Genomic DNA, 56828 nt, shown 5'->3' with positions numbered 1-56828 from the left:
TGTCACCTGTGTCGTCGCGAGCGTCACTCCAGCCACCGCATAGCCTGGCGCAGGCGTCCCGGTGACAACAGGAGTGAGATCAACCGCTTGGGTCGACGCGGCAATGGGCACAGTCACCGAAATGGAAACAGGGTCCACACTGACCGACTGTACCACGCGCCCAGACGCATCCACGGGTTCCAGCTGAACCACTTTCGTCGTCGTTTGACTCAGACCACTGACGTCGATCGTGCCGACAAGATGTGCAACGGATTGCACCGCTGATGCAGCGCCGCTGATATCCGCCGTGATCGTACCCGGATCGAATCGGCCAAGCGTATAGCCTGATTGGGGCGTGCCGATGATCTGCAATGATACCGATCGCTGCACGGTTTGCTTCTGTTCCAGGACGACGGTCACAGTCGCTGGGGAAATGCTGTACGAGCGAATGCCGTTAGGCATGTCGATAGCGGCTACGTGCAAAGTTTCCGTGCCCGGTCCGAGTCCTTGGGCATTGGCTACCAATTGTGCTCTCAGCATATCCGCAGGAAGTGAAGGCACCCGGAGTAAACTGGTCGTCACCCGTACCGTCGCAGTGGGCTGCGGTGAAGTAACAACCATATTGTTGCTTGTTTCAATGTGGATCGAAAGCGGATAGGTCTGCGTGACACCACCCTTATCTTGGTTCGATCCACCTTGCGGCGCATGCACCGCCAGCCATAAAATGCATGCGAGTACAAGTGCAAGGATGCGAAGTGCGGTGGTATTTCGCAAAAACCGGTCCATCATCGCGACTCCGCCTTTCTGCTCCAAAACGAAAGCGCACTGTTCCGCCGCGGCACGAGCAGCTCTGTCAACAACTCCTTCAAGGCGCCTTCATCCAAGTGACTGTGTAGGACGCCGTCGACACCCACCGAAACGCCTCCCGTTTCCTCCGAGACAATCACGGCCACACCATCCGATTGCTCGGTGATACCAATGCCAGCGCGATGGCGTGTACCAAGCTGCTTGTCCAGCGAACGGTTTTCCGTCAACGGCAAAAAGCACCCCGCCGCCACAATCTGCATGCCGCGAACAATCACTGCTCCATCGTGCAAAGGCGTGTTTGGAATAAACAGATTGATGAGAAGTTCAGAACTGAGACGCGCCTCAAGCGTCGTACCCGTCTCAATATATTCGTTCAAACCGGTCTGCCGCTCGATGACCATGAGCGCACCCGTCCTCGTCTTGGCCAGAACTTGCGCCGCTTTGACAATCTCATTCACGGTCTGCACCATGTGGTCATTATCCTGCTGCAACAAATTGAGGTTCCACAGACCGCCGCGCCCGAGTTGTTCGAGCGCGCGGCGAAGCTCAGGCTGAAAGACGACCGGGATCGCAAACAGGCCGATCTCGATGATTTTATTCAGCAGCCAATTGGATGCGGAGAGATTGAGAAGACTGCTCACCATCGTCACAACCATGACGATGATCACGCCTTTGAGCAGTTGCACCGCTCGCGTACCGCGGATCAGCAACAGGAGATAGTAGATCATAAAGGCGACAAAGACGATGTCAATCACGTCTTTAAACCCGAAACCGCGGATTGCCGAGAGCCATGCGTCCATAACCATCCACCCAACGATCGGGGATTCTCCTACCCATTGTTTCCTACAAGCAGGAGCGAGTCAAGTCCATTCCCGATTTGAGTCAAGCGCGCCGTGTTTGCCGGTTCAGGCGCCGTCGCTGTGCCTTCGCCCGCGCTCGTGCCCGAGCGCGTTGCAATGCTCGATAAAACGCCTGATACAGCGCGTGGTGACCGGCATCCGTTGGATGAATTGGATTGCGGAAGAGGCGAATGTCGCGGAATAGCCCATTTCGATAGTTCTCCACATAATCGGACTCGCGGCCGCGGAATGACTTTTGCGATTCCACCAATACCAATCCGTTGCGCGCAGCGACCGTGCGCAACATGTCGTTGTACTGATTTGTGATCTGTTCCGCCAGCGCGAAGTTGGGAAACGGATTATACAACGTGGCGAGCGCGAAGGTATTGTACGAGCGGTTCGCACACTCGACGATTTCCTCGATTTCCTCGCGCGATCGCTCACAGACCTGGGCGATTCGGTCCGCGTTGCCGGTCAACAAGAACGGAGCCGACTTTAACAAATCATTTCCGCCAATCATCAACGTGACGATCTCGGCCTCATCGAAGATGCACGCCGGCAACTCACGCAGGGAACGGTTCAACTGACGCGATGTCCATCCAGGCTTCGCCTGCACGTGCAAGGTCGCACGCACGTTTCGTGCAAACTGTTTCTGCAGGAGTTTCGCGAAACTGTGCTCGGGCGTCGTGGCGCCGTATCCATATGTAATGGAATCTCCGAGCGCAAGCATGAGCATTGGTAACCCCCCCAGCATCGTGTACTGATGTAAGCTATGGGCTTAAGCTCGAAGTGGTCACAAGAGTCGCCCAGAAAATACGCTCCTTCATGCGCACATCAATCCCTTCAGCAGAGGTCATCCTATGCCAGTTGCTGCCCGCCCCGTCCTGTAGGAGCAACGCAGTATACCCATTGCGATGTGTGCAAACACTTTCCACAGAATTAAAGGAGGTTGAACTGCAGATGAAATCCATTCGACGCTGGCTGATGAGCGCCGTGGCGGCGTGCCTTATCGTGTGTGGCTGCGGTGTCGGCACCCAGGTTTCTGCGGCAACACAGCCGAATCAACCGAAGGCCATCTACAAAGTGGATACAAAAGAGAAGGTTGTCGCTTTAACCTTTGATATCTCATGGGGTAACAAGGTACCGGATCCTGTCCTGGACGTTCTCAAAAAGCAGAATGTCAAGAAAGCGACATTCTTTCTGAGCGGCCCTTGGACACTCCATCACCCCGACATTGCGAAGAAAATCAAGGACATGGGATACGAGATTGGAAACCACGGCAACTTGCATAAGGACTTCTCCAATTACCCCGACAGCTGGATTCGCGAGCAAGTCGCGTTATCCGAAAAGTCGATCTACCAAGTGACTGGCGTTAAGACCAAGCTGATTCGCACGCCAAACGGCGATTTCAATCCACGCGTTTTGCGTTGCCTCAACAACATGGGATATACGGTGATTCAGTGGAACACCGACTCGCTTGACTGGAAAAACCCAGGCGTGCAGAACATCGTCAATCGCGTGACCAAGCGCGCTGTCCCTGGAGATATTATTTTGATGCATGCAAGTGACTCGTCCAAGCAGATTGTCGAGGCACTTCCGCAAATCATCGCGCAACTGCGCAGCCAGGGTTACCAGTTCGTCACCGTTTCAGAATTGTTGGCTGGGGCAAAGGTCTCGTCGAACGTCCGCTGATCAGACAGAATTCATGGATAGCCCGGCGATGCACGTCACATACTGACTGTACAAACCTGTCGCGGGGAGGGGCTGCCGTGAGCGGAAAAGCTGTGCGCTTGGCCGGAATCGGGCTGTGCGCCCTGATTGCAACTGGATGCGGTATCACCAATGCGGGCGCCGACGTCAGTGGTGCAGCTGATGGCGGCGGCAACTATAGTCAAACCAAACAGATGGTCGTCGATATTCTGAACTCCAAAGAAGGCCAACAAGCGCTTCTCGATACATTGAAAAATCCCGAGTTCAAAAACCAGTTGATCGCTTCACCAGACGATGTCAAGCAAGCACTGACCCAGTTCATTCAGTCTCAGCAGAGCCAAACGTTTTTGACGGAAGCTGCTAAAGATCCTACATTTGCGGCGGCGCTTGCAAAAGCCGCTCAACCGGAATTGAAATCCACGGTACAGAACTTGATGAAAGATCCGAGCTTCCAACAAGACATGCTGGTGCTGTTGCAATCGGATGATTTTACTAAAAACCTGCAGACGATGATGCAAGGACCGCAATTTCGATCCGATTTGCAAAAGGTCATCCTGCAAACGATGACGTCGCCGACGTTTCAGGTACAGTTTCAGGAGACCGTACAGCAAGCAGTGCAAAAGGCTATGCAAGCCGGACAAGCGACGGCTGGAGGCGGAGGCGGTAGTGAACAGAATAAATCCGGATCGGAGAAAAGCAGTGAGGGCGAATCGTCTGGAAGTTGAGAATGTGACAAACGGCCGTTTTCGAGAGCAAACATGCCCTCGTGACGGCCGTTTGTGTTGCTGGCATTCCTCCCAGCTTACGATCGAGCCTGCTGCGTTTGCTTGATGCCCATCGCTTCCGCGACGCGGCCTGCAAGCTTGTCGAAGACTTGTCCTTGCAACGAGTCCGACTCAAAAACACCTGTTTTTTGGACGTCGAGATTGGCAATCGGGATCTCGCCTAGCAGCGTTGTGTTCAGTTGCGACGCAACGCGTTCACCGCCGCCCCGTCCAAAGATGTACGCCGGATCTCCGCACGAATCACAGACGTAATAAGCCATATTCTCAACGACACCTATGACCTCATGGTTGGTACGCACACCCATTAGCCCGGCCCGCACCGCGACCTCTGCAGCGGCAGCCTGCGGGGTCGTTACAATCAACTGCTTGCTGTTAGGTAAGAGCGTATGAATGTCGAGTGCGACATCGCCTGTTCCTGGCGGCAAATCGAGCAGGACGAGGTCCACGTCCCCCCAGTGGACCTGGCCAAAAAAGCTGCGCAGTGTCTTCCCGAGCATTGGACCGCGCCATACGACGGGCGTGTCTTTGGGGACAAAGAATTGCATCGAAATCACCTTTACACCCTCAACCTGCACCGGCATGATCAAATCCTCAATCGTGGCTGGCTTCTGATCCTGGATGCCAAAGATGGCAGGGATACTAAAGCCGTAAATGTCCGCGTCGATGAGTGCTACCCGCACGCCGCGCCGCGCCAAAGCGACAGCGAGATTCGCGGTCACCGTCGACTTGCCGACACCGCCCTTGCCGGACGCGATCGCGAGAAACTGCGTGCCCCCCCCTTGCAAAAGTGGCGGTAACGACGCCTGCCCGGTAGCTGTGCCAGCGGCTTGACCAACGCTACGAACCTTGGCTGCAAACGCCGCACGTTGTGCATCTGTCATGTGGCTGATGCGAACGTCGACCTGTTCGACCCCCGTGAGCGTCAAAAGCCGCTTTTTCACTTCGTCCTCGATGACATGACTTAGCGGGCAGCCGCGAATGGTTAACAATATTTCAACACTCACCCGACCGCCGTCGATCTCGACAGCCTGTACCATATCCAACTCGACAATGCTTCTATGAACCTCGGGATCCTGCACATCCCGGAGCGCCTCGATCACTTGCTCACGCGTAACCACTCGTGCGACAACCTCCCACTATGCTTGCGCACTACCGAATTCAACACCATCAGTGTACATCATCACGCGGGTGAAACCAAACGTGCGCTTACCACTTCGTAAGCCTCCTTACCACCGATCGCAAGCCAAGAGACGACATATCGCGGTCTTCCCTCGTCCTCACCGACAAACCAAGCGGAATATCCAGGAGGAAGCTTATACGGAGGATTGGTCAAAGGGTATTTCGGCACGGTCCTCGGTGAATCTCCAGAAATGGCAAGTATGGGCAGGAGATCACCCTGCCAGCTCGTAATGGTGACATGCGAGAGTACATGATTGGAGAGATTTTCGACGCGGTATACCGGCCTCCCGTTCCACGTCCAGCCAGTCGCGGATAATTGGAGCGCGGATACGGCGTCCTCGCTCAGAAGAGTTCGTTGGGCTGAATGGGGGCGTTCCACCACATCGGCGGCAAGCGGACCCATCAGGCGGATCGCGGTCCAGAACAACGCGATGAGGATTAGCCAGCGCAACCAGGGCTTTGCTCTACGCCGACGCGCCACATCCCCGCCCCCTTTGACCCTCTACGACTCCTGAGGCGTCTTGCCTACGGATGGATCGCTAAAATACCGAACCAATGCCTGATACATCGCAAATGCTACTTTATCCTGGTACGAACGCGTGCGCATCGCCATGGCCTCCTGCGGGTTTGTGAGGAAACCAATTTCCGCCAGCACCGTTGGGCCGCCGATCCGCTTCAATAGATATAAAGAGCGGTTCGATTCGATCTCCCGTTTGGTCGGTAACAATTCCTCACGGAATTCGTCTTGCATGAGACTCGCGAGCGTCTTCGCGTGATCGTTGGTCGCAAAATAAAGCACTTGCGCACCGTGCCAGTCCGCCGCTGGTGCAGCATTGCAGTGGATCGAGACAAACGCGTCGATCTTCTGTTTTCGTACCACGTTCATGCGCCCTCGCAAGTCGCCCAGATGGCGCCTTCGATTTGCGCGGTCCTCATCCGTGGCGAGATCGACATCGGTAGTCCGCGTGGGTACCACGATCGCGCCCGCCTCGTGCAGGTACGCAATCAAACGTTGTGCGACCGCCAAGGTGATGTCCTTTTCCTGCAGCCCATCCACCCCACGGGCGCCCGAGTCTTTACCCCCATGCCCAGCATCCACCACGATGATCTTCCCGGCAATACCTGAGGGAGCCGTTTCACTGTTGACAGTATGCGCATGTTTGTGAAACCATGCACTCGCCTGCGTCATCGGCACTACCGCAGACGCGGAGATCATGCACGCCATCGCGCCAATCAGCACTGGCAGATGTCTTTGTTTATTGAACATCCTTGTACTCCCTTCGTCAGACATGGTCGCTTTGCTCAGTTTGTGCAGACAAACTCAAAACCATGAACGATAAGGGAACGAAAAAAGCTGCCTGCACGTATTTCATGCAGACAGCTCATAGCCCAATACCATGCAATTAGCGCTTAGAGAACTGCGGCGCCCGACGAGCGGCCTTCAGGCCATATTTCTTACGTTCCTTCATGCGTGCGTCGCGCGTCAACAGCCCCGCCTTCTTCAAGGTTGGACGCAACTCCGGATCTACCTTCAACAACGCGCGCGCGATGCCGTGACGAATGGCGCCAGCCTGTCCCGAGATACCGCCACCGTAAACGTTGGCGTAAACATCATACTGACTGAGCGTCTCCGTCAACAACAGCGGCTGCTTGACAATCAACTTGAGCGTCTCGAGACCAAAATACTCATCCATCGAACGCTTGTTTACCACGATATTGCCGTCGCCCGGGAGAAGACGTACGCGAGCGACAGACGTCTTACGGCGTCCAGTTGCCATGTATTGCAAACGTGCCAAGGTTCTGTCCCTCCTTTATTCCTTCGTACCGGGTACGAGTGGAATCGGTTGCTGAGCTGCATGCGGATGCTCTGGACCCGCATAGACCTTCAGCTTCTTCAACTGAGCGCGGCCAAGGGAGTTGTGCGGCAGCATACCGCGAACAGCGTAATACAACACGCGCTCTGGGTATTTCTGTAGCATGTCCTGAGCTGTTGTCACTTTCAACCCACCTGGATAGCCAGAGTGGCGATAGTACTTCTTGTCTTGCAACTTCTTACCGGTAAACTCGACCTTGTCCGCGTTGATGACGACTACGAAATCTCCCGTATCAACGTGCGGTGTAAATTCAGGTTTATGCTTGCCGCGCAGAATGGACGCGATATGTGTAGCCAAACGGCCCACGCGCCAACCAGCGGCGTCAATGACATACCACTTGCGCTCAACCGCGCCAGGCTTTGCCATGTACGTCGTACGCATTCAGATTCCCTCCGGATCCTCAATTTGACCAACTGGCGTAACGGGGGAGTCAGTGGGTCAAATATACCTGCACAATTTTATTACAAATCTGCTCTTGGATCAACAACTTTTCCGCCATACTCTGGCGGATATTCTACGTTCCAAAGACACAAGCCGTGTGGAGGTGCCGTCTCCCCCGCTTGGCTGCGATCCTTCGCCGCGAGGATCGCCGGTATCCGATCCGCAACCTCGCGTCCCTCGCCCACCTTCACGAGCGTGCCCACGATGATCCGAACCATGTACTGCAAAAAACCGTTTCCTTCGACTTCAATCGCCAATTGGTCGTCTGCCCCAGCAAGGTCGATCCGGTAGATGGTCCGCACCTTGTCTTCCTGTGAAGCTGAACTTGCACAAAACGACGAGAAATCGTGGCGCCCCACCAAGTGCGCCGCCGCCTCTCGCATAGCCGAAAGCGACAATTCCCCGGGAACATGCCAACTGAAACGATACAAAAACAAATTGGGCATCGCACCTCGATACAACGTGTAGCGATACGTTTTACGGACGACGGAAAATCGAGCGTGAAAGTCATTGTCCACCTGATCTGCCCACAGTGGCATCACATCCGCCGGCAAGCGCCTCCGCAACACATGCACCATCCGCTCTGCGGGAGGCCCGTACGGTACATCAAAATGAACGACTTGCGCCCGCGCATGTACGCCCTTATCCGTGCGCCCAGACCCATACACCTCAATGGGCGTGCCAAGCATTCGTGTCAACGTTTCCTCAAGCGTTCCTTGCACCGTTCGAAGACCATCCTGACGGGCAAAGCCGTGAAAACCGGCGCCATCATATGCGATGACGAGGCGAATCCGGTTCCCACGGCTATCACGAATGCTATCGGTCATCAAACGAGTTCGATGACGACCATCGGCGCAGCATCGCCGCGGCGAGGCCCGATCTTGACGATACGCGTGTACCCACCGTTCCGATCCTGGTAACGCTGTGCGATATCGCTGAACAGTTTCTGGATAGCGTCCGGGCCTTCTCCGTTCAGCCCCAACGATTCGCGACGCACATACTGCGCAACCAAACGACGCGCGTGAAGATCTCCACGCTTCGCGAGCGTGATCATCTTCTCCGCGATGGACCGAAGCTCCTTGGCCTTCGCTTCCGTCGTCTGAATCCGCTCGTACAGCACGAGATCCGTCACCAAGCTGCGGAACAGAGCCTTCCGGCTCGACGATGTACGATTTAACTTGCGGTAAGCCATTCCGTTATCCCTCCTTCAATCGTCATCCGTCATCGATCGCGAGCGCAGTCAGTCTTCTTGACGCAGACTCAAACCTAAGCCCTCGAGCTTCTCAATGACTTCCTCGAGCGATTTACGCCCGAGATTTCTCACTTTCATCATCTCTTCTTCGGACTTGGCACACAGTTCAGCAACCGTGTTGATACCAGCCCGCTTCAGGCAGTTGTAAGAACGCACCGACAGGTCGAGTTCCTCAATTGGCATATCAAGGACGCGATCGTTCTGGGCGCTCTCTTTCTCAACCATCATGTCAGTGTCCTTACCACGATCCGTCAGTCCGACGAAAAGCATCAAGTGATCCGTCAGGATTTTCGCACCGACGCTCACCGCCTCGTCGGGCGCGACGCTGCCATCCGTCCACACTTCAAGCGTCAGCTTGTCGTAGTCGGTGACCTGACCCACGCGCGTATTCTCGACAGAGAAGTTGACGCGTGAGATTGGCGAGTACAGCGAGTCGATTGGAATCAGTCCAATTTCCTGTTCTTCCGGCTTGTTGCGATGCGCTGGCACGTATCCACGACCACGGCCGGCACGCAATTCCATGTACACGCGCGCCCCCTCCGTCAAGGTCGCGATATGCAAATCCGGATTCATGATGTCCACATCCGAATCGGCTCGAATGTCCGCAGCAGTGATAACCCCAGGGCGATCGGCGTCGATGACAAGGATCTTCTCTTCGTCGGAATGAATTTTCAGCGAGAGCCGTTTGAGATTGAGAATGATTTCCGTGACATCCTCGACCACACCAGGAATCGTCGCGAACTCGTGAAGGACGCCCTCAATCTTGACGGATCGCACCGCAGCCCCCGGGATGGAGGACAACAGGATGCGCCGCAGTGAATTGCCGAACGTCGTGCCGTAGCCGCGCTCCAGCGGTTCGCATACGAACTTGCCGTAGTCTTCGGTTTGTTCCACAATCTCGATTCGCGGCTTCTCTATTTCAATCATTCCTAATCCTCCTTGGGAGTGGTACTAGTCGACGCTCGGAGCTGACCGGAAGCTGGTCAGCCTGCGCTAAGGGTTACCGCGAATAGTACTCGACGATCATCTGCTCGGCGACCGGCGTGTCGATCTCTTCGCGCTCCGGCTTGCGCAAAACCTTACCGCTCAACTTCTCAACGTCGAGTTGCAGCCATGCCGGGATGGTGCGGTTGCCGATGCTCTCCACCAGTTCCTTGATGCGGCCGTTGTCGCGGCTCTTTTCGCGAATAGCGATCACGTCACCTTCGCGCGCGAGGAACGACGGAATATCGACGCGACGCCCGTTCACTTCGATATGACCATGGCGTACGATCTGACGAGCTTCAGCGCGCGAAGCCGCGAAGCCCAGCCGATAGACGACGTTGTCCAGACGGCTTTCCAACAAGGACAACAACGTCTCACCGGTAACCCCACGACGGCGTGCAGCCTCTTCGTAGTAACGCTCAAACTGGCTTTCCAATACTCCGTAGTAACGGCGAGCCTTTTGCTTCTCGCGCAGCTGGCTGCCATACTCCGAGTTGCGCTTGCGACCTTGTCCATGTTGTCCAGGTGCGTACGGCCGCTTATCGATGGCACACTTTTCACTGAAGCAGCGCTCACCTTTCAGGTACAACTTAATACCCTCGCGGCGGCACAGACGGCACACTGGCCCTGTATATCTTGCCATTCTAGGATTGACACCTCCAATTTCTTGTATACCCGTATCACATAAAACGGCGTGACAAAGCACACCGTAAGAGTTTAACTGTGCCCGAACGGTACACAGGCCCCGGGAGTCCTACACTCGCCGATTAGACACGGCGGCGCTTTGGCGGGCGGCAACCGTTGTGCGGAATCGGTGTGACATCGCGGATACCCGCAACTTCCAAGCCCGCTGCTTGCAGTGCGCGAATCGCAGCCTCACGCCCAGCACCGGGCCCCTTGACCATGACCTCCACCGTTTTCATACCATGTTCCATCGCCGTGCGCGCAGCGGCTTCCGCAGCCATTTGCGCGGCATACGGTGTGCTCTTACGCGAGCCCTTAAAACCGACATTGCCAGCTGACGACCAAGAAATCACAGCACCGCTGGGATCCGTGATGCTGACAATCGTATTGTTGAACGTCGAACGGATATGCGCGACGCCAGCCTCCACATTTTTTCGATCACGACGACGCGGACGCGCTGTGGAGCCCGCCCCACGACGTTGCTTCACTTTCGCCAACAATTACACCCCCTGAAAGATTACTTCTTCTTACCTGCGACGGTACGGCGCGGACCCTTGCGTGTACGAGCATTGGTCTTCGTGCGCTGCCCGCGAACCGGCAAACCACGACGATGACGAATGCCACGATAGCAGCCAATTTCGGTCAGGCGCTTGATGTTCAGCGCGATTTCACGGCGGAGATCGCCCTCAACCTTGTGCGAACGTTCAATTTCATCGCGCAACCGCACGACTTCTTCTTCCGTAAGGTCCTTCACTCGACGGTTCGGATCAATACCGGTCGTCGCCAAAATCTGATTGGCGGTCGTCCGGCCGATGCCAAAAATATAGGTCAATCCGACTTCGACGCGCTTGTCGCGCGGCAAATCGACACCGGCAATACGTGCCATGTAAAGACTCCACCTCCACGTTTGAACTACAGATACATTGTCTTTGGACAAGCCAAAGGCAGACTTTATGGAAACACGAAGACAGTCCCTCTGCACCATCGACAGACGGGCGACAGGCGCACCTCCGGACGTGTACACAAGGAAACAGCCGCGCTGCCTTCGTGATAACACCTAGGAAACGCGATATGTTCTAACAGCACATCTATCAAAAAGCACCGTGCGACAAACCAACGCCTCAGCCTTGGCGTTGTTTGTGCTTCGGATTCTCGCAAATCACCATGACATTGCCTTTACGACGAATCACTTTGCACTTCTCGCACATGGGCTTGACAGAAGGACGCACCTTCATCTGAAACCCTCCTTCACTTGGGGTATCATACCGCATATCAGCGTCGAATGCCAGTCTACGATTACTTGTAGCGGTAGGTAATCCTACCACGCGTCAGATCGTAAGGAGAAAGTTCGACCGTTACGCGATCCCCAGGCAAGATCTTGATATAGTGCATCCGGATCTTCCCGGACACGTGGGCCAGCACTTTATGCCCATTCTCCAATTCAACGCGGAACATCGCGTTTGGCAACGGCTCAATCACCGTGCCCTCGACTTCGATTACATCATCCTTCGCCATGGAACGCCCCTCCTTGATCACGTTGGTTCGCTGCTGCCAGACGTTCTTCCAGAAACATTCTGACCGTGTGACGCAACAACGCATTCGTCACTTTGCCATCGATGCGAAGTTTTTCTTCGACTTCGCTGGCGATGTGCGACAATCGCCGTACGTGGAGGACATTCTTCTTCTTCGGTCTATCGGCACGGCGAACACTTCCGTCCGCGACGAGAATAAAACGATCCTCCAAGTGTCCGATAACCACCGCCACGAGTCCGGCGTCGCGCCCCTGCATCACTTCGACGAGAGAACCAAGAGGCGGCAATTCCCGAGGTACGCTCATCGCTTGAACCCTCACCTCTTGAATGGAGCCAACGCTGCGACAACGTCGGCGTGCACCTTGTCAATCGGCTGCTCGCCGTCGATCTGCCGCAACAAACCCCGCTGATCGTAATACTCGATGAGCGGTGCGGTTTGCTTGAATTGTTCCAGTCTCGTCGCCACCGCTTCTTCTGTGTCGTCTGCACGTTGATACAGCTCACCGCCACACTTGTCGCAGACACCAGCAACCTTCGGCGGTTGAAAGACCGTATGGTACGTCGCACCACACGACTTGCATATGCGGCGCCCGGTCAAACGTTCCTTCAATACGCCAGAATCCACGTGAATGTAGAGCACGACGTCCAATGGGCGATTCAGTTCGCGCAACATCGCGTCCAAGGCACGAGCCTGTTCGAGCGTACGTGGAAATCCGTCGAGCAAAAAACCATCCGCAGCATCCGGTTCTTGCAGACGTTCACGCACGACCGCGATCGTCGTCTCATCTGGCACGAGCCGCCCAGAATCCAGATATGCCTTTAGCTCCAAGCCCAACGGACTACCCGAGGCCACGGTTTTGCGGAACATATCACCAGTCGAAATATGCGGAATGCCATACTCTGACTGAATCCGTTCTGCCTGCGTGCCCTTACCTGCGCCCGGGAGACCCACTAAAATGACCTGCACAAACATCTCCTCCTTGGAATGAGCGATTCAACGCCAACCACCGCCCTGGACAGCGTTCTTCTCACGATTCCCGCAAAAAGCCTCGATACTGGCGCTGCAACAATTGCCCTTCCATCTGCTGCATCGTCTGCAACGCTACGCCGACCAAGATAATCAGCGACGTTCCCTGGATGTTGTAATCGGTCAAGTTGATGGCCCCCAGCAGCAAGAAAGGCAGGATGGAGATTACGCCCAAAAACACCGAACCAAAAACAGTGATTCGATTGATGACCTTGACGATATACATCTCCGTATCGCGCCCCGGACGCACACCCGGAATGAACCCCGCATGCTTCTGCAATTGCTCGGCCAATTGCTGCGGATTGATTTGCACATGCGTGTAGAAGAACGAAAACACGATGATTAAGAGGACTTCCAGAGCCATGTACCAGGCAGTCTGCGGACTGAGGTAGCGAAGGATGAAAGCCGCCCAATGATGCGATTGAAAATACGAGGCTATCGTATATGGCAAAATGAGCAGCGAAACAGCGAAGATTACGGGAATCACGCCGGCTGCAATCACCTTGATGGGAATGTAGGACTGCTGGCCGCTATACACCGTCCGTCCAACAACTCGCTTCGCATACTGGATCGGTACCTTCCGCTCAGCCTGCTGTACCAACACGATGAGCCCAAAGATCACCACGATACCTGCAATCAGGAGCACCGTCTTCAGGATCGCAAGAAACAGGTGATTCGACTGCCCCATGAACCAGCTCGAGTATACCTCCTGCCCGAGGGTCGAGAAGCGCGACAGAATACCGACGAAAATCAGAAGTGAGATGCCGTTGCCTACGCCCTTTTCGGTGATCATTTCACCGAACCACATCAGTAACGTATCACCGGCGGTCAACGTCACAACGATCACGATATACGACCAAACATTGTTCGCACTTGGCAGAAGCAGGCCAGAACGAGCAAACATGTAGGTAAACCCAATCGCCTGTAAGCAGCCCAAGCCGACGGTGAGATACCGCGTCACTTGTGTCAACCGTTGACGGCCCGACTCACCTTCCTTTTGCCACTCCTCGAAACGAGGAATGACGCCGGACTGCAGCAATTGGACGATGATCGACGCCGTAATGTACGGCGTCACACTCATCGCGAAAATCGAGAAGCGATAAAAAGCGCCCCCGGAAAACATGTTTAACAAACTGAACAATGCATTATTGCCCTGTCCAGCATTCAAGGCACTGACATTCATACCGGGTACCGGAATGTAGGTGCCAATCCGATAAACGGCAAGAACCATCAGCGTAAACAAAATCCGATTGCGAAGGTGCTTGAGGCGCCACAGATTCGCAATGGCCTGCAACACGTCAAATCACCTCGACGGTTCCGCCTGCGGCTTCAATCTTCTCCTTCGCCGCAGCCGAAAACGCGTGCGCCTTCACCGTCAACTTCACCTGCAACTCACCGGTGCCAAGAACCTTCAAACCGTCCAAAGACTCGCGGATCAAACGCTGCTCGAGCAACAATTCGGGTGTTACCACCGTATCTGCCGGGAAGTCATTCAAGGCCTCCACGTTCACCGTCGCATATACCTTGGCAAAGCGGCTATTGTTAAATCCGCGCTTCGGAAGGCGGCGGAACAACGGCGTCTGCCCACCTTCAAAGCCGATGCGAACGCCACCGCCGGAACGGGCCCATTGACCCTTATGACCACGTGTAGACGTCTTACCATGACCGGAACTCGTCCCACGGCCCACGCGTTTCTTGCTGCGCCGTGCCCCCGGCTGCGCCTTCAACTCGTGCAACTGCATCTACGTACACCTCCTTCGCGATTTACGCGTCTTGCTCGACCACATCGACCAGATGGCTGATGCGGTTAATCATGCCACGGATGACCGGGGTGTCCTCGCGGACCACCGTCTGCTGCAGCTTGCGCAATCCCAGCGCAGCTGCGGTCTTGCGCTGATTCTCTGGGCGCCCAAAGGGGCTTTTCTTCAGCGTGATCGCCAGCTTTTTTGCCACGTTGTACGCCTCCTTATCCCAGAATCTCTTCCAACGACTTACCGCGCAAACGTGCCACTTCGTCAGCACGCTTCAACTGCTTCAACGCATCGAGCGTCGCATGCACCATGTTGATGGGGTTGTTCGACCCAAGCGACTTTGTCACGATGTCCTTAATCCCTGCCAATTCCAATACCGCGCGCGCAGGGCCGCCGGCAATTACACCGCTCCCAGTCGGAGCTGGCTTGATGAGTACCTGGCCTGCACCAAAACGCCCCAAAGCCTCATGTGGAATTGTGGTGCGCTTCATAGGGACGTGAATCAAATGCTTCTTTGCGTCGTCGATTGCCTTGCGGATGGCATCAGGAACTTCCTGCGCCTTACCCAGTCCGGCACCGACGTAGCCATTGCCGTCACCGACGACGACCAACGCGGAGAACGAGAAACGACGACCACCCTTGACGACCTTCGCAACGCGATTCACATGAACCACGCGCTCGGTGAGTTCGAGCTGATTCGGATCTATGCGCACGTGAACACCTTCCTCTCTAAATTAGAACTCGAGACCTGCCTCACGCGCCGCATCAGCCAACGCCTGAATGCGCCCGTGATAGAGATAACCGCCGCGATCGAACACAACTGCCTTGTATCCCTTCGCAAGCGAACGTTCCGCAATCAACTGTCCAACCTTGCGAGCCGCTTCCACGTTGCCGCCGTTGCCTTCGTAGCCCTTTTCCGCCGTCGAAGCGCTCGTCAACGTGCGGCCAGTCGTATCGTCGATCAACTGCACATAAATGTGCTTGTTCGAACGATAGACATTCAACCGCGGACGCTCCGGCGTGCCGGAAACGCGCGCACGCACACGAACATGGCGCCGCTTGCGCGCTTCGTTGCGATTCACCTTCGTAATCACCAAGATTCACTCCTTTGCCCGCTCGATCACGATTCTTACTTCTTACCAGTCTTACCGACCTTACGGCGCACGTTCTCGCCCTCGTAACGAATCCCTTTGCCCTTATACGGCTCGGGCGGACGCAACTCGCGCACCTTAGCGGCGTACGAACCCACCAATTCTTTGTCGATGCCGCGGACAACCAACTTGGTTTGCGCAGGAACCTCAACCTCAATGCCAGGCACATCAGGCAACTCTACCGGATGCGAGAAACCAAGAGACAATGTCACCTTGTTACCCGCCTTGTTGGCACGATAACCGACGCCGACCAACTCCAGATTCTTGGCAAACCCGTTCGTGACGCCTTCTACCATGTTCGCCACGACACTGCGCGTCGTACCATGCAAGGCCTTGTGCTTCTTCTCATCAGATGGACGTTCCACAACGATGACGCCATCGTTGACGACCAACTTCATATCAGGATGCAATTGGCGCTCAAGCTGCCCTTTCGGACCCTTCACGACCAAGTGCGTGCCGTTTACAGTCACCTCGACCCCAGCCGGAACCGGGATCGGCTTACGCCCTGTACGGGACATTTAGTACACCTCCAATCGAAGAGAACTTACCAAACGTAGCAAAGAACTTCGCCGCCGACGCCCTGCTTGCGAGCTTCGCGATCGGTCATGATGCCCTTTGAAGTCGAAAGAATCGCGACGCCTAGACCACCCAGTACGCGCGGAATGTTGTCGTGGCCAACATACACGCGCAACCCTGGCTTGCTGATCCGCTTGAGCCCCGTGATCACGCGCTCCTGACCTTTGCCATACTTCAAGAACAGGCGGATGGTACCCTGCGGGCCGTCCTGCACGAACTCCGCGTCGCGGACGTAACCCTCATTCTTCAAAATCTCAGCGATCGCGCGCTTCATGTTCGACGCAGGGATTTCCACCTTTTCATGCCGTACCTGATTCGCGTTACGGATGCGAGTGAGCATATCCGCAATCGGATCGGATGTCATCATCTGTACAAAACCTCCTTCCGAACAAATTACCAGCTTGCCTTCTTGACGCCCGGAAGCTGCCCTTTATAGGCCAACTCGCGGAAGCAAATGCGGCAAATTCCGAACTTGCGATACACCGAGTGCGGACGTCCGCACACGCGGCAACGAGTATAGGCACGCGTGCTGAACTTCGGTTTCCGCTGCGCCTTGATAATCATCGACTTCTTTGCCACGGTCTCGACCTCCTCGTCAAAGACTTTTACTTCCGGAATGGCATGCCCATTTCGGTGAGCAGCGCACGAGCTTCTTCATCTGTATTTGCCGTCGTGACGACGACAACTTCCATTCCGCGAACCTTGTCAATCTTGTCGTAATCAATCTCAGGGAAAATCAGCTGTTCCCGCAAGCCCAACGTGTAGTTGCCACGGCCGTCAAAAGCTTTCGGCGAAACCCCACGAAAGTCACGAACGCGGGGAAGCGCAACGTTCATCAGCTTGTCGAGGAAATGGTACATCCGCTCTCCGCGCAACGTCACTTTTACGCCAATCGGCATACCCTGACGAAGGCGAAAGCCAGCAATAGACTTCTTCGCACGGGTAACCACGGGCCGTTGCCCGGCGATTGCCTGCAGATCCTCAATCGCTGCGTCGATTACCTTTGGGTTCTGCGTCGCTTCGCCGAGACCCATGTTGATGACAACCTTCTCGACGCGCGGAACTTGCATCGCGTTTTCATACTGAAATTCCTTCATTAGCGCGGGCACTACCTGCGCTCGGTACATGTCTTGCAATCGAGTCAACGACAAAACCTCCCTTCACCTGGCTACTCAGTCGAGAACTTCGCCAGACTTTTTCGAGTAACGCACTTTGCGTCCATCTTCCAGGAACTTATATCCGATACGCGTAGGCTGACCCGTCTTCGGGTCCGCAAGCGCGACGTTCGAAACGTGAATCGGCGCTTCCTTCTCGATAATGCCGCCCTCTGGATGTGCCGGGCTTGGCTTCGAGTGCCGCTTCACGATGTTTACACCCTCGACGATCACACGGCCTTCACTCGGAAACACCTTCAAAATGCGGCCGCTCTTCGCCTTATCCTTACCAGCGATGACGACAACCTTGTCTCCGGTCTTCACTCGCAACTTCGACATGTTGACACCTCCCGCGTTCAAATCCCACATCCTCAGAGCACTTCAGGCGCCAAGGAGATAATCTTCATAAAATCGCGATCGCGCAATTCGCGCGCAACAGGTCCAAAGATACGCGTACCACGCGGACTCTTGTCTTCGCGAATGATAACGGCCGCATTCTCGTCAAAGCGAATGTGCGACCCGTCATTGCGGCGAAGACCCCGTTTGCTCCGAACGATAACAGCCTTAACGACGTCACCCTTCTTGACAACGCCGCCGGGTGTTGCACTCTTAACAGACGCAACGATGATATCACCGATGTTCGCCGTCTTCCGATTCGAGCCACCAAGCACGCGGAAGCACATAATTTCCTTCGCACCAGAATTGTCTGCTACGGTCAAACGCGTTTGCGGTTGAATCATCCTGGGTTTCCTCCTTTCCGACTAACGCAACTCAGATGATAACAGCCTTTTCAACGATCTCGACCAGGCGCCAGCGCTTATCCTTGCTGAGCGGACGAGTCTCCATGATACGCACAACGTCACCGATCTTCGCTTCGTTGTTTTCGTCGTGAGCCTTAAACTTCTTCGTCCGGCGAACCGTCTTGTTGTACAAGCGGTGCTTTACGTTCTCCTCAACAGCAACCACAATCGTCTTATCCATCTTGTCACTGACGACCTTGCCGACGCGCTCCTTGCGCTCATTGCGTTCCATGAAACTACCTCCTTTCCGGATTAACCAATGCCAAGTTCACGCTGACGCAAAATCGTCTTTGCACGCGCGATGTCCTTACGCACCTGGCGAATACGCATCGGGTTTTCCAGTTGCCCCGTTGCCAGTTGGAAGCGGAGGTTGAACAGCTCGTCCTTTAGCCCCTCAATGCGGGACGCGAGTTCTTCGCTGCTCAGTTCCCGCAACTCAGTTGCCTTCATTTGCGTCACCACCCACTTCTTCACGAGTCACAAACTTCGACTTGATCGGGAGCTTCATTGCCGCAAGCCGCATCGCCTCACGCGCGATCTCTTCGCTGACACCAGCTACTTCGAACATCACGCGACCGGGTTTCACCACGGCAACCCACTTCTCCGGAGAGCCCTTACCGCTACCCATACGAGTTTCCGCAGGCTTTTGCGTAACAGGCTTGCTCGGGAAGATTTTGATCCACACCTTACCACCACGGCGCATATACCGGGTCATCGCAATACGAGCCGCTTCGATCTGACGGTTTGTGATCCACGCAGGCTCGAGCGCGACCAGGCCGTACTGGCCGAACGTCACTTCATTGCCGCCCTTGGAATGACCCTTCATGCGGCCGCGAAACTCTTTTCTATGCTTTACGCGCTTTGGCATCAACATGGTTTACCGACCTCCTTGAACAGCGTCCTCTGCGGTTTCCGCAGAATGATTCTTCCGCTGCGGAAGTACTTCACCGCGGTAGATCCAGACCTTAACGCCGATTCGGCCGTACGTGGTATGCGCCTCAGCCAAGGCATAATCGATATCCGCACGCAACGTGTGGAGCGGCACCGTGCCTTCCGAATAGCCCTCTGTACGGGCGATTTCAGCGCCACCCAAACGACCCGAAACCTGCACACGCACACCTTTCGCGCCTGAACGCATCGAGCGCTGGATTGCCTGCTTCATCGCGCGACGGAACGAAACGCGACGTTCCAATTGCTGTGCGATGCCTTCGGCAACCAATTTCGCCGACAGATCGGGCGACTTAATCTCCGAGATGGAAATATGGACGCGTTTGCCAGTCAAAGCATTCAACTGGTTACGCAGTGCATCGACTTCTGCGCCGCCCTTACCGATAACCATACCCGGCTTCGCCGTATGAACCGTCACATTGATGCGATTGGCAGCACGCTCGATATCAATCGATGCAACCGCAGCATCCTTGAGGCGGCGTGAAACATAGTTCCGAATCTTTAAGTCCTCAACCAACAGGTCCTGGTAGTCTTTCTTGTTCGCGAACCACTTTGCCTCCCAATCGCGGATGATGCCAATTCGGAGACCAACGGGGTTAACCTTTTGACCCATGCAGCAAATCCCTCCCTTACTTTTCCGCGACGACGACCGTCACGTGACTCGTGCGCTTAAAAATGCTGAATGCTCGACCCTGTGCACGGGGCCGGAACCGTTTCAACGTCGGACCTTCATCTACGTAAATCTCTTTTACGTACAATCGGTCGACGTTCATATTGTGATTGTTCTCCGCGTTCGCAATCGCAGAGCGCAGCACCTTTTCAACGACCGGCGAACCGGCACGAGGGGTGAATTTTAAAATCGCGAGCGCTTCTTGAACACCTTTGCCGCGAACCAAATCCACCACTAGGCGCATCTTGCGCGGAGCGATGCGAATGTACTTCGCAACAGCACGCGTTTGCGTTGCCTCCATCCTGCTACCTCCTCCACGAGACTGGCGCCGACGAGCACCCAACTGCGACGACGCCTATATCAGGTATTCCAAAACCGTTTAGCGCGAGCGGGACGATTTCTCATCACCAGCATGGCCTTTAAACGTCCGTGTCGGGACGAATTCGCCCAACTTGTGACCGACCATATCCTCAGTGACGTACACCGGAACGTGCTTTCTCCCATCGTGTACCGCGAACGTATGTCCGACGAATTGAGGGAAAATGGTAGAACGCCGCGACCAGGTCTTAATAACCTTCTTCTCGCCCGACTCATTCAACGCCTCCACCTTTTTCATGAGGTGGTCATCGCAGAACGGCCCTTTCTTCAATGAACGACCCAACGTCAGTCGCCTCCCTTCTTCACACAACCCAAGTTCTACACTGATTACTTCGTACGACGACGAACGATATACTTATCGGTCGGATGATTCTTCTTACGCGTCTTCTTGCCAAGAGTCGGTTTGCCCCACGGGGACATCGGCGACTTGCGACCAATCGGAGCGCGACCCTCGCCACCGCCGTGCGGGTGGTCAACCGGGTTCATGACAGAACCACGAACGGTCGGACGACGGTTCAACCAGCGACTACGGCCAGCCTTGCCGATATTGATGTTCTCGTGATCGAGATTACCCACCTGACCGACGGTTGCCCGGCACTCCACACGAACCCTGCGAACTTCACCGGAAGCAAGACGAACCTGTGCATAATCGCCTTCCTTCGCCATCAGCTGTGCAGATGCACCCGCAGCGCGAGCTAACTGCCCGCCCTTGCCAGGCTTCAACTCGATATTGTGAATAACTGTTCCGACCGGAATCGACGACAGCGGCAACGCGTTACCAACCCGAATATCTGCGTTTTCACCGCTGACAATCACGTCGCCAACCTTCAATCCGTGCGGTGCAATAATATACCGCTTCTCGCCGTCACGATAATGAAGCAGAGCAATGCGAGCCGAACGGTTTGGATCGTATTCAATCGTTGCTACCTTTGCCGGCACGCCATCCTTGTTGCGCTTGAAGTCAATCAGGCGGTACTGGCGCTTGTGGCCGCCGCCTTGGTGACGAACGGTGATTTTACCCTGATTGTTGCGCCCCGCACGTTTTTTCAGCGGAACCAGCAACGACTTCTCCGGCTTGTCGGTCGTGATCTCTTCGAACGTCGAGACCGACATAAAGCGGCGTCCAGGAGAAGTCGGACGATACTTCTTAATCGCCATATCGACGACCTCCTTCGTTTATAGCGTTCGAGGCTGTCCGATCACGACTCACCAAAGAAATTGATCGGCTTCGAATCCGGTGCAAGTTTGACGATAGCCTTCTTGCGATCCTGTGTGCGGCCGACATACTTGCCAACGCGCTTCACTTTGCCAGTTTGGTTCAGCGTATTGACCGAAACCACCTTGACGTCAAACAACTTTTCAATCGCTTTGCGAATTTCAACCTTGTTCGCACGGCGATCGACCTCAAACACGTACTTGTTCTCTTCCATGAGCTCGGTGGAGCGTTCGGTGATCACCGGACGTTTAATCAAATCCCGCGGATCCATCAGGCGAACACCTCCTCTACCTTCGCAACTGCATCCTTTGTCAAGACGAGGTGATCGTGACGAAGCAGCTCATACACATTGATACCAGCCGCCTCCATATACTTCACACCAGGGATATTGCGTGAAGACAGGTAGATCGGTTCCTTCTTCTCGCCATCGACAATCAGCGCCTTGCCAACGTTCAAGTTTTTCAGCACAGAGACCATTTCCTTCGTCTTCGGCTGATTCAACTGCAACTCGTCAAGAACGATGATCTTACCTTCGGCCACCTTTGACGATAGCGCGCTGTACAGCGCAAGACGGCGAACCTTCTTCGGTACAGAGAACGCATAGGAGCGAGGTGTAGGCCCGAATACCACGCCGCCACCCTTCCATTGCGGAGCGCGAATGCTACCCTGGCGTGCACGACCCGTCCCTTTTTGCCGCCACGGTTTCCGACCGCCACCTGACACTGCCGCACGATTCTTAACCTTGTGCGTACCAGCACGGCGTGCAGCCAGATACTGCAACACAACTTGGTGCATCAAATCGAGCCGGACAGGCGCCCCAAAAATCTTGTCGCTCAATTGCAACTCGGAAACCTGTTGACCGGCCGTATTCAAAACTGCCACTGTCGGCATGACTCTGCCTCCCTTCGAACACAAATCATCACTTTTGTTGCGCCTTGACGGCGGAACGAACGGTTACAAACGAATTTTTCGGTCCAGGAACCGAGCCTTTGATCAACAAAACGTTCTTTTCCACGTCGACGCGGACGACCTCCAAGTTTTGCACCGTCACGCGCTCGCCGCCCATCCGACCAGCCATGGTCTGACCCTTGAACGTACGGTTAGCGGCAATCGAACCCAACGAACCAACTCCGCGGTGATACTTCGAACCGTGTGCCATAGGACCGCGATGCTGATTGTGACGCTTAATCGGACCGGCATAGCCTTTGCCCTTTGAGACGCCAATCACATCAACCACATCACCGACAGCGAAGACATCGGCCTTCAACTGCTGACCCACCTCGTACTCAGCCAAGTTCACACCGCGAAACTCACGCACAAAACGCTTCGGCGCAGTACCCGCCTTCTCAGCGTGTCCCTTTTCAGCTTTCGTCGCACGATTGGGCTTTTGGTCGGCAAAGCCCACCTGAATTGCTTCATAGCCATCGACAGCTTGTTCGCGCTTTTGCAACACGACACACGGACCAGCCTCAATGACTGTAATCGGCACAACTTGACCGTCTTCCGTAAAGACTTGCGTCATGCCGAGCTTGCGCCCGAGAATCCCCTTCAAAGTGTGCACCTCCTCAAACACATACAATACAACGGCACCTGGCGTGCCGTATCCCGATTACAACTTGATCTCGATGTCGACACCAGACGGCAGGTCAAGACGCATCAACGAGTCGACCGTCTGCGGCGTCGGTTGATGGATATCGATCAAGCGTTTATGTGTACGAATCTCGAATTGTTCACGCGAATCCTTATATTTGTGCGGTGCGCGCAAAATCGTGTACACCTCGCGCTCCGTCGGAAGCGGAATCGGCCCAGCTACCTTAGCCCCGGAACGCTTCGCCGTATCGACAATGCGTTCAGCTGATTGATCTAAAATCGTGTGATCATACGCCTTCAATCGAATCCGAATCTTTTGCTTCGCCATATGTTTTCCCTCCTTTTCGCCCAATTCGTTGGACATACTCCGCGGAAATTCCCCCATCGGTATCCCATATGGCTTATGGACACATAGGCAACCTTCCGCCTCATCGCTATTTGAGACCAACGTCCGATATTATACTAGACCAACTTCTACGTGGCAAGGCTTTTCACGAAATAGCTGACTGAGCCATAAAACAAGGCGGTCTCTTCGGACCGCCTTGTTCAACGATGCACTTTCGTGAAATCCAATTACTTAATGACGGAAGCGACGACGCCGGCGCCAACCGTGCGGCCACCCTCGCGAATCGAGAAACGGGTTCCTTCTTCGACCGCGATCGGAGCGATCAATTCGACCGTCATCGAAACGTTGTCGCCAGGCATGACCATTTCGGTACCTTCCGGCAGTTGGACAACCCCGGTAACGTCCGTGGTACGGAAATAGAACTGCGGACGATAACCATTGAAGAACGGCGTATGACGGCCGCCTTCTTCCTTCGTCAGGACGTACACCTCAGCGGTGAACTGGGTGTGCGGGTTGATGCTGCCAGGCTTGCAGACCACCTGACCGCGCTCGATGTCCTTACGCTCCACGCCACGCAACAGAGCGCCGATGTTGTCACCAGCTTCTGCTTGATCGAGGAGCTTACGGAACATCTCGATACCCGTCGCGACCGTCTTGCGGCGCTCCTCACGCAGGCCGACAATTTCAACTTCGTCGCCAACCTTCAGCGTACCGCGTTCAACACGGCCCGTAGCAACAGTACCGCGACCCGTGATCGTGAACACGTCTTCGACCGGCATCAAGAACGGCTTCGTCGTGTCGCGCTCCGGCGTCGGGATGTAGCTGTCGACAGCGTCCATGAGCTCTTCAATCTTCTTGACGTATTCCGGATCGCCTTCGAGAGCCTTGAGCGCCGAACCGCGGATTACCGGAATGTCGTCGCCAGGGAATTCGTACTCGCTGAGCAGTTCACGAACTTCCATCTCGACGAGTTCGAGCAACTCCTCGTCGTCGACCATGTCGCACTTGTTCAAGAAGACAACCAAGTACGGTACGCCGACCTGACGAGAGAGCAGGATGTGCTCACGCGTTTGTGGCATCGGGCCGTCAGCAGCGGACACAACCAGAATGGCGCCGTCCATCTGTGCAGCACCGGTGATCATGTTCTTGACATAGTCCGCGTGTCCTGGGCAATCGACGTGTGCATAGTGACGATTGTCGGTCTCGTATTCAACGTGAGCCGTGTTGATGGTGATACCGCGCTCACGCTCTTCCGGAGCCTTGTCGATTTCGTCATACTTCTGGGCCTTCGCCTTTCCCTTGGAAGCCTGCACGGAAGTAATGGCCGCCGTCAAGGTCGTCTTACCGTGGTCGACGTGACCGATGGTACCAATATTGACGTGCGGTTTGCTGCGATCAAATTTTTCCTTTCCCACCAGAGATCACTCCTTATTCGCCTTTGCTCTTCTTAATGATGCCCTCAGCAACACTCTTCGGCACTTCTTCGTAGGCAGCGAGTTCCATCGAGTAGGTACCGCGGCCTTGTGTACGTGAGCGAAGCGAGGTCGAATAACCAAACATCTCTGACAGCGGAACAAATCCGCGTACGATGCTTGCGTTATTGCGCGTATCCATACCTTCGACACGACCACGGCGCGAGTTGATGTCACCCAAGATGTCACCCATATACTCCTCAGGGACGGTAACCTCGACGCGCATGATAGGCTCCAGCAGAACCGGCGCAGCCTTTTCGGCACCTGCCTTTAAAGCCATCGATCCAGCGATCTTGAACGCCATTTCGCTCGAGTCGACATCGTGATACGAGCCATCGTACAGCGTCGCCTTGACATCGACGAGCGGATAGCCAGCCAGCACGCCGTTGCGCATAGCCTCGTGGATACCCTCTTCGACCGCCGGAATGTATTCCTTCGGAATCACACCACCGACAATCTTGTTTTCGAAGACAAAGCCCTGTCCACGTTCCAGCGGTTCGAAGATGACCTTGACGTGACCGTATTGACCGCGTCCGCCAGACTGACGAACAAACTTGCCTTCCTGGTCCACGCGCTTGGTAATGGTCTCACGGTAAGCAACCTGTGGCATACCCACGTTGCACTCGACCTTGAACTCGCGCTGCATACGATCAACGATAACCTCAAGGTGCAACTCACCCATGCCCTGAATAATGGTTTGTCCAGTTTCAGGATCGGTGTACGTCTTGAACGTCGGATCCTCTTCCGCCAACTTCGACAACGCGATACCCATCTTGTCCTGGTCAGCCTTCGTCTTCGGTTCGATCGAAACCGAAATAACCGGTTCCGGGAACTCCATCGACTCGAGGAGCACAACATTCTTTTCGTCGCACAAGGTATCGCCGGTCGTCGTGTCCTTGAGACCGACGGCGGCTGCAATGTCACCTGCATACACGCGCGAGATTTCTTCGCGGTGGTTTGCGTGCATCTGCAAGATACGGCCAATTCGCTCGCGCTTGCCCTTCGTCGAGTTCAAAACGTACGATCCGCTCTCCAAAATACCGGAGTACACGCGGAAGAACGCGAGTTTACCGACGAACGGGTCCGTCATGATCTTGAACGCCAGAGCCGAGAACGGCTCCTCGTCAGAAGAGTGACGTTCAATCTCCTCGCCATCCGGTGTCACACCTTTGATGGCTGGCACGTCGGTCGGAGCCGGGAGATAATCCACGACCGCGTCCAACATGAGCTGAACACCTTTGTTCCGGTAGGAAGAACCGCACAGAACAGGGAAGAGTTGAACCTTACATGTACCCTCGCGCAAGCCGGCCTTGATCTCCTCGACCGTGAGCTCTTCGCCTTCGAGGTACTTCATCATCAACTCTTCGTTGACTTCAGCAACCGCCTCAATCAACTCTGCCCGCTTTTCTTCCGCAAGATCCTTCAATTCCTCCGGAATCTCGGTGTTTTGCGCCTGCGTGCCAAGGTCGTCCGTGTAGATGATGGCCTTCATTTCAACCAGGTCAATCATGCCTTGGAACTCGTCCTCAGCACCAATTGGCAACTGGATAGGCACCGCTTTCGCGCCAAGACGCTCCTTCATTTGATCGACGCAAGCGAGGAAGTCGGCACCAATGATGTCCATCTTGTTGACATAGGCAATACGCGGGACGTGATACTTGTCCGCCTGCCGCCACACCGTCTCGGATTGGGGCTCGACGCCACCCTTGGCGTCGAACACCGCACAGGCACCATCAAGCACACGCAAAGACCGCTCCACTTCAACCGTGAAGTCCACGTGGCCGGGTGTGTCGATGATATTAATGCGATGCCCTTTCCACTGAGCGGTGGTAGCGGCGGACGTGATGGTGATACCGCGTTCCTGCTCCTGCACCATCCAGTCCATCGTAGCCGCACCGTCGTGAACTTCGCCAATTTTGTGGACACGGCCAGTATAGAACAGAATGCGCTCGGTTGTCGTGGTTTTACCGGCATCGATATGTGCGATAATACCGATGTTCCTCGTTTTTTCGAGCGGGAATTCGCGTGCCATCGCGCCGCCTCCTTCCTATTAAAGGATAGTCATTACCAGCGGTAATGCGCGAACGCTTTGTTCGCTTCCGCCATACGGTGCGTATCTTCGCGCTTACGCACCGCGCCGCCGGTATTATTAGCTGCATCAAGGAGCTCGTTTGCAAGCTTCTCCTCCATGGTCTTCTCGCTGCGCATACGCGAGTAGTTGACCAACCAGCGGAGGCCAAGCGTAATCCGGCGGTCGTTGCGAACTTCAACAGGAACCTGATAGTTCGAACCACCGACGCGACGAGCCTTGACTTCCAATACGGGCATCACATTCCGCATCGCGGTCTCGAATACTTCCATAGGATCTTTCCCAGACCGCTCGCGGATCAAATCGAACGCACCGTAGACGATACGCTGTGAAACACCCTTTTTACCGTCCAGCATTACCTTGTTGATCAAACGCGTGACCAACTTATTTCCGTAAATCGGGTCCGGAAGCACATCGCGCTTCGGAACCGGGCCTTTTCTCGGCACTGAATACCCTCCTTCCGCACATCCGAATCCCATACGTTATCGCTCGATCACGACTTCGCCTTCGGGCGCTTCGCGCCGTACTTAGAGCGACCTTGCATGCGGTCTTTTACGCCCGCTGTATCAAGGGCACCGCGAACAATGTGATAACGCACACCCGGCAAGTCCTTCACACGTCCACCGCGAACCAACACGACGGAGTGCTCTTGCAGGTTGTGCCCGATGCCCGGGATATAAGCCGTTACTTCGATGGTGTTCGTCAGGCGAACACGCGCATATTTGCGCAGTGCCGAGTTCGGCTTCTTCGGGGTCATCGTACCAACACGCGTGCACACACCGCGCTTTTGCGGAGACGGCAGGTCGGTCAGCGTCTTTTCATGGCTGTTATAGCCCTTTTGCAACGCAGGCGCCGTCGACTTTTTCTCAATGTCCTTGCGACCCTTGCGCACCAATTGGTTGATTGTCGGCATATCTGCACCTCCTCTCACTGTTTAACGTTCCATCCCGTGTCCGTTGCAAGCTCACAGAGCCTGGTGATTCATCGATACGCAAACAAAAATCCACAGACGTCACACCAAACTAGACAGCGTCACTCAGCTAGAATACTCGCCGTGGCTGCCCCAACCTCAATACCACAAGCTTTGCCCAACTGCCGCATCGTGTCGACCCACTCGATAGAAACTCCGAGTTTGGACGCCAATTGAACGACAGGCTCCGTCACACGAGGCTCTGCATCCTTTGCAATAAACACACAGAGAACTCGTCCTGAAGGCTGCTTGAGAGCTTTCAGCGTTTGGTTCGTGCCTATGGTCTTCCTTTTCGCTTGGCGTATGTCGTCAATGGACACCGCACGATCCTCCTTGGTGGAAAACATCGTGCTGACGCACACTACGGAATTCTATCACCGAGATTTCCGGGCTGTCAACCAAATCACCGGTGACAGCCCAAATTTCCCAGAACTCTTATTCCACCGTCTCGAGAGCTTGATGTTCCTCTTCATTTACACTGGCTACCGTATCCACCGCCGCCTCTGCCGCAGAAATGGGCGCCACCTGCCGATAGCGAGCCATACCTGTGCCGGCAGGAATGAGCTTGCCAATGATCACGTTCTCCTTCAGACCCAACAGCCTGTCGACCTTGCCCTTGATTGCCGCTTCGGTCAAGACGCGTGTCGTCTCCTGGAAGGAAGCAGCCGACAAGAACGAGTCAGTTTCCAACGAAGCCTTGGTGATGCCAAGCAATGCCGGGCGTGCGACGGCAGGCTCGCGATCGGACAACAAAGCTTCACGGTTGGCAGCTTCATAATCGAACAGATCCACATACGTTCCAGGCAACAGCTCGGTGTCCCCTGCGTCGAGGATGCGAACTTTGCGCAACATCTGGCGAATCATCACTTCGATGTGCTTGTCGTTAATATCGACACCTTGCAGGCGATAGACGCGCTGCACCTCGCGCAACAGGTAATTCTGAACCCCTTGCAGACCCTTGACGCGCAACATCTCCTTCGGGTCAACCGATCCTTCGGTCAGTTCCTCACCCGCCTCCAGCACTTGGCCAACCGACACGCGAATGCGCGAGCCATACGGGATCTGATAAGTCTTGGTCTCACTCTCACCGGTCAGTTCGATCTCGCGCTTGTCTTTGCCCTCGCGAATATCGGTAATCGTGCCGTCAAACTCGGCAATGACCGCCTGCCCCTTCGGATTGCGAGCCTCAAACAACTCCTGTACGCGCGGCAGACCTTGTGTAATATCGTCACCAGCGACGCCGCCCGTATGGAACGTACGCATCGTCAGCTGCGTACCCGGTTCACCAATCGACTGTGCAGCAATGATACCCACCGCTTCGCCGATTTCGACCATCTTACCCGTCGCCAAGTTGCGCCCGTAGCATTGGATACAGACGCCGTGGCGCGTGCGGCAAGTCAGGACGGATCGAATATACATTTCTTTAATCCCGGCCGCGACAATCCTGTCCGCTGCTTCCTCGTCGATCATTTCATTCTTGCCGACAATCTTCTCGCCTGTCTCAGGGTGGAAGACGTCTTGGAAAGAAACGCGTCCTTCGAGGCGATCGCGCAGGTCTTCAATGACCTCCCGGCCGTCGCGAATTTCGGCAACGCGCAGCCCCTTGTCCGTGCCGCAATCGTGCTCGCGGACAATGGTATCCTGAGCGACGTCGACCAAGCGGCGGGTCAAATAGCCAGAGTCAGCCGTACGCAACGCCGTGTCTGCCAAGCCTTTCCGTGCGCCGTGTGTCGAAATGAAGTATTCCAACACGGACAGGCCTTCACGGAAGTTGGACTTAATCGCCAACTGAATGATTTCGCCGGATGGATTCGCCATCAAGCCGCGCATACCCGCCAACTGCGTGATCTGCGAGTTACTGCCGCGGGCACCTGATGTCGCCATCATGTAGATCGGATTAAACTGATCCATGCTGTCCATCAGGGTCGAGGAGATTTTCTCCTTCGCCTCAGACCAGATTTGGCTAAACGTAATGTACTGCTCTTCTTCAGTGATCAGACCGCGTCGGTATTGTTGCTTGAGCTTGTGTTCCCTCGCTTCTGCCTCTGCGACGACGCGATGCTTCTCTTCGGGCACGATGATGTCACTGACGGCAATCGTAATGCCGGCCTTCGTGGAATAGTTGAAGCCAAGACGCTTCACACGATCCAGAATTTCCGCCGTCATGGTCGTGCCGTAGCGCCGGAAGCACTCCGCCAGGATGTTGCCGAGATCCTTCTTGATAACCGCCTTAGGTACCTTGCGTTGTGCGATCGCGTCCATCGGATTGACGCCCTTGTCATAGATGAACGTATCGTCCGCCGGGCCTTCCAGCAAGTTCGACTTCGCAGCCGAGTTCAAGTACGGGAAGTCCGCCGGGAAAATACTGTTGAAAATCAATTTCCCTGGCGTCGTGATGAGCAAGGCACTCTGCTGACGGTCTGTAAAACTTGTCTTATGCAGCGCCTTAGCCGGAATCACAATCCGCGTTTGCAACGTGATCAACCGCTGATGAAGTGCGTACTCCATCTCGGATATCGACGAATAAACCGTACCCTCGCCCTGCGCGCCTTCGCGCTCAATGGTTAGGTAGTAAGGGCCAAGGACCATATCCTGCGTCGGCGTAACGACGGGCTTGCCGTCCTTCGGATTCAGAATATTGTGGGCTGCCAGCATCAGCAAACGCGCTTCTGCCTGCGCCTCTGCGGACAGCGGCACGTGAACAGCCATTTGGTCGCCGTCAAAGTCCGCGTTGTATGCCGTACATACGAGCGGGTGCAACTTAATCGCACGCCCTTCGACCAAGGTCGGTTCGAAGGCCTGAATGCCAAGGCGGTGCAAGGTCGGAGCACGGTTCAACAAGACCGGGTGCTGCTTGATCACGTCCTCGACGACATCCCAAACCTCATCCGAGACGCGCTCCACCTTGCGCTTCGCACTTTTAATGTTGTGCGCCAGACCGCGAGCAACGAGCTCCTTCATGACAAATGGCTTGAACAGTTCCAAAGCCATTTCCTTCGGCAAACCACACTGATACATGCGCAACTCGGGACCCACGACGATAACCGAACGACCCGAGTAGTCGACGCGCTTGCCTAACAAGTTCTGCCGGAAACGCCCTTGCTTGCCTTTCAACATGTGCGAAAGACTCTTCAACGGACGGTTGCCAGGACCGGTCACCGGACGGCCGCGGCGCCCGTTGTCAATGAGAGCATCGACCGCCTCTTGTAACATGCGCTTCTCATTTTGCACGATGATGTCTGGGGCACCGAGATCGAGCAGTCTTTTCAAACGATTGTTACGGTTAATCACGCGCCGATACAGGTCGTTCAAATCGGACGTTGCGAAACGGCCGCCGTCCAGTTGAACCATTGGTCGTAAATCAGGCGGAATGACCGGAAGCGCCTCGAGAATCATCCAGCTCGGTTTGTTGCCCGACTGCCGAAACGCTTCGACCACTTCAAGCCGCTTGATGGCGCGATTGCGCCGTTGGCCCTGAGCGGTGCGCAATTCTTCGCGCAAAAGCTCCACTTCGCGGTCGAGATCGATCTCTTGCAAAAGCGTGCGAATAGCTTCCGCTCCCATGCCCGCTTGGAACGCGAAACCGTACTTTTCGCGATACGAACGGTATTCCTTTTCCGAGAGCAACTGCTTTTTTTCAAGCGGTGTGTCACCCGGATCTGTCACGACATACGATGCGAAGTAGATGACTTCCTCAAGCGCGCGAGGAGACATGTCGAGGACAAGTCCCATCCTGCTTGGAATGCCTTTGAAGTACCAAATGTGCGATACCGGTGCCGCCAACTCAATGTGACCCATGCGCTCGCGCCGCACCTTGGCACGCGTTACCTCGACACCACAGCGATCACACACAACACCTTTGTAGCGGATACGCTTGTATTTCCCGCAGTGACACTCCCAGTCGCGCGTGGGGCCAAAGATCTTTTCACAGAACAGGCCCTCTTTTTCCGGACGGAGCGTCCGGTAGTTGATGGTCTCCGGTTTTTTCACTTCGCCGTGCGACCACGAGCGGATCTTTTCCGGCGATGCGAGGCCGATTTTCATGAACTCAAAGTTGTTCACATCCAGCAAATCGTGCACCCTCCAATCGTAGCGCCTGCTTCAACGGACACCTTCTGATCAATCGCCGACTTCGTTGTATTCGAGATTCAAATTGAGCTTTTCCGAGCCGTCGTCGTCCTCGTCGATCTCCTTCATCTCGATTTCCCGCTCGTCGCCACTGAGGATTTTCACGTCCATACCAAGGCTCTGCAACTCTTTGATCAAAACCTTGAACGACTCCGGCACACCCGGTTCCGGTACGTTTTCGCCCTTCACGATGGCTTCGTATGTCTTCACGCGACCGACCACGTCGTCGGACTTGACCGTGAGAATCTCCTGCAAGGTGTATGCAGCGCCATACGCTTCGAGCGCCCATACCTCCATCTCGCCGAACCGTTGGCCGCCAAACTGCGCCTTCCCGCCCAACGGCTGCTGTGTAACCAAGGAATACGGGCCGGTCGAGCGCGCGTGAATCTTATCGTCGACCAGGTGATGCAATTTCAACATGTAGACGTAACCCACCGTGACGCGGTTCTCAAACGGCTCGCCACTGCGGCCGTCGTACAGAACTTGCTTGCCGTCCTCGGGCAACCCAGCTTCTTTCAGCGTCGCAAACACATCTTCTGGGTGCGCACCGTCAAAGACCGGCGTCGCCATTTTCAGTCCGAGCACTTTTGCAGCCATACCCAAGTGGGTCTCAAGCACCTGTCCGATATTCATACGAGACGGCACGCCGAGCGGATTCAGTACGATTTCGACCGGCGTTCCATCCTCGAGGAACGGCATGTCTTCCTCCGGCAGAATGCGTGCGACGACACCCTTGTTACCATGCCGACCAGCCATTTTGTCGCCTTCGGAAATCTTGCGCTTCTGCGCGATGTAGACCCGTACTAACTCATTGACGCCAGCGGGCAACTCATCCCCGTTCTCACGGGTAAACACCTTGACGTCCACCACAATTCCGGCACCACCGTGCGGAACGCGAAGTGACGTATCGCGCACCTCACGCGCCTTCTCACCAAAGATGGCATGCAACAGACGCTCTTCCGCAGTCAGCTCCGTCACGCCTTTGGGCGTCACCTTACCGACCAGGATATCGCCCGTCCGGATTTCCGCACCGATGCGGATAATACCGCGCTCATCGAGGTTTTTCAGAGCATCTTCGCCGACATTCGGGATGTCACGCGTAATCTCCTCTGGTCCCAGCTTCGTATCCCGCGCCTCGATTTCGTACTCCTCGATGTGAATCGACGTATAGACGTCTTCCTTCACCATCTTCTCGGACAGCAGGATGGCGTCTTCGTAGTTGTAGCCCTCCCACGTCATGAATGCGACAAGCACGTTGCGGCCTAAGGCCAGTTCACCTTTCTGGGTGGCCGGGCCGTCCGCCAGGATATCGCCAACCCTGACCCGCTGTCCCTCGCGTACAATGGGCCGCTGGTTGATGCATGTGTTTTGGTTCGATCTCGCAAACTTAATTAACCGGTACTTGGCGAGATCGCCCTTCACGATCTTGCCGTCGACTTCCGCTTCCTGACGAACCCAAACCTCACGGGCTGTAGCTCGCTCAACCACGCCGTTATGGCGCGAGACGACGCAAACACCAGAGTCTTTCGCCGCTTGATGTTCCATGCCCGTGCCAACGTACGGGGAATCGGTCACCAACAGCGGAACCGCCTGCCGCTGCATGTTCGATCCCATCAAAGCACGGTTGGCGTCGTCGTTTTCGAGGAACGGGATCAGAGCCGTTGCAACTGATACAACCTGTTTCGGCGACACGTCCATATAATCAATGCGATCGCGATTGACCGTGATCACGTCTTCGCGGGATCGAACCGTGATTTCTTCCGATGCGAGGCGACCATCCTCGGTCAACGGCTCGTTGGCCTGTGCGATGACGTAATTCTCTTCTTCATCGGCCGTCAAATAGTCGATTTGATCGGTGACGACGCCCGTTTCCGGGTCCACTCGCCGATACGGTGTTTCGATGAACCCATACTCATTGATCCGGGCATACGTCGACAACGAGTTGATGAGACCGATGTTCGGGCCTTCCGGCGTCTCAATCGGACACATCCGGCCGTAGTGTGAGTAGTGAACGTCACGAACTTCGAAACCAGCGCGCTCACGCGTCAGACCGCCCGGTCCCAGAGCCGAAAGACGACGCTTATGGGTCAATTCCGCCAGCGGGTTCGTCTGATCCATAAATTGCGACAACTGGCTGGAACCGAAGAACTCCTTAATAGCGGCGATCACTGGGCGAATGTTGATCAGAGCCTGCGGCGTGATGGCACTGGCATCTTGAATCGACATCCGTTCACGGACAACCCGTTCCATACGGGACAAACCGATGCGGAATTGGTTCTGTAACAGTTCGCCCACAGAGCGCAATCGACGATTGCCTAAGTGGTCAATGTCGTCCGTCGTGCCAACCCCGCGCAACAAGTTGAAGAAATACGACACAGCCGCAAGAATGTCGGACGGCGTGATGTACTTCACGTCGGACGGCAATTCACCATTGCTGATCACGTGCAGTACCCGACCATCCTCAGAAGGACTAAAAATCTTGATCATTTGCAGAGGCACAACTTCATCCTCAAGCAAATCGCGCGTAGCACGAATCGTGAAACGCCCAACATTGCCGTTCAGATGCGGAATGACGCGATCCAATGTCCGTCGGTCGAGCACCGCCCCGGCTTCCGCAATAATCTCGCCAGTATCTGCGTCGACGAGAGTCTCAGCCAGCCGTTGGTTTAAAAGCCGATTTTTCAAGTGCAGTTTCTTGTTGATTTTATACCGACCGACACTCGCCAAATCGTAACGCTTCGGATCAAAGAATCGCGAAGCCAACAACGCCCGGGCGTTTTCTACCGTCGGTGGCTCACCAGGACGCAGACGCTCGTAGATTTCTACCAAAGCACGCTCCGTCGAATCGGTCGTATCCTTATCGAGAGTGTTCTGCAGGAACTCATCCTCGCCCAACAGGTCGATGATTTCGTGATCAGAAGAAAGACCGAGCGCGCGCAACAGCACCGTGATCGGCAACTTGCGAGTGCGATCAATCCTTACGTAGACAACGTCCTTTGCATCGGTTTCAAACTCCAACCACGCACCTCGGTTTGGAATTACCGTAGCAGCGAACGTACGTTTGCCATTTTTGTCGATCTTACTGCTATAATAGACACTAGGCGAACGAACCAACTGACTGACGATGACGCGTTCAGCACCGTTGATGATGAACGTGCCCGTATCTGTCATTAGTGGAAAGTCGCCAAGGAACACTTCTTGTTCCTTCACTTCCCCGGTCTCTTTATTCAGCAAACGCACTTTGACACGAAGCGGTGCGGCATACGTGACATCGCGTTCTTTCGACTCTTCGACGTCATATTTCGGCTCGCCGAGACTGTAGTCGATGAATTCGAGTACCAGATTGCCCGTGAAGTCCTGAATCGGCGAAATGTCGGCAAACATTTCACGGAGTCCTTCACGCAAGAACCATTCATACGATTTTTGCTGGATTTCAATCAGGTTGGGCAGATCGAGGACTTCACGAATGCGCGAGTAGCTGCGACGCTCCGCCCATCCGTACTTGACCATATGTCCCTGCAAAACCGTCACCCCTCAAGCGGATTTGTTGGACGATGCGATACTTTGTGAGGCTTAAAGAAGATGAGGCCTGTTGACTCTCGGACTGGCGCCCACAGACGACGAAGAGACGACCGCTGACACACCACTGACACACATCGCAGGCAGACTCCAGCAACGGAGCCCACGCCGACCACGAGTGACGGTGCGTGCAGAATCTTTTCTTTACACATCGCCATACTAGACGTTCATGGACACGTCGGTTCGTATTCACCTATTCCCAAAAACCATGGACTTTATTCAATAAAGAGGTGAGCATCCGTCCAATCATCACAGTTTGCATTGGATAAGGTTATCACAAACATGCATCTTGATCAATCTTTTTCTGCACAGAAAATGAAATACCCAGATTTTTTATAGACAGTTTCGACCGAACCGTAGTGTCTCTGCAACTCCTCGAACGTGGAAGGCGCTCCGTGTTTCTTCTGAATCACAATCCACAGCTTGCCACCATGTCGCAAGGCACGATGGGACTCTTCATACAATCGATAGATAACCGCCTTCCCTGCGCGAATCGGAGGATTGAGGAGCACGTGATCATAGACTGAATCCATCTCCTCCGGAATACCGTCGTGAACGATGGCGATTGGCTTCTTGGCCAACCCTGCCGTGTTGCGTATTGCGAGATCGATGGCGCGCTCATTGATGTCGATGAGCGTCCACTCGACAAGTGGGTACGCCCTGCCCAACACAGCCGTCACCACACCGTACCCCGCCCCCAGATCAAGCGCGGAAGTCGCACCAGTCAAGTCGACCGTCTCGATCAATCTTCGGGTCGCTTCGTCGAGTCCACCCTTGGCAAACACCCCGCGGTCCGTAACCAAATCGATGGAGACCCCGCGTACATCGACGCGGATTTTGCGCTCATCACTAGCAACCGATGGCCTTTGACTATAGTAATGTTCCGTCACGTTCACACCCCCGGACAACAAAAAGGGTGCCCAAGCAACGGGCACCCTTGCGAATAACAAACTTACTTGATTTCGACGGAAGCGCCAGCTTCTTCGAGCTTCGCTTTGATGCTTTCCGCCTCTTCCTTCGAAACCTTCTCTTTGAGCGGCTTCGGAGCGTTGTCGACGAGATCCTTCGCTTCCTTCAAGCCGAGACCGGTCAGCTCGCGAACAACCTTGATGACACCAATCTTCGACGCACCAGCGTTTGCAAGGATGACATCAAACTCGGTTTGCTCAGCTGCACCGCCGTCAGCACCAGCCGCAGCCCCAGCAATCGCAACAGGAGCTGCCGCGGTAACGCCAAACTCTTCTTCGATAGCCTTGACCAATTCGTTCAATTCGAGCACCGTCATATTTTTAACGGCTTCCAAAATTTCTGCTGTCGTCAATGAAATAACCTCCTTAGATATACCTTCTCAGCTGGCCTGGCCAGTCTATTCGTATGACACCGCGGATACTTGACACCCATCACTCAGCGGGAGCAGCTTCCGCTTCAGGCGCTGCACCGGCGCCGCCATTCTTCTCGGCGACCTGCGAAACGACGTACGCAAGATTGCGCATCGGCGCTTGCAAAACGCTGAGCAACATCGAGAGCAAACCCTCACGCGAAGGCAACTTCGCAATTTCCGCGAGTTCCGCCCCCGAAACGATCCGCCCTTCGACAACTCCGCCCTTGAGTTCCAAAGCTTTGTGCTCACGGGAGAATTCGTGCAGAATCTTCGCGGGCGTTACAGCGTCCTCGTAACCAAACGCAATGGCCGTCGGGCCAGACAAAAACTCATCTAACCCTTCGAGATTGACCTGCTTCGCAGCGCGACTGGTCATCGTATTCTTAATCACCGCATATTCCACGCCAGCGGCGCGCAGGCGAGTACGGAGCTCCGTATCCTCCGCGACATTCAAACCGCGGTAATCCGCAAGAACTACGCTCTTGCTGCGCTCCAGACGTTCCGCAACACTTTGAACCAGCTGTTCTTTTTCTGCGCGTACAGCCAAACCGTCCACCTCCTCCAACGGATACACGAAAGGCGCCTCGACAGCACGAGGCGCCCGTCAGCCACAAAGGCTATCTGCAACACCTCGGCAGGCAACTTTCACCTTGGGCCAAACCAAGGACCTGCTGTCTACGGTCGTATTTCGCTTGTATGAAATGCTTTATTCGCCAGCTACTGCACGCTGTGTATTGACGCGAATGCCAGGCCCCATCGTCGATGAAACCGTGATACCACGAACATATACACCCTTGGCACCCGAGGGCTTCGCCTTAATCAAGGCGCCAATCAAGGCGCGGAAGTTACCAGCCAATTGGTCAACCTCAAACGAGGCCTTACCAATCGGGCAGTGGATAATTCCAGCCTTATCCAACCGATATTCGATCTTACCGGCTTTGATCTCGTTGACCGCACGGGCAACCTCAAAAGTCACCGTTCCCGTTTTCGGGTTCGGCATCAAACCACGAGGACCGAGGATACGGCCCAAACGACTGACAGATGCCATCATATCAGGCGTTGCCACGACCACATCAAAGTCGAACCAACCCTGCGAAACCCTCTGGATCAGATCCTCGTCACCGACGTAATCCGCGCCGGCTTCGGTCGCTTCGCGAGCCTTATCACCTTTCGCAAAGACCAATACGCGTGCCGTCTTACCGGTACCATGCGGAAGCACGACTGCGCCACGCACCTGCTGATCCTGCTTCTTCGGATCCACACCCAGACGGACAGCGACTTCCACGGTCTCGTCGAACTTCGCCTTCGCTGTTTGTTTTACCAACGAGAAAGCTTCGTCGACATCGTACAATTTATCGCGCTCCACGAGCTTCGCCAACTCTTGGGCACGTTTGCTCAACTTCGCCATCGTTTCACCTCCATGTGGTATTCGGTTTTACAACCTCCCACGATCTGCCGCCCATCAGTCGGTAATCGTGATGCCCATGCTGCGGGCCGTACCTTCGACCATCCGCATCGCCGCTTCGATCGACGACGCATTCAAGTCGGGCATCTTCTGTTCGGCGATTTCCCGCACCTTGTCGCGACTCAACGTCGCAACCTTATTGCGGTTGGGTTCAGCCGAACCAGACTCGATACCGGCAGCCTTTTTCAGCAGGACAGCAGCAGGCGGAGTCTTGAGGTCAAACGTGTACGAACGATCTTCGTAGACGTATAGCACCACCGGGATAATCAGACCAACCTGATCCGCAGTGCGAGCGTTGAATTCCTTACAAAACCCCATAATGTTGCCAACTTGCGCTTGGCCAAGCGCAGGACCTACCGGCGGCGCAGGTGTTGCTTTTCCGGCTGGAATTTGCAATTTCACAACCTTGATGACCTTCTTCGGCAACACAGCCACCTCCTTCACTTCAGAATGTGGTGTTTCGGGCCAAGCCCTCCCACTTGATACCATCTATACGACTCGCATTGCGAGCCACAGAAAGTGGATGGCGAACCACCCAACTTGCTGCCATTGTCATGTGAGGTGCTCGACTTGCGTATAATCGACCTCGAGCGGCGTCTCCCGCCCAAACATCGATACCAGCACCTTCAATTTCTGGTGTTCGGGCTCAACCTCTTCGACGGTACCCACCATATCGGCAAACGGCCCTTCGACAAGGCGAACAACTTCACCCACGTCAAACGAGACGGTTGGACGCGGTTGACCTACGCCCATCGACTTCAGAATTGCCTGCACCTCATGCGGCATGAGCGGAACGGGCTTAGAACCAGCGCCAGTCGAACCGACGAAACCAGTTACACCCGGCGTATTGCGAACAACATACCAAGAGTCGTCCGTCATGATCATTTCGACCAAGACGTAACCCGGGTACGTTTTACGTTGCACCACGCGCTTTTTGCCATTCTTGACCTCAAGCTCTTCTTCCGTCGGCACAAGAATCGTAAAGATACGATCCTCCATACCCATCGTTTGCACGCGGCTCTCCAAGTTGCTTTTGACCTTGTTTTCGTAGCCGGAATACGTGTGGATGACGTACCAGTTCTTTTCGAGGTTTTCCATTAGCACAGGCCTTCGGCCCGGACACCCCCAAGATGCCTTAATCTACACCGATTACCGACATCAGGCGCGCAACGCCAATGTCGAATCCCCAAATCAACAACCCCAGAATGGCGCATACCAAAAGCGAGGCAGTCGTATATACGACAACGTCCCGGCGTTTAGGCCAGCGGACGCGCCGCAATTCGCGAAACGATTCCGCAAAAAAGGCGATAAAACCGGATCTCTTTTGCTCGTTCACTTCCACCAACGTATCGTTTGGCTTTGCCACGTTCGGATGCTCCTTCTATCGCCGTTCGCTCAACCACATGGAATTAGCGGGTTTCACGGTGCGTCGTGTGCGAATTGCAGGTCGGACAATACTTCTTCAGTTCGATCCGGTCTGGATCATTCTTTTTGTTCTTCATCGTCGTGTAGTTCCTCTGTTTGCAATCTGTGCAAGCAAGGGTGATAATCTCGCGCATCCCAAGCACCTCCCCGAACAGCGAAACGAATTGGCGACACAAAAACAGAAGAACCCCCGAAACCGGGGACTCATACCTGCATCACATTAGCATATCACATTGCGAACCGTCAAGTATTTCTCAAGTTTGCGTTTGACGCGCTGCAGTGCATTGTCGATGGATTTTACATGCCTCGCCAAGTCGACGGCAATCTCCTGATACGATCTCCCATCCAAGTAAAGCATCAGGACCTTTCTTTCTAAATCACTCAACAACTCTGACATCTTATCTTCAATATCGTCAAACTCTTCCTGGTTTATAATCAACTCTTCCGGATCAGCCACTCTTACCGTACAAATCACGTCGAGCAAAGTTCTATCTGAATCCTCGTCGTAAATCGGCTTGTCAAGCGATACGTACGAATTGAGAGGAATGTGCTTCTGTCTCGTCGCAGTTTTAATAGCGGTAATAATCTGGCGCGTAATGCAAAGTTCGGCGAACGCCTTGAACGAGGAAAGCTTGTCCCCGCGGAAGTCGCGGATGGACTTGTAAAGCCCAATCATACCTTCTTGAACGATATCTTCACGATCCGCACCAATAAGGAAGTAGGATCTCGCTTTTGCCCGGACAAAGTTCTTATATTTCTGGATAAGATACTCGAGCGCGTCGGTGTCACCTTGACGAACCGCTTCTACCAGTTCTTCGTCGGTCTGCTCTTCGTATAGCGTTACATCGGCGTCCAACTGTGTCGGCTGTGTCGACAAACTGTATCACCCCGAGCCTCGTGAATGACGCCATTATACATTATGTAATCTACCAGAATCAATTGTGGCCAGGCAGAAAAATGTGCGTTCTGACGGCGATCTTCAGCCTTCGTCACTACGTTCTTCGCCATTTGTCGAGCTGTTTCGCCACGTCCGTCCGCAGCGTATCCGCAAGCGTATGGCGCATTTTGGCGTTTTCCTGCTGCGTTTGTCGATTGATATAATCTTGCATTCTATCGATCCGCCGCAGTAACTCATTGGCAGAAATGCGCAAGGCCCCTCCACCGAAAGAAACTTGCTGTTCCGCCGCGTCGGACGTCGCAACCGTAATTTCGCGATAATCGTCGCGCATGTCATAGACCAACCGTTCAATTCGCGCATCGGCCGTTTCACCGGCGTCCGTGTAGACGACACGAATGCCACCCCGTTCTTCAAGACCTCCCAGTCCCTCTCGCTGGTGAGCGTCGTACACCAAAACCACATCCTCATCGTAGATGGCCCGGTACTGGCTCAAAAGGTCTTCCATGTCCCGCCGCGCTTGTTCAAGATCGACAATATGTGCTAAGGCCCGGCCCGCTCGCCGCGCGATCACGTTATATCCGTCGACGATCAGACAGCGCTGACCTTTGCGCTTACGTGCGCTGGCGGACGACTTCATAAAGCATGACCCCCGCCGCGACCGATGCATTGAGGCTTTGCACCTGTCCAAGAATCGGGATCGAGACAAGAAAGTCACACGTTTCGCGGACCAACCGATGCATTCCTTCGCCTTCAGAACCAATGACCACAACCGTGGGTCCTGTGTAGTCCACGCTCGTCAGAGAAGTCTTCGCCTCAACATCGGCGCCTACAACCCAGTAGCCGCGTTCCTTCAAGTCGTTCAGAGCCTGAACGAGATTCGCCACGCGCGCGACGGGCAGGTATTCAAGCGCGCCTGCTGCCGCCTTGGCCACAGTCTCAGTCAGCGGGCTCGCCCGATGTTTGCCAATCACGACACCCTGACTGCCCGCAGCCTCAGCGGTACGCACGATGGCGCCAAGATTGTGAGGATCCGTGACGCCGTCAATGGCCACCACCAAAGGCGCCTGCCCCGTACTGCGGGACATCACTGTGTCGAGATCGACATACGCGTACGGAGCGACATATGCAGCAACGCCTTGGTGGTGATCCCCTGCAATGGTATCGAGGCGCGATCGTGGAACAAAGTGCACGAGCACACCCTGCTCCCGAGCTCGCGCAACAACATGTTGCAGGCCCTCCGCACCTTCAGCAATGAGCACCTTGTTCACAGGACGCCCTTCTGCCAGTGCCGTCGCCACGGGATGACGCCCTTTGATCAACGCGGTTCCTGGTTCCTCGAGTTCTGATGCGCTCCGTGCAAGTTGTTGCGGGCGCCGCCCTTTGCTTCGATTCATCGTCATCCACTCCCTCGCCGTTCGATCTCGTCCAAATGGGCCAGCGCCAACGCCGCTAATTCCTGCAACCGTGCAACTTGGCCTGTCGCGTGCAAATAGCCAATCAAAGCTTCAAAACCGGTGCTGTAGCGATAGACGATAACGTCGACATTGCGCCGCACGTGCGCCGACTTCTGGTTCCGTCCGCGACGGACAATCTCCAATTCCGCCTCGTTCAACACCGACTCCAGCATTTTCAAGGCCTCGGCTTGTGCCGCGGCGGCGACATAGCGAGTACAACGCACATGCAAATCGCGCGGTTTGCGAACGCCCGCGTTCAAACAATGATTGCGCGCATAGATCTCCCAAATTGCGTCACCGATGAACGCCAGTCCAAGTGGCGAAATATCCTCGGCTCGCCACAACTGTTTCATGACTCAAAGCTCCAGCGCGTCCCTTGCGGCGTATCTTCGAGAAGAATGCCACGGTGCTTCAGGATATCCCGAATCTCGTCGGCTCTTGCAAAATCCCGGCGTGCACGCGCAGCCTGCCGCTCCTGAATCAATGCCTCAACCTCAGCTTCGATCTGTGCCTCCCGCTGCTCCGGAATGCCAAGGACATCGAGGAGTTCCACAATCAGATTGCGATACGCCTGTAAATCGGCCATCGTCAGTCGTTCTGACTCGAGACGGGTGTTGATGAGGCGCACGCCGTCAAAAATTGCAGAAATTGCATCGGCTGTATTAAAGTCATCATCCATTGCCGCTACAAACGCCGAGCGAATCTCTGCGCAGTCCCCGCTTGCAGTTGCCCCTGGCGCCGCGCCCGTGACGGGCGCCACGTCCGCCCGTTCGGACAGTGCGGCGAGATGGTGATCCATACTGCGCAACAGGCGATCGATCCGCCCTAACCCTTGCTCCGCCTGGGTCAAGGCTTCTTCCGTATAGTTGAGCGGATGCCTGTAGTGAGCGCTGAGAAGGAAGAAACGCACACTGCGGCCGTCACGGCGAGCCAACAAATCGCGAGTCATAATGAAATTGCCTGTCGACTTGGACATCTTTTCGCCATTGATGTTCAGTGTGCCATTATGCAGCCAGTAGCGCGCGAATACCTTGTTTGAATGAGCCTCACTTTGGGCGATCTCGTTCTCATGATGTGGGAAAATAAGGTCTCTGCCGCCGGCATGAATGTCAATTTGTTCGCCGAGATACAGCAGATTCATCACTGAGCACTCGATGTGCCACCCGGGACGTCCTGAGCCCCATGGACTCTGCCAAAACTCCTCACCGGGTTTGGCCGCCTTCCACAGGGCGAAATCAGTCGGATCGTCCTTCTCGTCCTGGACGTCAATCCGAAAGCCGGCGCGCATGTCGTCAGGCGACTGGTGTGACAGTTTCCCGTACTCCGGAAACGATGAAGTGTCAAAGTAGACGCTGCCATTGCGTTCGTAGGCGTGCCCGTCGCGAATCAGATCCTCAATAAACTGAATGATCTCCGGAATGCATTCCGTCACTCGTGGGTGGACGGTTGCCGGACGGATGAAAAGCATTTCTGCATCCGCAAAGTAATCCGCAATATTCTGTTTCGCCAACTCGCGCGGACTGATGCCAAGTTCATGGGCCCGCTGAATGATGCGATCATCGACGTCCGTGAAGTTCTGGACGAAACGAACATCGTAACCCCGATACTCCAAATATCGGCGAATTGTGTCAAAAGCCACGAACATGCGGGCATTACCTAAATGAAAGTAGTTATATACGGTTGGACCGCAGGCATAGAATCTCACCTTGCCAGGTTCGATGGTCTGCAGGGGTTCCTTTTCCCCACTCATACTGTTGTAAAGAACGATACTCACTCTCGTCCACCCTTTCCCAACCGATTCCTAGCAGGCGAGCGCTGCGCTCAGCCTCTCGATGACAATCTCGCGGGACAACAGCGCGATCGTCTTCTGAAGATCCGGCCCGTGAAGTTCCCCGGTCAATGCCGCGCGCACAGGCATGAACAGCTGCCGGCCTTTGACGCCCAGTTCGGCTTGCACTCGCTTAAAGCGCTCGCGACTGGATTCGGGCGTCCAATCCCCCTCAGACGCTCGGCTATAGGCCAAGTAAGCCTCGACGACGGACCGTGCAGACGGATCGCGCAACAATGTCTGTGCCTCATCGTCCCACTCGACCTGCCGCTGAAAAAACGTCTTGCTGAGCTCAATAAAATCATGCGCACAGCGCATTCCATCCTGATATAGCGATACGACGTCCTCCAACCAAGCGCCACTCGCATGTGGAGGGAGTTCAATGCCTGCCCGCTCCAACTGGTCGCCAACCATTTGAGCGGCTTGTGCAATCGGTAAAGCCTTAAAGTACTGGTTGGCCATCCAATTGAGTTTTTCGACATCAAAAACGGCGCCCGATTTTCCAACGCGATCGAGATCGAACAACTGACAGAGTTCGTCGACCGTAAACAATTCCTGTTCGCCACCGGGTGACCAGCCGAGCAAAGCGAGGAAGTTGATTAACGCTTCAGGCAGGTAGCCTAGAGACTCATATGTCGAAATGGGCAGTACATGAGGATCCCGCTTGCTCAATTTTTTGCGCTGTTCATCCAGAACGATGGGTAAATGAGCAAAAACGGGTGGATCGAAGCCGAATGCCTCGTAGACGAGCAACTGCCTAGGCGTGTTGGACAGGTGCTCTTCCGCCCGAATGACATGTGTGATGCGCATCTCGACATCGTCGATAACTACTTGGAAGTTGTACGTCGGTATACCGTTTGATTTGACAATGACGAAGTCACCGATATCATCCGATTGGAATGAGACGTCGCCGCGAATCATGTCGTGCACCACCAGCTCGCGGCCAGGTTCGACGGTGAAACGAATGCTAAACGGCTCGCCACTTGCCATTCTAGCCTTGCGCTCTGCCTCAGATAGATGAAGGCAATGCCCACTGTAGCGCGGGACCTTTCCTTCTCGTTCCGCCAGCTCACGCTCTGCGGCAAGATCGGCGTCCGTGCAGAAACAGGGGTAGGCCTTGCCGGTGGCCAGTAGCCGATCGACATACTGCCGATAGATATCGAGCCGCTCCATACAGCGATATGGAGCATAGGGACCCCCGACATCAAACCCTTCGTCCCACTTGATTCCGAGCCAGCGGAAGCCATCAAGGAATTGTACGTCCGCCCCCGCAACATTCCGATTCGTATCCGTGTCCTCAAGACGCAGGATAAACTCGCCACCGTGATGGCGCGCAAACAAGAAGTTAAACAGTGCTGTGCGTACACTGCCAATATGTAAATGACCCGTGGGACTTGGAGCAAACCGTACCCGTACAGTCATCTTGCCACCTCCCCAGCGTGTTCATCAGCCTTGACCAACAATGCGACAGCCTGTGCTGCAATGCCTTCACCGCGCCCGACAAATCCAAGTTTCTCCGTGGTCGTCGCTTTGATAGATACCTGCCTAACGTCGACCCCGCAGACCCGTGCAATGTTTTCCCGCATGGCAGTCACGTGCGGCAACAACTTCGGCTTCTCCGCAAGCACCATGACATCGACATTACCAAGACGATAACCTTCCTTGGTGATAAGTTCGATCACGTGCGCCATCAAGTCCATACTGTCCGCTCCACGATACGTCTCATCGCTAGGGGGAAAATGGACGCCGATATCACCCAAGGCAAGGGCGCCCAACATCGCATCCATCACCGCGTGGGCGATCACATCTGCATCCGAGTGCCCAACCAAGCCAAACGGCGCCCCGATGCGCACTCCGCCAAGCACCAGCGGCCTATCTGGCCCGATGGGATGCACGTCATATCCGAATCCGATCCGCATGGTTTTCCAGACTCCCCCACAACCGATTTGCCAGCCATTCTGCATAGGCAAGATCCGCTGGCGTCGTCACCTTCCCGTTATACCCGCTCGATTCGATGGCTGCAACCGGAATCCCACGAGCCTCCATCACCGCACTGTCATCCGTAGGTGACGCAATGAACCCATCACCAAAATACGCCTGCTGAATCCAGTCCCCGCGAATCGCTTGTGGCGTCTCCGCCATAAACAGCTTGTCCCGCGAGATAGTGCGTTCGACGCGCTGCCCTTCCACCCACTTTACCGTATCTCGGCACGGTTTGCCGAGTACCGCGCCACCATGTTCTGCAGCTGCCGAAAACACACGAGCCACATCTTCAGCTTGTACAAACGGCCGCGCTCCATCGTGAACAGCCACGACAGTTTCCCGAATGTCAACGCCTGTCTCGTCCCCCCAAGCAACAAGGGCACGTATGCCTGCCGTCACAGAATCATGGCGCGTCATCCCTCCTTGCACAAAGGAAATGCGCACGTCACGGCCGCGGGCAGCCCACTCTTCACGCATTCGCTCCATGTCTGCCTCACCCGTAACCACAACGACGCGCTGCGCACCCCCCGCCAGCATGGCCTGTGCAGAGCGCAACCACATAGGCATTCCTGCGAGATCGAGAAATTGCTTCTTGAATCCCATGCGCCGGCCTTCACCGGCGGCAACAACGATTGCGAGATACATCCTTGCTTCCTACCTTCCGCCTTGGAATACCAGGTCCAAGCATGGAAAAGCCGAGGAACACCGGCTCTCGCCAAGTACCCCTCGCCTTTTCCGAACTGCATGTTGTGAATTTGCATTTGGTCCCATCAGAGAGCCTTCTCGAGCAACTTGGGCTTCGCGAAAATCATTCGGCCTGCCGACGTTTGCAGCACACTCGTCACCAATACAGTCACTCTGCCGCCGATATATTCGCGACCGCCTTCAATCACAATCATGGTGCCGTCATCTAAATACGCCACGCCTTGATTGTATTCCTTGCCGTCCTTGATCACCTGTACATGCAATTCTTCGCCAGGCAACACGACAGGCTTCAGGGCGTTTGCGAGATCATTGATGTTGAGGACGGGCACGCCCTGCAACTCGCAGACCTTATTCAAGTTAAAATCGTTGGTCATCACCTTGCCATGCATTTGCTTTGCAAGCCGAACCAGTTTGGAATCCACTTCCTGAATGTCGTCGAAATCGATCTCCACGATCTGAACCGTAGCTTTCGATTCCTTTTGAATTCGATTGAGCACATCAAGACCACGGCGTCCTCGGTTGCGCTTGAGCACGTCCGATGAATCCGCAATATGCTGCAACTCCTCCAGCACAAACGAAGCGATGATCAATGTCCCGTCGACGAAACCCGTGTCCACCAAGTCGGCAATTCGACCATCAATGATCACAGACGTATCGAGCAGCTTGGCATCGCCCGGTCGCAGTGCGCCCTTTTTCTCACGAGCTTCGCCGCGTTCTTTAAGCGACAAGCGCCCAGAAAACAGATTGAAAAGCTCTTCGCGTTTGGTAAAACCAATACGCAGTCCCAGATATGCAAAAAAGACGGCCACGAAAAACTGAACAGCAACACCAACCACTGGTATGGAGCGAATCTCGGGCGAAAACAAATAGGCCACGACGAGACCAATAACCATACCGATGGTGCCACCGAGAATATCGGCAAGCGGAGCGCTTTTCAACCGCTCCTCCAACCAGCGCAACAGCGCTGAGACATAGCCTGCCAATGAAATGGTCGCAACCAAGAGCAGCGCCCCGCCGATGGCTGCCCCGAACCAGTTGGACGTCAACAACGAATGATGTAGATGAAATACGCGAATGAATAAGTCCGGACAAAGCTGATAACCTAAAACAACTCCCAAGACGATAAAAAACAGATGGACGACCTTCTTCATCATGGCGGCGTCACCTCCTACCGTTAGTATGCACTTCCTTTATCCAAGCCTAATCAAAATTGAAGCAAAAACGATGGAAAGGATCATGAGAGCATGACGGTAGTTTTGCAAATATTGGGGTACTACTTTCAGTGTACCATTGCCCCACTAACTCGTCAAAAGCCGATTCACAATGCTGATCCTCTTCGAACATGCCCTTTATTCCTCTGATCTCGTCGCCACATCTGCCGGCGTTGAGCGCCGTCTGGCGGTCAGCAGCCTATAACGAACGGCCCGCATGACACCATACAATGCATAGAGACCGAGAATGCCGAACGCTAACCAATCGGTGCGCACGATGTGACACCGTATCAGTACAAAAATCGCCACGGCGAACAAGGGCACCAGCACAAATACGGACTTCGGATACGATACCCGCTTGAAATTCGGGTAGCGAACAGAACTCACCATTAGCAGCGACAAAATGAACATACCTGCGGGCAGAATCACCTGAGCGGGATGCAGAACCGGCTTCATCAAGGCCATGGTGGCAAGCACGCCACCTGCAGCCGTAATGGGAAGCCCAACGAAATAATGACGCGCCTTCGTCTGCGTGTTGAAGCGCGCCAGGCGCAAGGCTCCACAAATCGGAAAGACAACAGCCAGGAAATCGCCCAACAAGCCCAGTTGCCGAAGCTGTACCTGGTACATGACCACGACCGGCGCGACGCCGAATGTAATCATGTCGGATAAAGAATCAAGTTGTTTACCAAACTCACTTTCGGCATGGAGCCAACGAGCCGCTCTGCCATCCAGACCATCGAGCAACATGCCCAAGACAACGAGAAGTGCCGCTTCGTCCAATCGCCCATGTAAAGCAACCAGCGCAGCGGCAACACCAACCACGAGATTGAGCAACGTCAACGCGTTTGGAATCGCGCGAATGAACAACCGAAGACGCCTCCCATGATGTCAAATCTGCCGTTCAATCAAAACTTGTTCCTGAATGCGGCTGAGTCCGTTGCGGATCATGCGCGCACGAACCGGACCCACCCCCTCCACTTTGTCAAGTTCAGCGATACTGGCCTTCAATATGTCCGAAAGGACGCCAAAATGCTCAACAAGGTTCTCAATGACCGGCTGCGGCAGCCTACTGATTTTGTTCAGGACTCGATAGCCGCGCGACGAAACGGTTTCTTCTAGCTGATTTGCACTTGGCGGATAGCCAAGTGCGCGAGCCATTAGGTTGCCATCGAGCAATTCTTCGGCCGACATGCTATGGATTTGCGACATTATTTGATGTGGTGTGTGTGTCGATTCAGGGCTCACGAAATCTTTGAGAAGAAGGTAAGCCTGCTCGTCGAGATTGGCGACCAACTCTTCAAGCTGCATGCTGACAAGGCGTCCCTCGCTCCCGAGTTCAATGATATAGCGGCGAATTTCGGCCGTAACACGCAACACAGTTTCAAATCGCTGCAGAACCGTCGTCACCTCGTCCAGCGTGACAGCCTCTTCGAATTCCAATGCGGTGAGATCCGTCAACTCCTGCTCCAGCACCGTTTTATACTTCTCCAAGGTTTGTAAGGCCTGGTTGGCTTTGGTCAATATAACGCCAATGTCCCGTAGGACGTATTTAAAATTGCCTTGATACAACGTAATGACATTTCTCCGCTGCGAAATGCAGATGACCAAATGCCCGCTCTGCCGCGCGACGCGCTCGGCCGTACGGTGGCGCGTGCCCGTTTCTGAGGTCGGAATCGTGTGATCCGGATTCAAATTCGTATTGGCATAATGCACTCGCCGTGCGTCCTCGCTGATGATGATGGCCCCATCCATCTTCGCCAATTCGTAGAGATGAGACGGCGTCAGTTCGCACTGAATCGAGAACCCTCCGTCCATGATCGACAGGACTGTGTCCGAGGCGCCGACGACGATGAGCCCTCCCGTCTTTGCTCGAAGAATGTTCTCAATCCCCTCGCGCAACACGGTACCAGGTGCCACCATACGGAGAATTTTATTAATTGCAGCTTCCCGTTTCGCGTCTTCTTTCACAATGTCACCTCAAAAGGCCTTCTGTATTGCGTCTTGAACCGATTGGACAGGAACAACTTCGAGCCCCGCAACTGAATCTGCAATCGTCTGCGCGGCGGGTACAAAGCAACGTTCAAACCCTAGCTTCCGAGCCTCGCGAAGCCGTTCCGAAAGTCTTGTCACGGCTCTTACTTCCGCCGTCAGCCCGATCTCGCCAATATACAGGTCGCCGTGCGCCAACGGTCTGTCGCGGTGACTTGACACAAGTGCCAAAGCAATGCCGAGATCGACCGCAGGTTCATCGACGCGAACGCCGCCGGCGACATTGACATAGGCATCTGAAGCACCAACTTGAAGACCAAGCCGCCGCTCCAATACGGCAAGTAACATATTCACGCGCTGCAGATCTGCCCCTGTCGTCATGCGGCGCGGTGTTCCGAAACTGGTAGGCGCGACCAAGGCCTGCACTTCGAGCAACAAAGGGCGCCTTCCCTCCATCGCTGCGACGACGGCGGATCCAGGCGCCATCACTCGTCTCTCCGACAGGAACAGGAGCGATGGATTGGCGACTTCGCGCAGGCCGTCATCCCGCATTTCAAAGACGGCCAACTCATTGGTCGAACCAAACCGATTCTTCACAGCGCGCAATACTCTATACATATGATGGCGCTCGCCTTCAAAGTATAAAACGGCGTCGACCATGTGCTCCAACATGCGCGGCCCGGCGATGGCACCGTCTTTGGTGACGTGGCCAACGATAAACGTAGCGATATTCTGCGATTTCGCAAAACGCAGCAAAACACCCGTGCATTCGCGCACTTGCGCGACACTGCCAGGGGCCGAAGTCAGCCCTGGCCGAAAAACTGTCTGTATCGAGTCCACAATCAAAAAATCAGGATGTAATTGCCCTGCAGATTCGATGGCGAGATCAAGATCTGTCTCCGCAAGCACAAAGAGATCATCATGAACCGTCCCCAGCCGCTCGGCCCGCAGCCGAATCTGAGTGGCACTTTCCTCGCCGGATATATACAAAACGCGTCTGCCGGAACGGGCGATGGCGTGAGACACCTGAAGCAGCAACGTCGACTTACCAATGCCCGGATCGCCGCCAATCAGGACAAGCGATCCGGGCACAACACCGCCGCCAAGGACATAGTCACATTCCTGAACTCCCGTCTGAAAGCGACGCTCACCTTGGGCCGGGATCGATAAAATCGGCAACGCTTGGCTCCGGCCAGAACTTCCAGACAACCGATTCGGCGACGTCGTCGTGACTTCTTCGACAAGCGTGTTCCATTCGCCGCAAGCAGGGCACCGCCCCATCCACTTGATCTCCACATGACCGCAGGACTGGCACACGTACTGTGTTTTCGTCTTCGGCAATCCCTTCCCGCCTTCCTGGTTCCTCACCAAACATGATACAGAACTCTGGCGATTCGTCCATGGCGGATGGGGAAATGGCCCGTTGCCTCGGTCGTTTAATGCACGAAAACAGCCGCCCACATACCACGAAGGATTCGGGCGGCTGCGTTCATGCAGCCTGTTATACGCCTACAGGTTGCTGATTTACCTGTTCGATGCGCAAGTGATCGCCATCGAGGCCTAATACGACGCTGTCGCCTTTCTGAATTTGGCCGGACAACAAAGCTTCAGACAACCGGTCCTCGATATGGCGGACGATAGCCCGCTGCAACGGGCGGGCACCATATTGCGGATCAAAGCCTTCTTTGGCCAGAAACTGCTTCGCCTCGTCTGTCAACGTGAATTCGATCTCCTGCTCCTTCAAGCGACGCTGGAGATTGCGCACCATCATGTCGACGATCCGCCCAATGTGGTCTTCATCGAGCGAGTGGAAGACGATGATTTCGTCAATGCGATTGAGAAATTCAGGACGAAACGTCTTCTTCAAGTCCTGCAAAACCTTGTCTTTCATATCTACATAACGGCTGCTTTCGTCGCGCTTGAAGCCGACACTGCCACCCTTGCGCAACTCCTCGGCACCGACGTTCGATGTCATGATGATGACCGTGTTCCGGAAATCGACCGTCCTGCCCTTACCGTCCGTCAAGCGCCCGTCATCCAACACCTGCAACAAGATGTTGAATACCTCCGGATGCGCCTTTTCGATCTCGTCGAGCAATACGACCGAATACGGCTTACGGCGCACCTTTTCGGTGAGTTGACCGCCCTCTTCATAACCGACATATCCCGGAGGCGAACCCACAAGACGCGACGTCGTGTGACGCTCCATGAACTCTGACATATCAATGCGGATCAACGCATCTTCGTCGCCAAACATCGATTCCGCCAACGCCCGCGCCAACTCTGTCTTACCCACGCCGGTTGGACCGAGGAAAATGAAAGAACCGATTGGACGCTTCGGATCCTTTAAGCCAGCTCGGGCGCGCCTGATGGCACGCGATACGGCTTGCACAGCCTCATCTTGACCAATGACGCGTTCGTGCAACAGTTGTTCCATGTTCAAAAGCCGCTCCGATTCCTCTTGGGCCAACTGCTTCACCGGTATACCCGTCCACGCTGCTACCACGTGTGCGATGTCGTCTGCGGTAACCCGAACGTCATCATGTTGTTGTGTCTGTTGCCAGCGCTCCTTGAGCTGTTCGAGCTCTTGCTTGATTTTTTGCTCCTGATCGCGCAGGCTAGCCGCTTGTTCGAACTCCTGGCTCTGCACGGCGGCATCCTTTTCACTGCGAACCTTCTCCAGCTTTTGTTCGAGCTCTTTCAGGTTCGGCGGCGCAGTGTGCGTCCGCAGACGTACGCGGGAACCAGCTTCGTCAATTAGGTCGATGGCCTTGTCTGGCAAGAAGCGATCCGAAATATAACGATCCGACATCCGAACGGCAGCTTCTAAAGCTTCATCGGTAATCTTTACGCGATGGTGTGCCTCGTAGCGATCTCGCAGCCCACGCAAGATCTCCAACGCCTCTTCTGGAGAAGGCTGATCGACTGTGATCGGCTGAAAACGACGCTCGAGAGCTGCATCCTTTTCAATGTGTTTGCGATACTCATCGAGTGTTGTCGCACCGATGCACTGGAGTTCACCACGCGCTAAGGCTGGCTTTAGGATATTGGAAGCGTCGATGGCGCCCTCCGCACCGCCTGCACCGATTAGCGTGTGCAACTCGTCGATGAACAAAATGATGTTACCAGCCTGCCGAATTTCATCCATGATTTTCTTCAAGCGATCTTCAAACTCACCACGGTACTTCGTCCCTGCGACGACAGTCCCCATATCGAGCACCATGACGCGTTTATTGCGCAGCGTCTCGGGAATGTCGCCGGCTACGATGCGCTGTGCCAATCCTTCGGCGATAGCGGTCTTACCGACCCCGGGTTCGCCAATCAGAACAGGATTGTTTTTCGTGCGACGCGACAACACCTGAATGACACGTTCGATCTCGTTGGCTCGACCAATCACCGGATCGAGCTTGCCATCGCGTGCCATCTGCGTTAAATCGCGAGCGAGGCTGTCAAGTGTCGGCGTACCGACGGAACTGTCTTTGTCACCGGCGAGATCGACGGCATCGCCACCCAGGAGTTGCAGCACCTGTTGACGTGCCTTATTCAAGCTGACGTTCATATTGGCCAAAACGCGTGCCGCGACACCTTCGCCCTCCCGGATGAGTCCCAGTAAAATATGCTCGGTGCCGACATACGAATGGTTGAGTTTACGGGCCTCGTCAATGGATAGCTCAATCACCTTTTTCGCGCGCGGCGTGTACGTCATGGCGCTGACCTGGCCCTGCCCTTTACCGATGATCCGCTCCACTTCTTGCTGCACCTTGTCCGCTTGGACTCCCAACATTTGCAAAGCACGCGCGGCGATACCTTCACCTTCGCGGACAAGCCCGAGCAGAATATGCTCAGTACCGACTCCTGGGTGATTGAGTCTTGTCGCTTCTTCCTGCGCCAACGCCAACACTTTTTGCGCTCGCTCCGTAAACCTTGCGTACATTATCGATGCACCTCCGAGTCGTCCAAACGTAACCTTTCGCGAATCAGCGCAGCCCTGCGAATGTCTCGCTCAGTGGCCGCGAGCTCACGATGATAATATTTTTGTAAAAATGCAGGCTGTGTCATAACCATCAACTCTTTCAAAATTCCGGCGGACACGCCCTGGATAATGCCCAAATCAATGCCTAACCGGACGTCCGACAACCGTTCCATGGTTTCCTTCGTATCAATCCGACGAGCGTATGCCAGGATGCCAAAGGAACGACTGACTCTGTCCTCGAGCTGTATCCGATTCCTTGCTAACAAGGCCTTTCGAGCGTTGCGCTCATGTTCAATCAACTGATAAACGACGCTTTGTAAATTCGCCACAATCTCTTCCTCAGTCTCGCCGAGGGTAATTTGGTTTGATACCTGGTACAGATTCCCGTACGATTCGGAACCTTCCCCATATATTCCTCGCACCGCCAAGCCGACCTGCGAAACAGCCGTTAACATTCGGTTGATGCTGCCCGTCAGCGCCAGCCCCGGCAGGTGCATCATCACTGACGCTCGAATCCCCGTTCCGACGTTCGTGGGACACGCCGTCAAATACCCATATTGGTCGTGATAGGCGTAAGTCAGATGTTGCTCTAAAGCATCGTCAATGGCACTGGCCATCCGCCAACCGTCCAACAACCGCAGTCCGGGTAAAATACACTGAATTCGCAGGTGATCCTCCTCGTTCACCATAATGCTGACGAGTTCATCATCCCGGATCGCCATCGCCCCGTGCTTCTCTTGCTGTGCAAGGTCGGGACTAATCAGATGCTTTTCGACGAACACTTGCCGGTCTAACGGTGATAAATCGCGACAACGAACCATTTCGTACTTCCCCAGTTGTTGCATCGCCGAAGACTGTACGGCTTGTTCCATCATCTGCACAATCTCATCCGCGTGGCTGTCAGTCTGGAGTATTGGAAATGGATAACCCTGCACATTCCGAGCAACGCGGATACGACTGGTCAGCACAATATCGTCTTCGGGACCGCCTTCCCTCATCCACTTGCTGACTGCCCTCTGCAAAAAGTCGCCGAGTGACATACCACTTCCTCCTTATTCCGACGTCTGCTCCAACATGCGAATTTGATCGCGCAACTCTGCAGCCCGTTCAAACTGTTCCTGAGCGACAGCCTGCTGTAATTCACGTCGCAACGCGTCTAATTGCCGCAGTCTCTTCATCTTCTCCCCAGATTTCACGGGCACCTTACCCGTATGGCGATTTCCGGTTTGAATTCGCCGTAAAAGGGGCTCCAGTCTGGCTGCAAAACTGTCGTAACAGTCCGGACAACCGAACCTCCCGACTTGCGTGAACTGATTATAAGTCATTCCACACGTCCCGCAGCGTGGTTGAACCTGTGCCTGCACCGGTGCAAACCCGGGTGATGAATCCATGTTGAGAAGCCCACTAAGTAATTTGTTAAAATCAAACGCATTGCCCGCGAGGAATGGATTCATGACTTCACCTTGCTCTTTCGCACACACCTCGCACAGGTGGTAACCCGTCTTTTCACCATTGATGATCTTTGTCACGTGTACCGTCGCCGGTCGCTCGTGGCAGCGTTCACACAACACAACCGAACACCTCGTTTCCTCAATCCCGATGAGCAGCAATCACCTGTAACGCACCATACAAGAGCTTGGCCCGTAACTGATCCCGCAATGGAAGGTCAACCGCAAGCACCTCACGACGCAACATATTCTGCAGCATCTGCGCTTCCCTACGCGTGATCCAGTTCTCACGGTACAGGCGCTCAAGTAGAGCCTCACTCGTCGCCTGATTAATCTGGTCACCAAGTGAACGCAGTACCTCCAGCACCAAGTGCTCCCTATCCAACTTCACCCGTCGAATGCGAATGTAACCTCCACCACCGCGTTTGGACTCCACGATATATCCGTGATCGATGGTGAACCGAGTGCTGATGACATAGTTAATTTGAGACGGAACACAGTGAAACTGCTCCGCCAGTTCACTGCGTTGGATCTCGACCATATCGAGGCCACTTTCCTCTAAAATACGTTTCAGATACTGTTCGATGATATCCGAGATGTTATTTGGCATTGGCCGCAACTCCCATCTGTCTGGCAGCACCGCCCTTTAACGTATTTCTGACTTTGACTTTTCTTGACCATATTATACAGAAGCGAAGGACAAATGCAACGTTCATTCGCGTAGTCTAAACAATTTGCGATTTGGACATGTGGCCCTTCGCCCACGCCTGTCGTGCGACGCTTCGGTTTGCATGGAATTTGGGCGGTTTGCGCATGGAACAAAACAGAGCCAGGCCTTCTGGCCTGACTCTGTTCTCTCTTGCCTGGCAACGACCTACCTTCCCAGTCCCTCTCGAGACAAGTATTCTCGGCGCTGGAGGTCTTCACGTCCGTGTTCGGGATGGGTACGGGTGTTTCCCCTCCGCTATGGTCACCAGACCTATATTTTGTTTCGCCTCGCTTCGTTTGTTCCTCGCTCACACGGCTTCGGCCTTCGGCCTGCAGATGTGTTCACTCGGTCCAAACTCCGCTTCCATTCCTTATGTACCTTGTGACTGCTATGAAATGACCTTGCCTGCGGGTGAAGCCCTCGACCGATTCGTATCTGTCCGCTC

At 54.8% G+C, this 56828-nt stretch carries 73 protein-coding genes and 1 rRNA gene (1 of these 74 running past the window's edge); 2 read left to right on the top strand and 72 right to left on the bottom strand.

Annotated elements, in window-relative coordinates:
• From C7445_RS12075 to C7445_RS12065, 3 genes are all read right to left on the bottom strand, one after another.
• Positions 1-768, bottom strand: the 5' portion of a protein-coding gene (locus tag C7445_RS12075) for a CdaR family protein (RefSeq protein WP_134160647.1). It extends 435 nt beyond the left edge of the window; 768 of the gene's 1203 nt are visible here — the first part of the coding sequence; it begins with the start codon at positions 766-768; the stop codon falls past the left edge of the window.
• Positions 765-1586, bottom strand: coding sequence for a diadenylate cyclase CdaA (gene cdaA, locus C7445_RS12070; RefSeq protein WP_134160645.1), 822 nt, complete (start codon positions 1584-1586; stop codon positions 765-767). Before cdaA ends, C7445_RS12075 begins: the two co-directional genes overlap by 4 nt.
• An 82-nt stretch (positions 1587-1668) precedes the next feature.
• Complete coding sequence (locus C7445_RS12065) at positions 1669-2361, bottom strand: SGNH/GDSL hydrolase family protein (protein ID WP_134160644.1); 693 nt, start codon at positions 2359-2361, stop codon at positions 1669-1671.
• Between the two features lie 224 nt (positions 2362-2585).
• Here C7445_RS12065 and pdaB point away from each other — a divergent pair, with 224 nt between their 5' ends.
• Both pdaB and gerD read left to right on the top strand, forming a co-directional pair.
• Positions 2586-3317 carry a polysaccharide deacetylase family sporulation protein PdaB gene (gene pdaB / locus C7445_RS12060; protein WP_134160642.1) on the top strand — a complete coding sequence of 244 codons (732 nt, stop codon included), beginning with the start codon at positions 2586-2588 and terminating at the stop codon, positions 3315-3317.
• 77 nt (positions 3318-3394) lie between these two features.
• Entirely contained in the window at positions 3395-4060 is a 666-nt protein-coding gene (gene gerD, locus C7445_RS12055; protein WP_134160640.1) for a spore germination lipoprotein GerD, read from the top strand.
• Positions 4061-4137: 77 nt separating this feature from the next.
• Here gerD and C7445_RS12050 read toward each other — a convergent pair whose 3' ends face one another.
• The 69 genes from C7445_RS12050 to rrf all read right to left on the bottom strand — a co-directional run bounded on the left by C7445_RS12050 (position 4138) and on the right by rrf (position 56652).
• Positions 4138-5238, bottom strand: a complete 1101-nt coding sequence (locus C7445_RS12050; protein WP_134160638.1) for an Mrp/NBP35 family ATP-binding protein — start codon at positions 5236-5238, stop codon at positions 4138-4140.
• A 62-nt stretch (positions 5239-5300) separates the two neighbouring features.
• Entirely contained in the window at positions 5301-5780 is a 480-nt protein-coding gene (locus C7445_RS12045; RefSeq protein WP_243835165.1) for a hypothetical protein, read from the bottom strand.
• Positions 5781-5801: 21 nt separating this feature from the next.
• On the bottom strand, positions 5802-6566 hold the full coding sequence (locus C7445_RS12040; protein ID WP_134160636.1) for an N-acetylmuramoyl-L-alanine amidase: 765 nt from the start codon (positions 6564-6566) through the stop codon (positions 5802-5804).
• Positions 6567-6702: 136 nt separating this feature from the next.
• Positions 6703-7095, bottom strand: a complete 393-nt coding sequence (gene rpsI / locus C7445_RS12035) for a 30S ribosomal protein S9 (RefSeq protein ID WP_040288554.1) — start codon at positions 7093-7095, stop codon at positions 6703-6705.
• A 15-nt stretch (positions 7096-7110) separates the two neighbouring features.
• Positions 7111-7554: a 50S ribosomal protein L13 gene (rplM, locus tag C7445_RS12030; RefSeq protein ID WP_134160634.1), complete on the bottom strand. Its 444-nt coding sequence runs from the start codon at positions 7552-7554 to the stop codon at positions 7111-7113.
• Positions 7555-7634: 80 nt separating this feature from the next.
• Complete coding sequence (gene truA / locus C7445_RS12025; protein WP_134160632.1) at positions 7635-8441, bottom strand: tRNA pseudouridine(38-40) synthase TruA; 807 nt, start codon at positions 8439-8441, stop codon at positions 7635-7637.
• Positions 8441-8806: a 50S ribosomal protein L17 gene (gene rplQ / locus C7445_RS12020; protein WP_134160631.1), complete on the bottom strand. Its 366-nt coding sequence runs from the start codon at positions 8804-8806 to the stop codon at positions 8441-8443. The genes truA and rplQ overlap by 1 nt, the downstream gene beginning before the upstream one ends.
• 48 nt (positions 8807-8854) lie before the next feature.
• The gene (locus C7445_RS12015; RefSeq protein ID WP_134160629.1) at positions 8855-9793 is read right to left on the bottom strand and encodes a DNA-directed RNA polymerase subunit alpha; all 939 of its coding nucleotides are present in this window, start codon (positions 9791-9793) and stop codon (positions 8855-8857) included.
• 73 nt (positions 9794-9866) lie between these two features.
• Entirely contained in the window at positions 9867-10493 is a 627-nt protein-coding gene (gene rpsD, locus C7445_RS12010; protein WP_134160627.1) for a 30S ribosomal protein S4, read from the bottom strand.
• A 124-nt stretch (positions 10494-10617) separates the two neighbouring features.
• Positions 10618-11034: a 30S ribosomal protein S11 gene (gene rpsK / locus C7445_RS12005; protein WP_006445799.1), complete on the bottom strand. Its 417-nt coding sequence runs from the start codon at positions 11032-11034 to the stop codon at positions 10618-10620.
• A gap of 17 nt (positions 11035-11051) precedes the next feature.
• Positions 11052-11420 (bottom strand): 30S ribosomal protein S13, encoded by a 369-nt coding sequence (rpsM, locus tag C7445_RS12000; protein ID WP_134160625.1) that lies wholly within the window; start codon positions 11418-11420, stop codon positions 11052-11054.
• A gap of 235 nt (positions 11421-11655) precedes the next feature.
• Positions 11656-11769 (bottom strand): 50S ribosomal protein L36, encoded by a 114-nt coding sequence (gene rpmJ / locus C7445_RS11995; protein ID WP_008339738.1) that lies wholly within the window; start codon positions 11767-11769, stop codon positions 11656-11658.
• 61 nt (positions 11770-11830) lie between these two features.
• The gene (gene infA, locus C7445_RS11990; protein WP_006445797.1) at positions 11831-12049 is read right to left on the bottom strand and encodes a translation initiation factor IF-1; all 219 of its coding nucleotides are present in this window, start codon (positions 12047-12049) and stop codon (positions 11831-11833) included.
• A complete protein-coding gene (locus C7445_RS11985) occupies positions 12036-12371 on the bottom strand; it encodes a KOW domain-containing RNA-binding protein (RefSeq protein ID WP_134160623.1) in 336 nt (111 codons plus the stop codon). Before C7445_RS11985 ends, infA begins: the two co-directional genes overlap by 14 nt.
• 11 nt (positions 12372-12382) lie before the next feature.
• Positions 12383-13033 (bottom strand): adenylate kinase, encoded by a 651-nt coding sequence (locus C7445_RS11980; protein WP_134160621.1) that lies wholly within the window; start codon positions 13031-13033, stop codon positions 12383-12385.
• A gap of 61 nt (positions 13034-13094) precedes the next feature.
• The gene (gene secY, locus C7445_RS11975; protein WP_134160619.1) at positions 13095-14390 is read right to left on the bottom strand and encodes a preprotein translocase subunit SecY; all 1296 of its coding nucleotides are present in this window, start codon (positions 14388-14390) and stop codon (positions 13095-13097) included.
• A 1-nt stretch (position 14391) separates the two neighbouring features.
• Positions 14392-14835, bottom strand: coding sequence for a 50S ribosomal protein L15 (gene rplO, locus C7445_RS11970; RefSeq protein WP_134160617.1), 444 nt, complete (start codon positions 14833-14835; stop codon positions 14392-14394).
• 22 nt (positions 14836-14857) lie between these two features.
• A complete protein-coding gene (gene rpmD, locus C7445_RS11965; protein ID WP_134160615.1) occupies positions 14858-15046 on the bottom strand; it encodes a 50S ribosomal protein L30 in 189 nt (62 codons plus the stop codon).
• 13 nt (positions 15047-15059) lie between these two features.
• Positions 15060-15557, bottom strand: a complete 498-nt coding sequence (gene rpsE, locus C7445_RS11960) for a 30S ribosomal protein S5 (protein ID WP_006445791.1) — start codon at positions 15555-15557, stop codon at positions 15060-15062.
• A 21-nt stretch (positions 15558-15578) separates the two neighbouring features.
• Complete coding sequence (gene rplR, locus C7445_RS11955; protein ID WP_040288540.1) at positions 15579-15938, bottom strand: 50S ribosomal protein L18; 360 nt, start codon at positions 15936-15938, stop codon at positions 15579-15581.
• A 35-nt stretch (positions 15939-15973) separates the two neighbouring features.
• Complete coding sequence (gene rplF, locus C7445_RS11950; RefSeq protein ID WP_134160613.1) at positions 15974-16513, bottom strand: 50S ribosomal protein L6; 540 nt, start codon at positions 16511-16513, stop codon at positions 15974-15976.
• 26 nt (positions 16514-16539) lie between these two features.
• Positions 16540-16938 (bottom strand): 30S ribosomal protein S8, encoded by a 399-nt coding sequence (gene rpsH, locus C7445_RS11945; RefSeq protein ID WP_134160611.1) that lies wholly within the window; start codon positions 16936-16938, stop codon positions 16540-16542.
• A 26-nt stretch (positions 16939-16964) separates the two neighbouring features.
• Positions 16965-17150, bottom strand: coding sequence for a type Z 30S ribosomal protein S14 (locus C7445_RS11940; RefSeq protein ID WP_040288537.1), 186 nt, complete (start codon positions 17148-17150; stop codon positions 16965-16967).
• A gap of 26 nt (positions 17151-17176) precedes the next feature.
• On the bottom strand, positions 17177-17716 hold the full coding sequence (gene rplE / locus C7445_RS11935; RefSeq protein ID WP_134160609.1) for a 50S ribosomal protein L5: 540 nt from the start codon (positions 17714-17716) through the stop codon (positions 17177-17179).
• 27 nt (positions 17717-17743) lie between these two features.
• Positions 17744-18055, bottom strand: a complete 312-nt coding sequence (rplX, locus tag C7445_RS11930; RefSeq protein ID WP_134160657.1) for a 50S ribosomal protein L24 — start codon at positions 18053-18055, stop codon at positions 17744-17746.
• Positions 18056-18096: 41 nt separating this feature from the next.
• Positions 18097-18465 (bottom strand): 50S ribosomal protein L14, encoded by a 369-nt coding sequence (gene rplN, locus C7445_RS11925; RefSeq protein ID WP_006445785.1) that lies wholly within the window; start codon positions 18463-18465, stop codon positions 18097-18099.
• A gap of 31 nt (positions 18466-18496) precedes the next feature.
• A complete protein-coding gene (rpsQ, locus tag C7445_RS11920) occupies positions 18497-18757 on the bottom strand; it encodes a 30S ribosomal protein S17 (protein ID WP_040288533.1) in 261 nt (86 codons plus the stop codon).
• A gap of 20 nt (positions 18758-18777) precedes the next feature.
• Entirely contained in the window at positions 18778-18975 is a 198-nt protein-coding gene (rpmC, locus tag C7445_RS11915; protein WP_040288531.1) for a 50S ribosomal protein L29, read from the bottom strand.
• Entirely contained in the window at positions 18962-19399 is a 438-nt protein-coding gene (gene rplP, locus C7445_RS11910; protein ID WP_040288530.1) for a 50S ribosomal protein L16, read from the bottom strand. The genes rpmC and rplP overlap by 14 nt, the downstream gene beginning before the upstream one ends.
• A gap of 3 nt (positions 19400-19402) precedes the next feature.
• Positions 19403-20086 (bottom strand): 30S ribosomal protein S3, encoded by a 684-nt coding sequence (rpsC, locus tag C7445_RS11905; protein WP_134160607.1) that lies wholly within the window; start codon positions 20084-20086, stop codon positions 19403-19405.
• Between the two features lie 16 nt (positions 20087-20102).
• Positions 20103-20444, bottom strand: a complete 342-nt coding sequence (gene rplV, locus C7445_RS11900; protein ID WP_134160605.1) for a 50S ribosomal protein L22 — start codon at positions 20442-20444, stop codon at positions 20103-20105.
• A 78-nt stretch (positions 20445-20522) separates the two neighbouring features.
• Complete coding sequence (gene rpsS, locus C7445_RS11895; protein WP_040288528.1) at positions 20523-20804, bottom strand: 30S ribosomal protein S19; 282 nt, start codon at positions 20802-20804, stop codon at positions 20523-20525.
• Between the two features lie 44 nt (positions 20805-20848).
• Complete coding sequence (gene rplB, locus C7445_RS11890; protein WP_134160603.1) at positions 20849-21679, bottom strand: 50S ribosomal protein L2; 831 nt, start codon at positions 21677-21679, stop codon at positions 20849-20851.
• A gap of 41 nt (positions 21680-21720) precedes the next feature.
• Positions 21721-22008 (bottom strand): 50S ribosomal protein L23, encoded by a 288-nt coding sequence (gene rplW, locus C7445_RS11885; protein ID WP_040288527.1) that lies wholly within the window; start codon positions 22006-22008, stop codon positions 21721-21723.
• Positions 22008-22628: a 50S ribosomal protein L4 gene (gene rplD / locus C7445_RS11880; RefSeq protein WP_134160601.1), complete on the bottom strand. Its 621-nt coding sequence runs from the start codon at positions 22626-22628 to the stop codon at positions 22008-22010. Before rplD ends, rplW begins: the two co-directional genes overlap by 1 nt.
• 28 nt (positions 22629-22656) lie before the next feature.
• On the bottom strand, positions 22657-23289 hold the full coding sequence (gene rplC, locus C7445_RS11875) for a 50S ribosomal protein L3 (RefSeq protein WP_134160599.1): 633 nt from the start codon (positions 23287-23289) through the stop codon (positions 22657-22659).
• Positions 23290-23346: 57 nt separating this feature from the next.
• Complete coding sequence (gene rpsJ / locus C7445_RS11870; RefSeq protein ID WP_134160597.1) at positions 23347-23655, bottom strand: 30S ribosomal protein S10; 309 nt, start codon at positions 23653-23655, stop codon at positions 23347-23349.
• Positions 23656-23900: 245 nt separating this feature from the next.
• Positions 23901-25088 (bottom strand): elongation factor Tu, encoded by a 1188-nt coding sequence (gene tuf, locus C7445_RS11865; RefSeq protein ID WP_134160595.1) that lies wholly within the window; start codon positions 25086-25088, stop codon positions 23901-23903.
• Positions 25089-25101: 13 nt separating this feature from the next.
• Positions 25102-27177 carry an elongation factor G gene (gene fusA / locus C7445_RS11860; protein ID WP_134160593.1) on the bottom strand — a complete coding sequence of 692 codons (2076 nt, stop codon included), beginning with the start codon at positions 27175-27177 and terminating at the stop codon, positions 25102-25104.
• A 32-nt stretch (positions 27178-27209) separates the two neighbouring features.
• Positions 27210-27680 carry a 30S ribosomal protein S7 gene (gene rpsG, locus C7445_RS11855; RefSeq protein WP_134160591.1) on the bottom strand — a complete coding sequence of 157 codons (471 nt, stop codon included), beginning with the start codon at positions 27678-27680 and terminating at the stop codon, positions 27210-27212.
• A 47-nt stretch (positions 27681-27727) separates the two neighbouring features.
• Complete coding sequence (rpsL, locus tag C7445_RS11850) at positions 27728-28147, bottom strand: 30S ribosomal protein S12 (RefSeq protein ID WP_134160589.1); 420 nt, start codon at positions 28145-28147, stop codon at positions 27728-27730.
• Between the two features lie 119 nt (positions 28148-28266).
• Positions 28267-28524: a ribosomal L7Ae/L30e/S12e/Gadd45 family protein gene (locus C7445_RS11845; protein ID WP_134160587.1), complete on the bottom strand. Its 258-nt coding sequence runs from the start codon at positions 28522-28524 to the stop codon at positions 28267-28269.
• A gap of 115 nt (positions 28525-28639) precedes the next feature.
• Positions 28640-32275, bottom strand: coding sequence for a DNA-directed RNA polymerase subunit beta' (rpoC, locus tag C7445_RS11840; RefSeq protein ID WP_134160586.1), 3636 nt, complete (start codon positions 32273-32275; stop codon positions 28640-28642).
• A gap of 48 nt (positions 32276-32323) precedes the next feature.
• Positions 32324-35842 carry a DNA-directed RNA polymerase subunit beta gene (rpoB, locus tag C7445_RS11835; protein WP_424923010.1) on the bottom strand — a complete coding sequence of 1173 codons (3519 nt, stop codon included), beginning with the start codon at positions 35840-35842 and terminating at the stop codon, positions 32324-32326.
• A gap of 362 nt (positions 35843-36204) precedes the next feature.
• Positions 36205-36801, bottom strand: a complete 597-nt coding sequence (locus C7445_RS11830; protein ID WP_166669131.1) for a class I SAM-dependent methyltransferase — start codon at positions 36799-36801, stop codon at positions 36205-36207.
• Positions 36802-36863: 62 nt separating this feature from the next.
• Positions 36864-37232, bottom strand: a complete 369-nt coding sequence (gene rplL / locus C7445_RS11825) for a 50S ribosomal protein L7/L12 (RefSeq protein WP_134160584.1) — start codon at positions 37230-37232, stop codon at positions 36864-36866.
• Between the two features lie 79 nt (positions 37233-37311).
• Positions 37312-37839: a 50S ribosomal protein L10 gene (gene rplJ, locus C7445_RS11820; RefSeq protein WP_134160583.1), complete on the bottom strand. Its 528-nt coding sequence runs from the start codon at positions 37837-37839 to the stop codon at positions 37312-37314.
• A gap of 159 nt (positions 37840-37998) precedes the next feature.
• Positions 37999-38700: a 50S ribosomal protein L1 gene (rplA, locus tag C7445_RS11815; protein WP_134160581.1), complete on the bottom strand. Its 702-nt coding sequence runs from the start codon at positions 38698-38700 to the stop codon at positions 37999-38001.
• Positions 38701-38754: 54 nt separating this feature from the next.
• Positions 38755-39183 carry a 50S ribosomal protein L11 gene (gene rplK, locus C7445_RS11810; protein ID WP_166669130.1) on the bottom strand — a complete coding sequence of 143 codons (429 nt, stop codon included), beginning with the start codon at positions 39181-39183 and terminating at the stop codon, positions 38755-38757.
• Positions 39184-39309: 126 nt separating this feature from the next.
• Positions 39310-39855 (bottom strand): transcription termination/antitermination protein NusG, encoded by a 546-nt coding sequence (gene nusG, locus C7445_RS11805; protein ID WP_134160577.1) that lies wholly within the window; start codon positions 39853-39855, stop codon positions 39310-39312.
• A 37-nt stretch (positions 39856-39892) separates the two neighbouring features.
• Positions 39893-40123, bottom strand: a complete 231-nt coding sequence (gene secE, locus C7445_RS11800) for a preprotein translocase subunit SecE (RefSeq protein WP_006445760.1) — start codon at positions 40121-40123, stop codon at positions 39893-39895.
• A 43-nt stretch (positions 40124-40166) separates the two neighbouring features.
• Positions 40167-40316 (bottom strand): 50S ribosomal protein L33, encoded by a 150-nt coding sequence (gene rpmG, locus C7445_RS11795; protein WP_040288514.1) that lies wholly within the window; start codon positions 40314-40316, stop codon positions 40167-40169.
• Between the two features lie 86 nt (positions 40317-40402).
• On the bottom strand, positions 40403-41059 hold the full coding sequence (gene sigH, locus C7445_RS11790) for an RNA polymerase sporulation sigma factor SigH (protein ID WP_006445758.1): 657 nt from the start codon (positions 41057-41059) through the stop codon (positions 40403-40405).
• Positions 41060-41174: 115 nt separating this feature from the next.
• Positions 41175-41717, bottom strand: a complete 543-nt coding sequence (locus tag C7445_RS11785) for a YacP-like NYN domain-containing protein (protein ID WP_134160575.1) — start codon at positions 41715-41717, stop codon at positions 41175-41177.
• Positions 41692-42474 carry a 23S rRNA (guanosine(2251)-2'-O)-methyltransferase RlmB gene (gene rlmB / locus C7445_RS11780; protein WP_243835164.1) on the bottom strand — a complete coding sequence of 261 codons (783 nt, stop codon included), beginning with the start codon at positions 42472-42474 and terminating at the stop codon, positions 41692-41694. The genes C7445_RS11785 and rlmB overlap by 26 nt, the downstream gene beginning before the upstream one ends.
• A gap of 2 nt (positions 42475-42476) precedes the next feature.
• Entirely contained in the window at positions 42477-42887 is a 411-nt protein-coding gene (locus tag C7445_RS11775; protein WP_134160573.1) for a Mini-ribonuclease 3, read from the bottom strand.
• Positions 42884-44308 carry a cysteine--tRNA ligase gene (gene cysS / locus C7445_RS11770; protein WP_134160571.1) on the bottom strand — a complete coding sequence of 475 codons (1425 nt, stop codon included), beginning with the start codon at positions 44306-44308 and terminating at the stop codon, positions 42884-42886. The genes C7445_RS11775 and cysS overlap by 4 nt, the downstream gene beginning before the upstream one ends.
• Before the next feature lie 27 nt (positions 44309-44335).
• Positions 44336-45784, bottom strand: coding sequence for a glutamate--tRNA ligase (gene gltX, locus C7445_RS11765; protein ID WP_134160569.1), 1449 nt, complete (start codon positions 45782-45784; stop codon positions 44336-44338).
• A complete protein-coding gene (gene ispF / locus C7445_RS11760; protein ID WP_134160567.1) occupies positions 45781-46281 on the bottom strand; it encodes a 2-C-methyl-D-erythritol 2,4-cyclodiphosphate synthase in 501 nt (166 codons plus the stop codon). Before ispF ends, gltX begins: the two co-directional genes overlap by 4 nt.
• Complete coding sequence (locus C7445_RS11755; protein ID WP_134160565.1) at positions 46259-46990, bottom strand: IspD/TarI family cytidylyltransferase; 732 nt, start codon at positions 46988-46990, stop codon at positions 46259-46261. The genes ispF and C7445_RS11755 overlap by 23 nt, the downstream gene beginning before the upstream one ends.
• A gap of 125 nt (positions 46991-47115) precedes the next feature.
• On the bottom strand, positions 47116-48204 hold the full coding sequence (locus C7445_RS11750; protein WP_134160563.1) for a PIN/TRAM domain-containing protein: 1089 nt from the start codon (positions 48202-48204) through the stop codon (positions 47116-47118).
• Between the two features lie 195 nt (positions 48205-48399).
• The gene (gene pssA / locus C7445_RS11745) at positions 48400-49131 is read right to left on the bottom strand and encodes a CDP-diacylglycerol--serine O-phosphatidyltransferase (protein ID WP_134160561.1); all 732 of its coding nucleotides are present in this window, start codon (positions 49129-49131) and stop codon (positions 48400-48402) included.
• Positions 49132-49152: 21 nt separating this feature from the next.
• On the bottom strand, positions 49153-50232 hold the full coding sequence (gene disA, locus C7445_RS11740; RefSeq protein WP_134160559.1) for a DNA integrity scanning diadenylate cyclase DisA: 1080 nt from the start codon (positions 50230-50232) through the stop codon (positions 49153-49155).
• A gap of 9 nt (positions 50233-50241) precedes the next feature.
• Positions 50242-51594 (bottom strand): DNA repair protein RadA, encoded by a 1353-nt coding sequence (radA, locus tag C7445_RS11735; RefSeq protein ID WP_134160557.1) that lies wholly within the window; start codon positions 51592-51594, stop codon positions 50242-50244.
• Between the two features lie 160 nt (positions 51595-51754).
• Positions 51755-54190 (bottom strand): ATP-dependent Clp protease ATP-binding subunit, encoded by a 2436-nt coding sequence (locus tag C7445_RS11730; protein WP_134160555.1) that lies wholly within the window; start codon positions 54188-54190, stop codon positions 51755-51757.
• Positions 54187-55266: a protein arginine kinase gene (mcsB, locus tag C7445_RS11725; protein WP_134160553.1), complete on the bottom strand. Its 1080-nt coding sequence runs from the start codon at positions 55264-55266 to the stop codon at positions 54187-54189. The genes C7445_RS11730 and mcsB overlap by 4 nt, the downstream gene beginning before the upstream one ends.
• 12 nt (positions 55267-55278) lie before the next feature.
• Complete coding sequence (locus C7445_RS11720; RefSeq protein WP_134160551.1) at positions 55279-55797, bottom strand: UvrB/UvrC motif-containing protein; 519 nt, start codon at positions 55795-55797, stop codon at positions 55279-55281.
• Positions 55798-55816: 19 nt separating this feature from the next.
• A complete protein-coding gene (locus C7445_RS11715; protein ID WP_134160549.1) occupies positions 55817-56284 on the bottom strand; it encodes a CtsR family transcriptional regulator in 468 nt (155 codons plus the stop codon).
• Between the two features lie 251 nt (positions 56285-56535).
• A 5S ribosomal RNA gene (gene rrf, locus C7445_RS11710) occupies positions 56536-56652 on the bottom strand.
• Positions 56653-56828: the final 176 nt, after the last annotated feature.

Origin of the sequence: Alicyclobacillus sacchari, from assembly GCF_004366795.1 — a bacterium.
Classification (GTDB): Bacteria; Bacillota; Bacilli; order Alicyclobacillales; family Alicyclobacillaceae; genus Alicyclobacillus; species Alicyclobacillus sacchari.
Note: the sequence above shows the minus strand (reverse complement) of the source record. Positions and strands in the feature narration are given on the sequence as shown.

Excerpts from the sequence above, each read along its gene's own strand:
- cdaA (WP_134160645.1), bottom strand. The coding sequence starts at position 1,586 with ATGGACGCATGGCTCTCGGCAATCCGCGGTTTCGGGTTTAAAGACGTG.
- C7445_RS12065 (WP_134160644.1), bottom strand. The coding sequence starts at position 2,361 with ATGCTCATGCTTGCGCTCGGAGATTCCATTACATATGGATACGGCGCC.
- pdaB (WP_134160642.1), top strand. The coding sequence starts at position 2,586 with ATGAAATCCATTCGACGCTGGCTGATGAGCGCCGTGGCGGCGTGCCTT.
- C7445_RS12040 (WP_134160636.1), bottom strand. The coding sequence starts at position 6,566 with ATGTTCAATAAACAAAGACATCTGCCAGTGCTGATTGGCGCGATGGCG.
- rplM (WP_134160634.1), bottom strand. The coding sequence starts at position 7,554 with ATGCGTACGACGTACATGGCAAAGCCTGGCGCGGTTGAGCGCAAGTGG.
- truA (WP_134160632.1), bottom strand. The coding sequence starts at position 8,441 with ATGACCGATAGCATTCGTGATAGCCGTGGGAACCGGATTCGCCTCGTC.
- rplQ (WP_134160631.1), bottom strand. The coding sequence starts at position 8,806 with ATGGCTTACCGCAAGTTAAATCGTACATCGTCGAGCCGGAAGGCTCTG.
- C7445_RS12015 (WP_134160629.1), bottom strand. The coding sequence starts at position 9,793 with ATGATTGAAATAGAGAAGCCGCGAATCGAGATTGTGGAACAAACCGAA.
- rpsD (WP_134160627.1), bottom strand. The coding sequence starts at position 10,493 with ATGGCAAGATATACAGGGCCAGTGTGCCGTCTGTGCCGCCGCGAGGGT.
- rpsM (WP_134160625.1), bottom strand. The coding sequence starts at position 11,420 with ATGGCACGTATTGCCGGTGTCGATTTGCCGCGCGACAAGCGCGTCGAA.
- rpmJ (WP_008339738.1), bottom strand. The coding sequence starts at position 11,769 with ATGAAGGTGCGTCCTTCTGTCAAGCCCATGTGCGAGAAGTGCAAAGTG.
- infA (WP_006445797.1), bottom strand. The coding sequence starts at position 12,049 with ATGGCGAAGGATGATGTAATCGAAGTCGAGGGCACGGTGATTGAGCCG.
- C7445_RS11985 (WP_134160623.1), bottom strand. The coding sequence starts at position 12,371 with ATGAGCGTACCTCGGGAATTGCCGCCTCTTGGTTCTCTCGTCGAAGTG.
- rplO (WP_134160617.1), bottom strand. The coding sequence starts at position 14,835 with ATGCAGTTGCACGAGTTGAAGGCGCAGCCGGGGGCACGGCGCAGCAAG.
- rplF (WP_134160613.1), bottom strand. The coding sequence starts at position 16,513 with ATGTCCCGTACAGGGCGTAAGCCGATCCCGGTTCCGGCTGGGGTCGAG.
- rpsH (WP_134160611.1), bottom strand. The coding sequence starts at position 16,938 with ATGATGACATCCGATCCGATTGCGGATATGCTCACTCGCATCCGTAAC.
- rplN (WP_006445785.1), bottom strand. The coding sequence starts at position 18,465 with ATGATTCAACCGCAAACGCGTTTGACCGTAGCAGACAATTCTGGTGCG.
- rpsQ (WP_040288533.1), bottom strand. The coding sequence starts at position 18,757 with ATGGAACGCAATGAGCGCAAGGAGCGCGTCGGCAAGGTCGTCAGTGAC.
- rpmC (WP_040288531.1), bottom strand. The coding sequence starts at position 18,975 with ATGAAGGCAACTGAGTTGCGGGAACTGAGCAGCGAAGAACTCGCGTCC.
- rplP (WP_040288530.1), bottom strand. The coding sequence starts at position 19,399 with ATGTTGATGCCAAAGCGCGTAAAGCATAGAAAAGAGTTTCGCGGCCGC.
- rpsC (WP_134160607.1), bottom strand. The coding sequence starts at position 20,086 with ATGGGTCAAAAGGTTAACCCCGTTGGTCTCCGAATTGGCATCATCCGC.
- rplV (WP_134160605.1), bottom strand. The coding sequence starts at position 20,444 with ATGGAGGCAACGCAAACGCGTGCTGTTGCGAAGTACATTCGCATCGCT.
- rplB (WP_134160603.1), bottom strand. The coding sequence starts at position 21,679 with ATGGCGATTAAGAAGTATCGTCCGACTTCTCCTGGACGCCGCTTTATG.
- rplW (WP_040288527.1), bottom strand. The coding sequence starts at position 22,008 with ATGGATCCGCGGGATTTGATTAAACGTCCGGTGATCACCGAACGCTCC.
- rplD (WP_134160601.1), bottom strand. The coding sequence starts at position 22,628 with ATGCCGACAGTGGCAGTTTTGAATACGGCCGGTCAACAGGTTTCCGAG.
- rpsJ (WP_134160597.1), bottom strand. The coding sequence starts at position 23,655 with ATGGCGAAGCAAAAGATTCGGATTCGATTGAAGGCGTATGATCACACG.
- fusA (WP_134160593.1), bottom strand. The coding sequence starts at position 27,177 with ATGGCACGCGAATTCCCGCTCGAAAAAACGAGGAACATCGGTATTATC.
- rpsL (WP_134160589.1), bottom strand. The coding sequence starts at position 28,147 with ATGCCGACAATCAACCAATTGGTGCGCAAGGGTCGCAAGGACATTGAG.
- rpoB (WP_424923010.1), bottom strand. The coding sequence starts at position 35,842 with ATGGTCAAGTACGGATGGGCGGAGCGTCGCAGCTACTCGCGCATTCGT.
- rplA (WP_134160581.1), bottom strand. The coding sequence starts at position 38,700 with ATGGCGAAGTTGAGCAAACGTGCCCAAGAGTTGGCGAAGCTCGTGGAG.
- nusG (WP_134160577.1), bottom strand. The coding sequence starts at position 39,855 with ATGGAAAACCTCGAAAAGAACTGGTACGTCATCCACACGTATTCCGGC.
- rpmG (WP_040288514.1), bottom strand. The coding sequence starts at position 40,316 with ATGCGCGAGATTATCACCCTTGCTTGCACAGATTGCAAACAGAGGAAC.
- C7445_RS11785 (WP_134160575.1), bottom strand. The coding sequence starts at position 41,717 with ATGAAGTCGTCCGCCAGCGCACGTAAGCGCAAAGGTCAGCGCTGTCTG.
- rlmB (WP_243835164.1), bottom strand. The coding sequence starts at position 42,474 with ATGAATCGAAGCAAAGGGCGGCGCCCGCAACAACTTGCACGGAGCGCA.
- C7445_RS11775 (WP_134160573.1), bottom strand. The coding sequence starts at position 42,887 with ATGAAACAGTTGTGGCGAGCCGAGGATATTTCGCCACTTGGACTGGCG.
- gltX (WP_134160569.1), bottom strand. The coding sequence starts at position 45,784 with ATGACTGTACGGGTACGGTTTGCTCCAAGTCCCACGGGTCATTTACAT.
- ispF (WP_134160567.1), bottom strand. The coding sequence starts at position 46,281 with ATGCGGATCGGATTCGGATATGACGTGCATCCCATCGGGCCAGATAGG.
- C7445_RS11755 (WP_134160565.1), bottom strand. The coding sequence starts at position 46,990 with ATGTATCTCGCAATCGTTGTTGCCGCCGGTGAAGGCCGGCGCATGGGA.
- C7445_RS11750 (WP_134160563.1), bottom strand. The coding sequence starts at position 48,204 with ATGATGAAGAAGGTCGTCCATCTGTTTTTTATCGTCTTGGGAGTTGTT.
- mcsB (WP_134160553.1), bottom strand. The coding sequence starts at position 55,266 with ATGTCACTCGGCGACTTTTTGCAGAGGGCAGTCAGCAAGTGGATGAGG.
- C7445_RS11715 (WP_134160549.1), bottom strand. The coding sequence starts at position 56,284 with ATGCCAAATAACATCTCGGATATCATCGAACAGTATCTGAAACGTATT.